The following is a 57671-nucleotide window of genomic DNA, read 5'->3' as shown; positions in this document are numbered from 1 at the left end:
GGCCAAGACCATCAACCTGCCCGCCTACCCGGCCACCACCGATGCCGCCCAACTCGATCGCCTCGTCGAACTCATGCGGAAACAGGGGCTGTTGAAGAAGCCGCTCGACCCGGCCACGCTCCTCGTCAAGTGAACCGCCGCCAGGAACTCGCCCTCGGCGCGCTCGGCGTCCTCCTGGCCTTCGGCGCCTGCGAGGCGATCGGGCGAGCGGGCGTCGTACGACGCGGCTATCTGCCGCCCGCGTCCGAAGTCCTCGCCCGCGCGGTCGAGTTGGCGGCCGACCGCACCTTCCTGGACGGCGTCGCGGTCACCCTCCGGGCCTGGGCACTCGGGCTCGGACTGGCGTGCGCGATCGCGATTCCGCTGGGCCTGCTGCTGGGCAGCGTGCCGGTGATCGACGAAGCGGTACGCGCGGTCATCGAGTTCCTGCGCCCGCTCCCGTCCGTGGCGTTGATCCCCCTCGTCTCCCTCCTCCTCGGTTCCGGCACCGGGACCGAGGTCGCGCTCATCACCTACGCCTCGGTCTGGCCGATCCTCTTCAACACCGTCCACGGCCTGTCCGAGACCGACCCCGTGGCCAAGGACACGCTGCGCGCCTTCGGCTTCGGCCGCCTCTCGGTCCTGCTGCACGTCGAACTCCCCGCCACCGCACCCTTCATCGCCGCCGGCCTCCGTATCTCGGCCGCCACGGCCCTGATCCTCGCCATAGCCACCGAACTCCTCTCCGGCTTCGGCCAGGGCCTCGGCATCTTCATCGCCCAGGCCCAACTGGCCACGGACGGAACGCGGGACGTGCTGGCCGGGGTGGTGTGGGCGGGGGTGCTGGGGCTGGCGATCAACGGGGTGCTGGTGCGGTTGGAACGGCTGGCGTTCCCGTGGACGGCGGGGCATCGAAGGCGGGACGGCTCCGGTGGGGCGCGGCGGAGCGGACCCGCTGTCGCACGCCGGGACGGATCGAAGGATGCCGGGCGGGGCGGATTGGGGTGTGCGCGGTCGGTCGGCTCTGGTGATTACCGGTCGGCGGGGGGTGGCGGGGCAGGACCGGACGGTGTCGGGCAGGGCGGATCCGGTCCCGCACGGCCGGTCGGCTCCGGTGATCGCCGGGCGGAGGGCGGCGGCGGGACGGCAGCGGGCGGGGCGCCGACATGAGCCACCCGCCCCTCTCCGCGACGCGCCGCACGCCGGGCCGTAGAACCCTTCCGGTCCGCGGTGCTCTCCTGCGGTGGCTGGTCCTCGTACTCGCCCTGTCCGCCTGGGAGTTGGCCGCCCGTGCGCACGGCAGCGTCTACTTCCCGCCGCCCGTCCGCATCGCCCGCCACGCCTACGACCTGTGGTTCTCGGGGCCCGTCGAGCACGTGTTCCTCACCTCGGCCGCCGTCGACACGATCCTGCCCAGCCTCGGCCGGACGGCCGCCGGGTTCGTGCTCTCCGCCGTCGCGGGGATCGCCCTCGGCATCGCGGTCGGTCGCTCACGCCGGGCCTACGCCCTCTGCGACCCGGTGCTGCAGTTCGCCCGTGCCGTACCGCCGCCCGCGCTCGTCCCGGTGTTCGTCGTCGTGTTCGACTTCGGTACGCCGATGCAGCTCGCGTCGATCGTGTTCAGCGCGGTCTGGCCGGTGTTGATCAACACGGCGGAGGGTGCCCGTGACGTCGACCCGCTGCGGCTCGACGTCGCCGCCGTACTGAGCCTGACCCCGGCCGAACGCCTCTGGTTGCTGCTGCTGCCCTCCGCGCTGCCCCGGATCTTCGCGGGCCTGCGCCTCAGCCTCTCGCTCTGTCTCGTCCTCATGGTGTTCTCCGAACTGCTGCCGGGCACCGCGAACGGCATCGGCTTCGCGCTCACCGACGCCCAGTCGCGCTCCGACCTGCTGACCGTGTGGGCGGTACTGGTCCTGCTCGGCACCCTCGGATTCCTGCTCAACACCGGCCTGCTGGCGGCCGAGAAGCGGCTCACCGGCAGGGGGAGCCACAACGGAAGCAGCAAGGGAAGGTCCACATGAAGGGAACCGTTCTGGACGCCGTCGTCCAGCTCCTCCGCGACACCGGGATGACCACCGTCTTCGGCAACCCGGGCTCCACCGAACTGCGCATGTTCCGCGACTGGCCCGACGACTTCACCTACGTCCTCGGCCTCCAGGAGTCCACGGCCGTCGCCATGGCCGCGGGCCACGCGCTCGGCACCCGCGGCGCCGCGTTCGTCAACCTGCACTCGGCCGGCGGCGTCGGCCACGCCCTGGGCGCCGTCTTCAACGCCCACCGCGACCGCGTCCCGCTGGTGATCCTGGCGGGCCAGCAGGCGCGCTCCCTGCTCCAGCTGCGCCCCTTCCTCGGCGCCGACCGGCCGGCCGAATTCCCGCGCCCCTACGTCAAGTTCGCCCACCAGCCGGAGCGCGCCGCCGACGTCCCCGCCGTCCTCGCCGAGGCCCACCGCATCGCGATGACACCACCGCGCGGCCCGGTGTTCGTCTCCGTCCCCGAGGACGACTGGGACCAACCGGCCCAGCCCGTCGAACCACGCACCGTGCACACCGGGTTCACCGCCGACCCGCACGCCCTGGCCGCCCTCGCCGCCCGCCTGGACGGCTGCGCCCGTCCCGCCCTGGTGGTCGGCCCCGGCGTGGACGACGAGGACGCCCTTCCCGAGGTCCGCGAGCTGGCCGAACGCACCCGCGCCGCCGTCTGGATCAGCCCGCTCTCCGGCCGCTCCGGCTTCCCCGAGTCCCACCCCTTCTTCCAGGGCTTCCTGCCACCGGTCGCCGGCCAACTGGCCGCGCGGCTACGGCCGTACGACGTCGTCGTGGCCTTCGGAGCGCCCGTCTTCACCTACCACGTCGACGACGGCGGACCGCTCCTGCATCCCGGCACCGAACTCCACCACCTGGACTGCGACCCCGCGCAGGCGGCCTGGCTGCCGACCGGCACCAGCATCGTCACCACCCTCAGGCCCGCCCTCACCCAACTCGCCGCCCTGCTCAAGACGGCCGACCGCGAACCGCCGCCGCCCCGCCCGGCACCCGCACCGCCGGAACCCGGCGCGGGCCTCACCGCCGAACTGGTCCTCGACCACCTGCGCACCCGCGTGCCCGGAGACCGCGCCCTGGTCCTCGTCGAGGAAGCCCCCAGCCACCGGGACGCCCTCCACGCGCGCGTGCCCGTCGACAGTTCCGGCGGCTTCCTCACCACGGGCAGCGGAGCCCTCGGCTGGGGCCTGCCGCTCGCGGTCGGCCGCGCCCTCGCCGACCGACGCAGGCTGGTCTGCGTGATCGGCGACGGTTCCGCGCTCTACTCGGTGCAGGCCCTGTGGACGGCGGCGCAGCACCGGGCGCCGGTGACCTACGTCGTCCTCGACAACGGCGGCTACGCGGCCGTCCGCGCCCTGGGCCGCCGTATCGGCGTCGCCCCCGTCCCCGGCACCGACATCCGAGGCGTCGACTTCGTCGGCCTGGCCGAGTCCTTCGGCTGCCCGGCGACCTGCGTCGACGACCCCGCCGTACTCCCCGAAGCCCTGGACCGCGCCCTGCGCGCACCCGACGAGGACGGCCCGCACCTGCTGCACGTCCGGGTCGCCGCGGGCGAGGGAGGGCTCTACACCGAACCCTGGGCCAGGTGACCGACCGCGATGCTCCGCCTCGACGCCCTGAGCCAGTACTACGGCGACCAGCCCGTCCTGCACGACATCACCCTCACCGTGCCGGACGGCCAACTCCTGTGCGTGGTGGGCCCGTCGGGCTGCGGCAAGTCCACGCTGCTGCGCACCGTCGCCGGACTGCTGCCCGCGCGCGGGGGCACGATCACGATCGACGGCACAGCGGTCACCGGCGTACCCGACCGCCTGGCCGTGGTCTTCCAGGACTACGGCCGTTCGTTGCTGCCCTGGCTCACCGTCCGCGACAACGTCGCCCTGCCCCTGCGCCGCCAGGGCCTGCGCCGGGCCGAGCGGCGCGCCGAGGCGGAACGCATCCTGGACCGCGTCGGCCTGACCGGCGCCGCCCGCCGCCATCCCTGGCAGCTCTCAGGCGGCATGCAGCAGCGCGTAGCCATCGCCCGCGCGCTGGTCTGCCGCCCCTCCCTGCTGCTGATGGATGAACCCTTCGGCTCCCTCGACGCCCAGACCCGCGAGGACCTGGAGGACCTCCTCCTGGAGGTGCACCGCACGGACCGTACGACGATCGTGTTCGTCACCCACGACATCGACGAAAGCGTTTACGTCGGAGACCGTGTCGTCGTCCTGACGCCCGGCCCCGGCGCGAAGGTGGCGCTGGACCTGCCGGTCGAACTCTCCTGCCCCCGCGACCAGATCGGCACGCGGGGGCTGCCGGAGTTCGTGGCCCTGCGCACGCGCGTGGGCCGCGCGGTGCGCACGCCTAGCCCAGCCGCACGTCCTGCCACACCATCCGGTGGTCCGATGTGACGACCGTTCTGCCGTCGCCGACCAGGCGGTACAGCGGGTCGTCCGAGGTCGGCCAGAACACGCCGTTGCGGCCGGGGAGCAGGCCCTTGGACGGCAGGACGTGGTCCACGCGCAGATTGCCGGGGGCCGTGTCGCTGAAGTCGCCCGTGTCGTACGCCGGATCGCCGATCTGGCCGATGTTCGCGCCGCCCTGGAGCTTCGCGGCCTCGACCCCGCCCGCGCTGGCCGGCGGCTTGGCGGGGAGATTGATCGCCGGGTGGTCGAGGAACTGCCGTACGGCGTGGTCGTAGCTGTCGCCGTCGTACGGATCGGCGTTCTGGTCGCCCGCGATCACGAAGCGCGAGCCCGGCCGCAGACCGCCCCGGACGCCCTTGTCGTCGTAGAGATAGGCGCTGCGGGTGTGGCCGCCGATGTAGTCGGCCCACAGGCGGATCTCGTCGTGGTTGCGGCGGCCGTTGCGGTCCTCCGCGCCGTCGAAGGTGGGCGGCGTCGGGTGCGAGACCAGGAAGTGCACCGTCTCGTGGCCGAGGCGGATTGGCACGTCCCAGTGGCTCTTGGAGGAGAGCCGCAGGATCGCGCGGGCCGCGTCGCTGTAGTAGCCCGGCGGGATCACGTTGCCCGGCATGTCCTTCCACAGGAAGTGCTGGAAGGTGCGCACCGCGCGCGTGTCGATCGGGAACTTGGACAGGACGACCATGCCGTACTGGCCCGGGAAGAAGCCGTAGCCGAACGCGTCCTGCCCGTACGCGTCCGAACCCGGCGTCGTCACCACGCCGTTCTTGCCGTCGAGGTCGACGCCCGAGGGGACGCCCGTGTTCACCGGGCCGGTGAAGTAATGCGGGAAGTGGATCGGGCGGGCGCCGTTGTGGCCCCGGGACAGGTAGTTGTCGAGGAACAGGCGGACCGCTCCGCCGCCCTCCACGTAGTCGAACTCGTTGATCAGCAGGATGTCCGGGTTCACCCGCTGGATGGTCTCGGCGACGTTCCGCGCCTGGGCGTTGTCGGGCGTCGACAGGTCCGTGACCAGCGCGCCCTGCGTGGCGCGGTTCAGGGAGGCGTTGAACGTGGCGAACCGTACGGTCCGCCCGTACCGCTCGGACGCCGACGCGCGGAGCGTGGCGGTACCGGTCAGCGCCGCTCCGGCCAGGGAGGCGAGCGTGGCGCGGCGGGAGAAGGTTCGGGAGTGGTTCATCGGGACTCCGGCCAAGGGAGGGGACACGTGAACCCCCGTAGTCTGCGCGCGTAGAAGTGAACGTCACAAGATGCGGGCGAAACTCATGGGTTCACTCCTGATTCACGCGATGGTGTGATCATGTCCCCTGCCCGGGATGGCCGTTGAGAGCCACGGGTAGGGCCCGGCCATGACCCAGCCGTTCGAACTCCCGCACTTCTACATGCCGTATCCCGCGCGCCTCAACCCGCATCTGGACGAGGCCCGTGCCCACTCCTCCGTGTGGGCACGCGAGATGGGCATGCTGGAGGGCTCCGGGATCTGGGAGCAGGCCGACCTCGACGCGCACGACTACGGCCTGCTCTGCGCCTACACCCACCCCGACTGCGACGGGCCCGCCCTGTCGCTGATCACCGACTGGTACGTGTGGGTGTTCTTCTTCGACGACCACTTCCTGGAGACCTTCAAGCGCAGCCAGGACCGCGCCGGCGGCAAGGCCTACCTGGACCGGCTGCCGCTGTTCATGCCGCTGGACCTCTCAACTCCCGTACCGGAGCCGGAGAATCCGGTCGAGGCGGGGCTCGCCGACCTGTGGGCGCGCACGGTGCCCTCGATGTCCGTCGACTGGCGCCGCCGCTTCGCCGTCTCCACCGAGCATCTGCTCAACGAGTCACTGTGGGAGCTGTCCAACATCAACGAGGGGCGGGTCGCCAACCCCGTCGAGTACATCGAGATGCGCCGCAAGGTGGGCGGCGCGCCCTGGTCGGCGGGGCTGGTGGAGTACGCGACCGCCGAAGTGCCCGCGTCCGTCGCCGAGGAGCGGCCGCTGCGGGTGCTGATGGAGACCTTCTCCGACGGCGTCCACCTGCGCAACGACCTCTTCTCCTACCAGCGGGAGGTCGAGGACGAGGGCGAGTTGAGCAACGGCGTGCTCGTCCTGGAGACCTTCTTCGGCTGCACCACCCAGGAGGCCGCCGACACCGTCAACGACGTCCTCACCTCCCGGCTCCACCAGTTCGAGCACACCGCGTTCACCGAAGTGCCCGCCGTGGCCCTGGAGAAAGGTCTCACCCCGGACGAGGTCAGGGCCGTCGCCGCCTACGCCCAGGGTCTGCAGGACTGGCAGTCCGGCGGCCACGAGTGGCATCTGCGCTCCAGCCGCTACATGAACGAAGGCGCCCTCGACAACTCGCCGTTGAACGGCCCGACCGGCATCGGCACCTCCGCCGCCGACATCGGCGCCCTGCTCGCCGCGGCCGGCGCCGAACGGCTGCGCGCCTACACGCACGTTCCCTTCCAGAAAGTCGGACCGTCCCAACTTCCCGACTTCTACATGCCGTTCGAGGTCGAACTCAGCCCGCACCTGGACGGCGCCCGGCACCGCCTCGTCGACTGGTCGCACGCCATGGGCATCCTGGAGGAAGGCGTCTGGGACGAGGAGAAACTCGCCGCCGCCGATCTCCCGCTCTGCTCCGCGGGCATCGACCCGGACGCCACCGAGGCGGCCCTCGACCTCAGCTCCCGCTGGCTCGCCTGGGGGACCTACGGCGACGACTACTACCCCCTCGTCTACGGCATCCGCGGCGACCTCGCCGCCGCCCGCGTCACCACGGCCCGCCTCTCGGACTGCATGCCCATCGAGGGGCCGGCGGTCATCGTGCCGGTCAACGGCATGGAACGCGGGCTCATCGACCTGTGGACCCTCACGACCGCCGAGATGCCCCTGGACGACCGGCGCACCCTGAAGACCGCGATCAACACGATGACCGAGAGCTGGGTCTGGGAACTGGCCAACCAGATCCAGCACCGCATCCCCGACCCGATCGACTACCTGGAGATGCGCCGCGCCACCTTCGGCTCCGACCTCACCCTCAGCATGTGCCGCATGGGCCACGGCCCGAAGGTCCCGCCCGAGGTCTACCGCACCGGCCCCGTCCGCGCCCTGGAGAACGCGGCCATCGACTACGCCTGCCTCCTCAACGACGTCTTCTCCTACCAGAAGGAGATCGAGTACGAGGGCGAGGTCCACAACGCGATCCTCGTCGTGCAGAACTTCTTCGGCATCGACTACCCCACCGCACTCGGCGTCGTCCACGACCTGATGACCCAGCGCATGCACCAGTTCGAACACGTCGCCGCGAACGAACTGCCCATCGTCTACGACGACTTCGACCTCTCGGACGAGGCACGCGAGATCATGAAGGGCTACGTCACCGACCTCCAGCACTGGATGGCGGGCATCCTGAACTGGCACAGCGAGGTCGACCGCTACAAGTCCGCGTACCTGGCGAGGCGTTCACACGGCTTCGTGCCGGACCGGGTGCCGGCGCTGCCGTTCGGCTGAGGTCCCTCACCGGAGGTCCCGGGCATCCCGGACCCGCTCCGCCACGTCCTCGGCGAGCTCGCGCAGGGCCGGTGCGGCCGCTCCCGTGAGCTCGCCGAGTATCTCGTCGGCGGCCGCCAGCGTGGCGCGGGCCTCCTCCGGCAGGTCCGCGTCGGCCAGGTCGCGCGCCAGGGCGTAGTGCTCCTTGGCGATGAACCGGCCGAGGTTCACGCCCTGCCAGTGCCGGAGCGAGTCGTCGGCGGGGGCGGCAAGGATCTCCCGCAGAGCCTTCAACGTCCCGCTCGCCTGGGCGAGTTGACCTGTCTCGCGCTCCAGTCGGGCCTGGGTCAGCCACACCGAGACGCGGTCCCATGCCGTGTCCTGGAGGGCGGCGTGGAGGCGCTGGGCGCGCAGTGCCTGGGGAAGGTCACCGAGTTGCTCGAAGTCGTGGGCGAGCGAGGACAGATCAGAGGTGTCCAGCGTCTTCGGCGCCTCCGGTCGCCGTAGCAGCCCCTGGTCCATGACGATCTCGTCGAGTCTGCGGATCAGGGCGGCCCGGGCCAGCTCGGTGAGCCCCTGATCGGCCGCCAACTCGGTCCAGGTGTACAGGGGTTCGTCGGAGGGGTCCGCACCGAAGAACGACTCATCCAGCCCTCGGGCCCACTCCCGCAGGGTGGTTCCGTCCGCGTCGGGCCGGGGCATCTCGCTCAGCCCGCACGCGGTGTCGAAGTCCGTCTCCCGCACCTCGTCCAGGAGCGGCAGATCCTCGGCGTGCCCGCGCAGCCCCACCAGCACGGCGGCGAGCCGCAGTTCGTCCGTCATCGACGAGCGGGCCTCGTGCCGCAGCAGATATCGCAGCAACTCCAGATCGCCGTCCGCGCGGTCGAACTGCGCCGCCCGCAGCACGAGTCGACGCCGTACGGGATCCTCGGCCGTCGCGTCCCACGCCGTACGATCGCCCGCCCGCAGCGCCGCGAGATCCGCCCGCCCCTGGGCGAGCACCGGCTCCCACAGAGGGGGACGGGGATGCCGGTCCAGGAGGTCGTAGGCGCAGCCCTCCTCCGCGTTGAGGAGCAGGAAGTCGGGCTCGGTGCGCAGCAGGGCGGTGTGCAGCATGCCGATCAGCTCGACCGGGGAACGCTCGGGCAGGCCCAGGGCGGCGCGGAGTTCGGGCCTCGCCTCGTCGATGCCGTAGTCCTCGCGGAACTCCTCCTCCACCTCCGCGACCCGGGCCAGGACCTTCTCCGGGCCGTCGGCCGGGGACAGGTCCAGATGGTCGCGCCAGCCCGGCAGACCGATCACGATCTCCAACGCCTCGTCGACAGTCGAGCCGATGATCCCGGCCGAGCCCTCGGAGTCGGCGTACAGCACGGATCCGTCCGCGCACACGAAGTACGTACCGCCCGCTCCGTCACCCGCGACCGGACGCACCGGGCCGCCCGAGGCCAGCCGGACCGGCTCGACGTGATCGGTCCGGTCCAGGTCGAAGTCGAAGGGGGACACGGCCAGTTCGGCCAGGTGAGCGTGCTGTTGGAGCAGCCGCAGAGCGTGATCGCTCATGTCACAGAACGTAACAGCCGCCACTGACAACGGGCCCGGACCGCTGTGAACAGCCGGCAGGGGCGGGTCCTCGCCGCCCTGACACCTACGGCTTCCCTCTCCTGACCCTCGGTCAGTCTCACTCGTTCGTGGCACGTCGCGCGCCGGTGCGCCGGGTAGAGCATCTGCCGGAGGCGATCCATGGAACAGACTGCGTTGCGTCCCAAGCCGATGCCCGGTCAGGAACCCGGCGGCGGCACCAAGCCCGGCCCCACCCGGCGCCCGCACGCCGCGCGGCGCCGCGGCCGACGGCTCATGACCCTGCTGTTCGGCCTGTTCGTCGGGACCGTCCTGGTGCTGTCGGGGGTCGGTCTCGGCACGGTCGGCGCCACGGTGATCGGCATGAGCAAACTCGCCGAGATGCAGCGCCAGGCGGGCGGGCAGCCGGCGCCGACGAGCCGTCCCACCGGCCGGCCCGCGGCCTCCGCGAGCCCGACGCCGTCACCGTCGCTCACGCCGGCCGTCGCGACACTCGGCGTGGAAGCCGTGGACGCCGAGAAGGCGGGCGCCCTGATCGTCGGCGTCCATATCCCCGGCCCCGGCTACACGGCCGGCCTGATCCGCGGCGACGTCCTGCTCACGTTCGGCGGCACCCGGGTCGACTCGGCGGCCGACCTCGCGCGCGCGGTCGCGCGTGCCCATCCCGGCGACGAGGTCACGGTCACGGTGCGGCACAACAGCGGCGGCTTCCAGCAGTTCACCGTGGTCCCCGGGTACATCGTCTGACACGGCGTCGCGCGTCGCCCTGGAAGTGGCCCGCGACGTGACGCCGATCGCCGGCCGGGAGAGCACTGGACGCGATGCCCGGACCGGGGAAGTCCCGCCGATCGGCTCGCGTGGCCCTCCGGGTCCGGGCAGGATGCTGACCGTAGCCCCGTTCCGTCCGTCCTCGGAGGCCTGAATGACCGGTAGCACGCCCGCGCCCTTCGCCGCCGCCGACTACAGGGCCCGCATGGACCGCGCCGCGCGGGCCGCCGCCGACGCCGGTCTCGCGGGGCTCCTGGTCGCACCGGGACCGGACCTGGTGTGGCTCACCGGCTACGCGCCCACCGCGGTCACCGAACGGCTCACCGTGCTCGTCCTGGCCCCCGGCCGCTCCCCGGTCCTCGTCGTGCCCACCCTGGAGGCCCCCGACGCGGCCAAGGCGGCCGGCGCCGACGCCCTCACTCTGCGCGACTGGACCGACGGCAAGGACCCCTACGCCGCCACCGCCGCCCTCCTCGACGCGACGGGCCGCTTCGGCATCAGCGACAACGCCTGGTCCATGCACCTGCTCGGACTCCAGAAGACGCTGCCCGACACCACCTACGCCTCCCTCACCGACGCACTGCCGATGCTGCGCGCGGTGAAGGACGCGGCCGAACTGGACCTCATGGCGGCCGCCGGAGCGGCCGCAGACGCAACGTACGAGGAGATCCGGAAGGTTCCCTTCGCCGGCCGCCGCGAGTCCGACGTCGGCGCCGATCTCGCCGATCTGCTACGGCAGTTCGGGCACTCCCAGGTCGACTTCACGATCGTCGCCTCGGGCCCCAACGGAGCCAACCCGCACCACGAGGTCGGCGACCGCGTCATCCAGCGGGACGACATGATCGTCCTCGACTTCGGCGGACTCAAGGACGGCTACGGCTCGGACACCTCGCGCACGGTCCACGTCGGTGAACCCAGCGACGAGGAACAGCGCGTCCACGACCTCGTCCGCGAGGCCCAGGAGGCCGGGTTCCGCGCGGTGCGCCCGGGAGTCGCCTGCCAGGAGGTCGACCGCGCCGCCCGCGCGGTCATCGACGACGCCGGATACGGCCCCTACTTCATCCACCGCACCGGCCACGGCATCGGCGTCACCACGCACGAGCCGCCGTACATGATCGAGGGCGAGGAACAGCCCCTCGTGCCCGGGATGTGCTTCTCCGTGGAGCCCGGCATCTATCTGCCCGGCCGCTTCGGGGTGCGCATCGAGGACATCGTCACCGTCACCCAGGACGGCGGGCGACGGCTCAACAACACGGCACGCGAGATGGCCCTGGTGGACTGACGACGACCAGGAGCCCCCGACACCCCGAACGGCGACGGCGCGACCATGACCCAGGCACCGACACCCACCGCGGACACCGTCCGCCAGCTGGTCCGTTCCCTGCTCAAGGACGGTGCGGCCGACGGTGCCGGACCCGAGATCAGGCCCGTGGCCGAGGGCGGCGAGCACGGCACCTGGTGGGTCGGCTCCCGCCATGTGCTGCGCCTGGCCCCGGACCGTGCGGCCACCGTGCGGCAACGCCGTGAACTGCGCCTGCGCGACCTCGTCCGGCCGTATCTCCCCGTCGCGGTTCCAACCAGCGTGGCGCACGGCGAGTGGGCGCCGGGGCTCAGCTACACGCTGGACACCAAGGTGCCCGGCCGGTCCGGCGAGGACCAGGACGTCTCCGCCGTCGGTGAGGCCGACCTGGCGGGGCTGCTCACCGGGCTGCGCGAGGTGCCCGTACGGCAGGCCGAGTCGCTCGGGATCCCGCGCGCCGCACCGCGCTCCCTGGAGGAGCTGCGCCGCACCGCCGAGCAGGCCGCCGAACGCCTTGCCGCCGCCGACGAGTTCGACGCCGCACGCCTCCACCAGCTCACCCAGCCCGGCGCGATCCAGCTCGCCGCCCAGCCCGGCACCGCGGTCCTCGTCCACCACGACCTCAAGGGCGAGCACCTCGTGGTGAGCACCGACGGCCGGGTCCGTGGCGTCCTGGACTGGACCGACGCGACCCTCGGCGACCCCGCCGAGGACATCGCCGGGCTCGCCCTGGCGGTCGGTTCGCCCGCCGCCGTACGCGCCGCGACCCTCGCCGGCTACGGCGCCCGCCCCTGTCTGCGCGGCCTCTGGCTCGCCCGCTGCGACACCGTCGTCCGCCTCGCCGACCACCTCAAGGGCCGCGACGCCGGGCCCGTCCCGCTCCTCAGGACCCAGCTACGGCGGACCTGGGAGGCGATCCTGCTGGAGCGGGTGACGGAACTCCGGGAAGGCGACGGGGAGTTGTAGCGCGTAAACGCTCGCGCAAGCGTTTACGCCTGCGCCAGCACCACGCACGACTCCCCGGGCAGCCGCAGCAGCCCGTCCGCCCCCGGCGCCTCCACCGGCTCCCACGCGGCCAGGATCTCCGCCGGGCGCGTGCCCAGGGGGATCGCGGCCGGCTCCTTGCCGAGGTTCACGGCGACGCGTACGTCTCCGCGGCGCAGCGCGAGCCAGCGGGCGTCCTCGTCGTAGGCCACCTTCGTGTCGGTGAGGTCGGGGTCCGTGAGGTCGGGCTGTTCATGGCGGAGGGCGATGAGCCGGCGGTACCAGGCCAGCACACGCGCGTGGGGCTCGTTCTCCGGCTCCGACCAGTCGAGGCAGGAGCGGTCGCGGGTCGCCGGGTCCTGGGGGTCGGGTACGTCCTCCGCGGCCCAGCCGTGCGACGTGAACTCCCGCCGCCTGCCCTGCCGTACGGCCTCCGCGAGGTGCGGGTCGGTGTGGTCGGTGAAGAACTGCCAGGGCGTGCCCGCGGCCCACTCCTCGCCCATGAACAGCATCGGCGTGAAGGGCCCGGTCAGGGTCAGCGCGGCGGCGCAGGCCAGCAGCCCGGGGGAGAGGGAGGCCGAAAGGCGGTCCCCCTGGGCGCGGTTGCCGATCTGGTCGTGGGTCTGGCTGTAGCCGAGGAGGCGGTGCGCGGCCACGCGCGTGCGGTCGAGGCGGCGGCCGTGGTGCCGGTCCCGGAAGCTCGAATAGGTGCCGTCGTGGAAGAAGCCACCGGTCAGGGTCTTGGCGATCGCCGCGAGCGGGGCCCGCGCGAAGTCCGCGTAGTAGCCCTGCGATTCACCGGTCACCGCGGTGTGCAGAGCGTGGTGGAAGTCGTCGTTCCACTGCGCGTGCAGCCCCAGGCCACCCTCCGCGCGGGAGGTGACCACACGCGGGTCGTTGAGGTCGGACTCGGCGACCAGGAACAGTGGCCGGCCCGTCTCGGCGGCCAACGCGTCGACGGCGGACGACAGTTCCTCCAGGAAGTGGCACGCGCGCGTGTCCTGCAGCGCGTGCACCGCGTCCAGCCGCAGCCCGTCGATCCGGTACTCGCGCAGCCACGCCAGCGCGCTGCCCAGCAGGAACGTGCGCACCTCGTCCGAGCCGGGCGCGTCCAGGTTGACCGCGCTGCCCCAGGGGGTCTGGTGCGTGTCCGTGAAGTAGGGGCCGAACGCGGGCAGGTAATTGCCGGACGGGCCAAGGTGGTTGTGCACCACGTCGAGCACGACACCCAGGCCCAGTTCGTGGGCCCGGTCGACGAACCGCTTGAGTCCCTCGGGGCCGCCGTAGGGCTCGTGCACGGCCCACAGCGAGACGCCCTCGTAGCCCCAGCCGTGCCGGCCCGGGAACGGGCACAGGGGCATCAACTCGACGTGTGTGACGCCCAGTTCGACGAGATGGCCGAGCCGGTCGGCGGCTGCGTCCAGGTTGCCTTCGGGCGTGTACGTGCCGACGTGCAGCTCGTAGAGCACCGCTCCGGGCAGCGGGCGTCCGGACCACGCGGCACGCCACGCGTAACGCTCGTGGTCGACGACCGCGCTCAGCCCGTCCGGGCCGTCCGGCTGCCGGCGCGAGCGCGGGTCGGGCAGCGGCGGGCCGTCGTCCACCGCGAACCCGTACCGCGTGCCGTCGACCGCCTCCGCCTCGCCGCTCCACCACCCCACGCGCTCGAGATCGCGTTCCAACGCGCGCGTGGCGCCCTCACAATGGAGCGTCACACGGTCTGCCTCTGGTGCCCACACCTCGAACTGCACGGACGGTTCCCCTTCGTCTGCTCACCGGGATGTAGCCCGTCCATCGTGCTTCAAACGAGATCAATCCGCTTTTGAATCCGTCCCTTTGGCGCAGGTGTCGTCATCTTCACGCGCGTGCGTGCCGTTTCCGCGTCTTCTGGACACCCGGGGTTCACTGCCCGACAATCACGAACGTGACGTCGTCCTTCGAGTTCCACACGTACCCCGCGCGGCTGTCCGACGCGGAGCGCGACAAGGCGCTCAAGGTCCTCCACGACGGCGTCGCCATGGGGCGGCTGTCCCACGACACGTTCATCCGGCGCATGGAACTGGCGCTCGCCGCCCGCCGGTCCGAGGACCTCGTGCCGCTCACCGCCGACCTGCCCACCGAAAGCCGTGTCTCCAGGGTGCTGTTCGGCACCGTGGAGGCCGTCTCCGGCTTCACCGTACGGCTGCGGAGGGCCTGGCAGGCCGAGCGGCTCCCCAAGCTGCTGCTGCCCCACCCGGGCAACGGCCATCCGCTGCGCATCGGCCGCGACCCCGCCAACGGGCTGCGCCTGACCCACGAGACGGTGTCCCGGGTGCACGCCGAACTCAGCCGCCAGGGCGGCATGTGGGTGCTGCGCGACCTCGGTTCGACCAACGGCACGACGGTCAACGGCCGACGGGTGATCGGCGCGGCCGTCGTCCGCGAGGGCGACCAGATCGGCTTCGGCCGGATGACGTTCCGGCTCGCCGGCGCCTGAGCGCGAACACAGCCCCTACCTCACCTCTGGCCTGGGCATTACCCGATGTGGCAACCGGGGAGATACGTCAAATCCCTTTCCGTACGGCGGTGTTGACGTACCCCTCACGCCGTGACTGACTGTGCGTACACCATGCACATCAGGTGAACCGACGGCACCGCCATTGTGGAGGTGTGCCCTGCCGCCACTCCTCCGCTACCCGTCCGTGGACGAGTTGGCCGCCCAGGCCGCCGCGCTCGTCGCCCGCCGCCCCCAGGACGCCCGGCTGCGCCGCGTCGGGACCTCTCGCGCCGGTACGCCCCTGTGGCTGCTCTCCGTGGGCCACGGCAGCCGTCAGGCCCTCGTGGTCGCCGGACCGCACGCCAACGAGCCTGTGGGCGGCGCGACGGTGCTGCGGCTGGCCGAACGGGTCCTCGCCGACCCCCGGTTGAGCGAGGGCGCCGACGCCACCTGGAATCTGCTGCTGTGCCTCGACCCCGACGGCTCGCGCCGCAACGAGGGCTGGCTGCCCGGCCCGTACAGTCTCGGCCGGTACTTCCGGAACTTCTTCCGGCCCGGCTTCCTGGAACAGCCCGAGTGGCTGCCCCACGGCGCGGCAGGCGCCCGACTCCCGGAAACGCGCGCCCTGTTGGAGATCCAGGACGAACTCCGGCCCTTCCTCCAGTGCTCCCTGCACGGCGTCGACGTGGGCGGCGGCTTCGTGGAGCTGACCCACGACCTCCCGGGCCTCGCCCGCCGCGTCGCCCACACCGCGACCCGCCTCGGCATCCCGCGCGAACTCGGCCCCTACGACACCCTGTACTGGCCGAGCCTCGGCCCCGCCGTCTACCGCATCCCGCCACCGCGCCCGGGGGATCTCGCCGCGGCCATCACCGAGGCCGCCGTCGAGTCCACCTGGTACCACCCCCACCGGCACGGCACGGTGACCGCGGTCGTGGAAGCGCCCATGTGGGGCGTGACCGGCGTCGAGAACGGCGCGCCGCCCACCGACGCGGACGCGTTCCTCCGCACCGTGAGCCACACCCTGCGCCACGACAGCCGCCTCCTGGAACAACTCCTCGCGCGGATACGGCCGTTCGTGCAGGGCGCGACGGAGGAGGGGATGGGCGTCGGGCTGAGGGACGCCTGGCCGAGGCCCGCCACCGAGCCGGTCGGGGTGCCCGCGCGGGACGCCGCCGACACCCGTCCCCGAACCCTCGTCGTGTCCGACGCGGCGCGGCTGCTCGCCCCGGTCGACGACTATTTACTGGTGATCCCCGGGCTCGCCGACGCGTGGGATCCGGATGTCGACACCGGCGCCGCCCGCCCGCTGCCACCGCTCAACACCGCCCACCTGGCCGCCCTGCGCATCGCGGGGCGGCGGCTGGCGCTGCGGACGGCGGGGCTGCTGTACCAGCTCGTGATCGCCTCCGGGCGCGATCCGGCCGGTGTGCTACCGGAGTTGGACCGGCTGATCGACCAGTGGTGCGCCGACTACCGCGACGGCTGCGGCGCGCGCTGGATCTCGGTCGCGCGCCAGGTCGAGTACCAGTCGCGCGTGGTGCTCAGCGCGTTCGAACTGGCCCGGCGGCACGCGCCCGTGCGCTCCCGTTCGGGTGAGCCGGGGTGGGGTACGGAGACCGCGGTGCCGATGCACCGGGAATGACGAACACCACCTTCAAGCCGTACGCCCCGAAGAAGCGCACCTCCACAACCCGCACCCTGAAGACACGCATCGTGAGAACGGCCGCGCTCCACGGCACTCTGCTGGCCGCGCTCGTCCTCCTCGCCGCCGGACAGGCACCGGCCCAGGCCGCCGCACCCCGCCACGGCATCCGGGGCGACTGGCTCTACCTCACCGTCACCCGGGGCGACAGCCGGTCCAGCGACACGCGCGGGACGCTGCTGCTGTGCGACCCGCCCCAGGGGCACGCCCACGCGGCCGAGGCCTGTGCCGAACTGGGCGCCGCGGGCGGCGACATCGACGCCATCCCGGCCGAGGGCGTCATGTGCCCGATGATCTACGCCCCGGTGACCGCCCACGCGCACGGGGAGTGGAAGGGGCGTCCGGTCGACTACAGGAGGACGTTCTCCAACGGGTGCGCCATGGCGGCGCACACAGGAGAGGTCTTCGCGCTGGACACCTGAGACACGGGCCGGGCGGGCGGCGTCAGGCCGAGCGTTGGGCACGCACGCGTGGAGCGTCTCCGAATCCGCCCGCCTGCTCGCGCGCGTACAACGCCGCCGCCACGACCGTGCGGGACTGATGCTCGACCTGGTGCTCCAGGGGCACCCAGCGGGCCCGGAAGCGTTCCGCGAAGGCGTCGCTCCAGGTCGCCACGAGGTGTTCGAGCAGGGGCGCCGCACGGTCGTCGGTCTCCCGCAGGACCCGCAGCAGCATCGCCGCGGCCCGCAACGGCAGCCGGCGCCCGAACGCGTCCACGCTGCCGACGTACGCCATCGTCGTGTCGGCGGGCGGTGTGTGCATCCAGTCAGCGGCCAGGCCGGGCACCAGCTCCAGGGCCCACTTCCCGGCCCGCAGCAGCGGTGTGTCGACGCCCTGGAGGCGCGGCAGCGCGTCGGCGAGGACCCACTCCACCTCCCGCGTGTCCCGCAGCAGGCGGCGCGCCAGCCGCCGTATCGCCGCCGCCGGGGCGGGATGCGGTGCCGGGTCGTCCACCAGGTCGCTGGCCCACATCGGCACCTCCACGACCGCGGTGAGGCCGCCGTAGCGGTGCGCGTGGTACCAGGTGCTGTGCCGGGCGTCGTCCGGCATGCTCGGGTACGCCACGTCCGAACCGGGCGCCGGCATCACATGCACCCCGGGCCCCGAGGCGGGCCAGCCCGCCGCGTCCGAGGCGCCCGTCTCCACCGGGATGTGCAGCTCGGCCGCCGACTTGGCGAACGGCTCGGCCAGCCCCGGTATGTCCTTCGTCAGCTGCACCCAGCTGCCGCCCAGATCGGTCCCGTGCAGGGTGACCTGGAGGTAGGGCCGCAGCTCGTCGATCACCCGGGTCAACGCCCGTGTCTCGGGCGGCAGTCGGTCGGGCGGCAGCACGGAGGGCGACCACTCCGGCTGCTCGGGCCCGGCCGGACGGTAGAAGCCCAGGTGGTAGTCGAGCAGGCTGCGCGGCGCCGGCGTGACATGCAGGCTCGCCCCGTCCGGGTCGGCGCAGAGCAGGAAGTGCCAGGAGGTGTCCGACCTCAACTCCCTTTCCCGTACGACCCGTTCGGCCAGGGCGAGGAGAGTGGAGCCGCCGGTCGGCTCGTTGGCGTGGGCGCCCGCGACCACCAGGACGGCGCGGCGGGCGTGCCCCACGGACAGCAGATGGAGTGGCCTGCCCGCGCGGGAGACACCCACCTGCCTCAGAGCGCACAGGCCCGGCCGGTGCGCGGCCAACGCCCTTGCGGACGAGACCAGTTCGGTCACGCTGGGGTATCGCAACTCCGGCAGGAGACTCACCCCCGATTAGTCAGCTCCGGCTTCGCAACCGCAGTACTTCACGGGCTCTGTCAACTGTCAAGGAGCCTGCGGGGGAGGCTACCGGGGGCGCCCAGGCGCATTTACCGGCAGCCGGTAGGGGCGTTGGTGCCAGCAGGGGGCCGGCGTTCCCCAACGGGTTTCGCGAGCACTCGCGCTCACTCCCGATGACGTCCCCGTCGTGCACACGCGCGTACCCCCGCACCGAGCACACCGACGTCGCCGTTCGTCACCGCACGCCCGCCGCCCGGCACGCACCCCGGGGTCGTACGCGGGTGAGAGCCGGTGGCCAGGACGGTCCTACGGCGTGCGGCCGGGCCGCGTACGCCGTCGGACCAGGGGATGCCTGCTTCACCCGTACGGCCGTACGAGGGCTGCGTCCCGCGCGGTGCGGTGGTCGGCTGGGGGCATCCGCGTGTGTGCGCATGGCGCGGAGGACCGGCCGCGCGCCCCATGGCGCGGGGCGGAGCGACGACCACGGGAGCGGACGGCGGTGCTGTGTCTCACGGACGTGCTCGTCACGCGGACCGCGGGCACCCCGGCCCGTCCACCGGGCCCACCGAGCCTGCGGACGGCCGCACGGGACCCGTATCCGCTCTACCGCACCCTCCGCACGCACTACCCACTTGTGTACGACGAGCCCTTCGGCGCCTGGCTCGTCAGCCGCTACGACGACGTCCGCGCCGCGCTCGCCGACCCGCGGCTCGTCGCCCTGCCCGGCGACGGGCCGGCCGAAGCGGGGCGGCTCCTCGACCGGGCGCTGCGCGGGCCCGGGCTGGCCGCCCTGACCGCCGCCGTCGAACGCGGCGCCCATGTCCTCGCCCGTCGGCTGGCCGCGCGTGAAGAGGCCGACCTGGTGGCCGAGTTCTGCGACTGGCTGCCCACCGCGACGGTCGTGGCCGCGCTCGGGCTGCCGTACGAGGAGACCGCGCGGGTGCACTGCTGGTGTCGCACGGGACTCGGCCCCTCCGGGGGCGGGCTTTCCGAACTGGGCGTCTTCCTGCGCCCGTTGACGGCCCGGCGCCGCGCCCACCCGGGCGGCGACCTGCTCTCCGTCCTGTGCGCCGCGCGGACCGACGAGGCCGTCACGAAACTGGTGGGCGCGCTGCTCGGCGCGGCCGGCGAGACCACCGCGCGGGCGCTCGCGTCGTTCCTCGCCAACCTCCTCGACCATCCGGGCCAGTTGGAGGTGCTCCGCGCCCGCCCCGGGCTCACGGCCGGGGCCTGGGCGGAGTCCCTGCGCCGCGATCCGCCGCTGCACATCGTGCTGCGCCGGGCCGTCGAACCCGTCGGCGTGATCCCCGCCGGGGCCACCGTCGCCTGCCTCCTCGGCGCCGCCGGCCGCGACCCGGAACGCTTCACCGACCCCGACCGCTACGACGCCTTCCGCCCCGACCCCGCCCCGCTCGCCCACGGCACCGGGCGCCACACCTCCTCCGACGCCCTCCTCGCCCGTCTCGCGGCCGAACACGGTCTACGGGCCCTGCTGACCGCCCTGCCGGGCCTCCGCCGCGCAGAGGGCGCCCGGACGGCGCCGGAGGATCTGGTCCGGCGCTCGCCCAAGGTCCTCAGGGTCCGCACCCGCTAGTGGCTCTCGCCCACCCGCTCCAACAGCACCGCCGGCAACGTCCCGAAGACGTCCTCCACGCGTGCGTGCCCCGTGAACTCCCGCTCCGGAGCGAGCACATCGGCCCATCGCCCCGGTGGCAGCGCGAGCACCGTGTCGCGCCAGCCGCCCGCCGCAGCGAGCCGCGCCGACAGCCGGGTCACCGCCGTGACCACGGCGTCCGAGCGCGTGAACGCCACGCAGTGCGCCGCCGCCGGGCCCTCCGCCGTCAGCGGGGTGTACGTCGCCGCGTCCCCGAAGGCCTCGGGGCGGCGGGCCCGCAGCCGTAGCGCGGCGGACGTCAGCGCGCCCTTGTCGCCGGGGTGCGGTGGCGGGAAGGGCACCGGGCGCCGGTTGTCGGGGTCGACCAGGGCCCGGTACTCGGCCTCCGTGCCCTGGTAGAGGTCCGGTACGCCCGGCATCGTCAGCTGAACCAGGGCGGCGCCGAGCATGTTGGCCCGGATGTGCGGCTTAAGTGCCGTGCGCAACGCGGCCACGTGCTCGCCGGGCGCCCCGCACGGGCCCGCCGCGACGAACGCCGCCACCGCCTCCTCGTACGGCGGCTCCTGCTCCGTCCAGCTCGTGTACAGGCCCGCCTCGCGCACATGCTTCAGCAGGGCCTCCTGGACGCGCTCCGCGTCAGCCGGGCCGAGCCCGAACACCGTCTGCCAGGCCGCCCACGCCAGTTGAGCGTCCGGCACCCCCTCGCCGGTACGGGTCACCTCGGACAGCACGTCCGCCCAGCGCTCCGGCACCTCGGTGAGCACCGCCAGCGCGGCCCGTACGTCGGCACTGCGCTTGGTGTCGTGGGTCGACAGGACGGTGCCCATGGCGGGCCAGTCGCGCTGCACGCGCGCGCAGTACGCGTGGAAGTCCTCCGGGGACACCGCGGGGCTGCCCGGGTTCCCGCCCACCTCGGTCGCCGACAGCAGCGGCACATAGCGGTAGAACGCCGTGTCCTCCACGGACTTGGCCCGCAGCGCGGACGCGGTCTGCGCGAACCGCGTCCGGAACTCGACCTGCTCGGGCCCGTCCCCGGACCGCCCCAGCAGCAGCTCCCGTACGACGTCGACGGCGCCCGCCTCCTCCGCGACGACGAACGCCTGCCGGGCCTCGGCGGCCGCCTCCTCGGTGACGACGGCGGCGGTGTCGCCCGAGGTGTACGGCCGGTACACCTCCAGGCGGACCAGCAGCTCCAGCAGCGCGGTCCGCAGCGCCCAGGAGGCCCGGTCGCGCAGCGCCGGGTCCGGGGACGTGGCGCACAGGCGGGCCGTGACCCGGGTCAGCCGGTCCATCTCGGCGACCAGCTCGTGCGTGAGCACCTTGTACGCCGCCCGCCGTACCGTCGCCTCCCACTGCCCACCCCGGTCGGTCTGCGGGGCCGCGAACCTCCGGTACTGGCCCAGGAGTTCACCGGCGCCCGCCGGGTCCGTGAACAGCCCGTCGACCTGCCTCAGCGCGTCGTAGCCGGTGGTGCCCGCGACGGGCCAGGACGCCGGCAGGCGCTCCCCGTCCGCGAGGATCTTCTCCACGACCGTCCAGCGGCCCCCGGTCGCCTCGTGCAGCCGCCGGAGGTAGTCGTCGGGGTCGGCGAGGCCGTCGGGGTGGTCGACGCGCAGGCCGTCGACGACGCCCTCGCGCAGCAGCTGCAGCATCTTCGCGTGGGTGGCGTCGAAGACCTCCGGGTCCTCGACGCGCACCCCGATCAGCTCCGAGATGCTGAAGAAGCGCCGGTAGTTGAGCTCGGTGCGGGCCAGCCGCCACCACACGGGGCGGTACCACTGCGCGTCCAGGAGCCGCGGCAGCGGCAGCTCCGCGGTGCCCTCCCGCAGCGGGAAGACGTGGTCGTAGTAGCGCAGGACGTCACCGTCGACCTCCAGGTGCCCCAGCTCCGCGCCGACCGGACCGCCCAGCACCGGCAGCAGCACCTGCCCGCCCTGCGCCTCCCAGTCGATGTCGAACCAGCGCGCGTACGGCGACTTGGGGCCCTCCCGGAGGACCTCCCACAGGGCGTGGTTGTGGCGCGGGGCCATGGCCATGTGGTTAGGGACGATGTCCACCACGAGCCCGAGACCGTGCTCCCGCGCGGTGCGCGCGAGGGCCCGCAGGCCGTCCTCGCCGCCGAGTTCGTCCCGTACGCGCGCGTGGTCGACGACGTCGTAGCCGTGCGTCGAGCCCGGGACGGACTCCAGGACGGGGGACAGGTGCAGGTGCGAGACGCCGAGCGACGCCAGGTACGGCACGGCCGACGCCGCCGCCGCGAACGGGAACTCGGGCTGCAGCTGCAGCCGGTAGGTGGCCGTGGGCACTGCCGGGTCGGGTCGCTCAGGTGTCATGCAGACCTACGTACCCGCCCGGCCGTCTTTCGTGTCATCGACTCCAGCATCCGGTCCGCTGATCGGCGCACCGAAGTGTCCGCCTAGGTGGGCCGGCGCAGCACCGTCATGCTGCGGTCCACCAGGGTCAGCCGGTCACCGGCCTTCACCTTCGCGCCCGTGCCCGCCGGCACGCCCTCCGGGCGGCCCGTGTCCACGATCACCTCCCACTGGCGGCCGTGATTGACCGGCACGACGAATTCCAGCGTCTCCGAGGAGGCGTTGAACATCATCAGGAAGGAGTCGTCGGCGATCCGCTCCCCGCGCGGGCCGGGCTCCGAGATGGCGTTGCCGTTCAGGAACACCGACAGCGCGGACGCCTGCGCCGAGTCCCAGTCCCGCTGCGCCATCTCCTTGCCCTCCGGGGTGAACCAGGCGATGTCCGACAGCTCGTCGTGGGTGCCCTCCACGGGCCGCCCGTGGAAGAACCGCCGACGCCGGAACACGGGATGCTCCTTGCGCAGCCACACCAACGCGCGCGTGAAGGCCAGCAGCTCCGACGAATCGCCGTCGCCCTCCGGCCACTTCACCCAGGCCAGCTCACTGTCCTGGCAGTACGCGTTGTTGTTGCCCTTCTGGGTGCGCGCGAACTCATCCCCGTGGCTGACCATCGGCACACCCTGGGACAGCATCAGCGTGGCGATGAAGTTGCGCTTCTGCCGCTCGCGCAGCTCCAGGACGGCCGGGTCGTCGGTGTCGCCCTCGGCCCCGCAGTTCCAGGACCGGTTGTGGCTCTCGCCGTCCCGGTTGTCCTCGCCGTTGGCCTGGTTGTACTTGTCGTTGTACGACACCAGGTCGTTCAGGGTGAACCCGTCGTGGCAGGTCACGAAGTTGATGGACGCCAGGGGACGACGGCCGTCGTCCTGGTAGAGGTCGGACGAGCCGGTCAGCCGGGACGCGAACTCCGCGAGCGCGCGCCCCTCGCCCCGCCACAGGTCCCGCACGGTGTCGCGGTACTTGCCGTTCCACTCCGTCCACAAGGGTGGGAAATTGCCCACCTGGTAGCCGCCCTCGCCGACGTCCCAGGGCTCGGCGATCAGCTTCACCTGGGAGACCACCGGGTCCTGCTGCACGAGGTCGAAGAACGACGACAGCCGGTCCACCTCGTGGAACTGCCGTGCCAGGGTGGCCGCGAGGTCGAAGCGGAAGCCGTCGACGTGCATCTCGGTGACCCAGTAGCGCAGCGAGTCCATGATCAGCTGGAGCACGTGCGGGGACCGCATGAGCAGCGAATTGCCCGTCCCCGTGGTGTCCATGTAGTAGCGGGGGTCCTCCGTCAGCCGGTAGTAGGAGGGGTTGTCGAGGCCCTTGAAGGACAACGTCGGCCCCAGGTGGTTGCCCTCGGCGGTGTGGTTGTAGACGACGTCCAGGATGACCTCGATACCGGCCTCGTGCAGCGCTCGCACCGCCGACTTGAACTCCAGGACCTGCTGGCCGCGGTCGCCCCAGGAGGCGTACGCGTTGTGCGGGGCGAAGAAACCGATCGTGTTGTAGCCCCAGTAGTTGTTCAGCCCCATGTCGACCAGCCGGTGGTCGTTCACGAACTGGTGCACCGGCATCAGCTCCAGGGCGGTCACCCCCAGCTCCACCAGGTGCTCGATGACCGCCGGATGCGCGAGCGCCGCGTACGTGCCGCGCAACTCCTCGGGCAGCCCCGGGTGTTGCATCGTCAGGCCCTTCACATGGGCCTCGTAGAGCACGGTTTCGTGGTATCCGTGCCGGGGCAGCCGGTCGTCGCCCCAGTCGAAGTACGGGTTGACCACGACCGACGTCATGGTGTGCGGCGCCGAGTCCAGGTCGTTGCGCTTGTCGGGCGCGTCGAAGTGGTAGCCGTACACCTCCTCGCCCCAGGCGATCGATCCGCTGACCGCCTTCGCGTACGGGTCGAGCAGCAGCTTCGCGGAGTTGCACCGCTGGCCGCGCTCGGGGGCGTACGGGCCGTGCGCGCGGAAGCCGTAGCGCTGTCCGGGCATGATGCCGGGCACGTACGCGTGCCGCACGAAAGCGTCGCTCTCGCGCAGTTCCACCGCCGTCTCCGAGCCGTCGTCGTGCAGCAGACACAGCTCAACTCGGTCCGCGGCCTCCGTGAAGACCGCGAAGTTGGTGCCGGCGCCGTCGTACGTGGCACCGAGTGGATACGCCTCTCCAGGCCAGACCTGCATGGTCACGACTCTTTCAGCCGGGCCCCGCCACCGGGGCGCCTTGGCCATGAGTCTCCCCGAAAGTGAGGGAACCACCTATGACTTACGTCCCTCTTACCAAACGACCAGTGGATACGACGTATGCCGTATCCCGAACCGAGTGGGACAGACACCGCTCCCGATGGTCCGGGGAGGACCCAGGGGGAGTAGGGGGAAATGTGCGAAGGACAGTGCACCGCCACCTGGGCAAAGTGGTGGCGGGTACGGCCATAGCGGTGGCCGGGACCGCCGTGATGGTCGCCGTCACCCTGCCGGGCACGGCGGGGGCCGACGAGTCGGGCGGCACCGGAAAGGCCGCCGGGTCCGCCCAGCAACAGGCGGCGGACGGACAGGGCGCGGCACCCGGTGTCGTGCAACAGGCCCCGGCCGAGGGGGAGAAGGGCAGGGGCCGCGACCCGCTCACCGACGACGAGACCAAGCGCGTCGAGCAGATCGCGGTGAACCAGCAGTTCCTCAACTCCAGCGAGAACGTGGACGGGAAGCGCGGGCCGCAGCGCCTCGACGTGGAACTCGCCGCCCCCGAGACCAGCGAGCTGGACAACGCGAACGCGCCGCGCCGCGCGGACGTGACGTTCTACGACTACAAGGACGACACGGTCGTCACCAAGACCGTCAACCTCGACACCGGCAAGGTCGAACAGACCGGCACGCAGCACGGAGTGCAGCCGCCGGCGAGCCACGCCGAGAACGTCGAGGCGGCCGAGCTGCTGCTCGCCAGCCCGCTGGGCGCGGGCCTGAAGGCCGACTACAAGGACGCCACCGGCAACGAACTCACCTCGCCCGACCAGCTGTTGCTGATGGCCATGGTCTACAAGGCCACCCCGGGACGGCAGTCCGCCGACCTCGACCAGTGCGGCGAGCACCGCTGCGTGCGGCTGTTCCCCAAGGTGAAGAACGGGCCGTGGATCGACGCCCGTGACTTCGTCGTCGACCTGAGCGCCCGCAAGGTCGGCAAGCTCACCGGCTGAACCGACCGCGCCCACCGTGCGGTTGCCCGTCCACTGTCCCAACTTGCTTCTCCTGTAAGGGAGTCACTTCTTCATGCGCGTCAACAGAATCAGCCGTGCCCGCAGGCGGGGGGCCGCCGGGCTCGCCCTCGCCACCCTGGCCGCCGGTGCCACGGCAGGCGCGGGACCGGCCGCCGCTCAGCCGAAGGCCGCGCCGGCCGCCGCCGCACCTGGCTGCAGCGCCGCCTACACCATCGAGCAGAAGCTCTCCACCGGCACCACCTGGCGGATGTGCTGGCACTACGAGCGCGAGGCCGGCCTCGTCCTGGAGAACATCTCCTACCAGCCGCCCGGCCAGGCCACGCCCATCAAGGTGCTCGCCGACGCGAAGCTCGCCCAGATCCACGTCCCGTACGACGACGGCAAGAACGAGTACAGCGACCTCACCCAGTACGGCTTCGGCACGGGCCTGATGAACATGGCGCCCGGCGAGTGCCCCGGCGGCACCATCAAGACCGTCAAGGTCCCGGACGCCATCGATCCGGCCCACCCGAACGTCAAGGGCCTCTGCACGACGACCCGTTCGCGCGGTCACGCCTTCCGCATGCAGGGCGACAGCGCCAACAAGGTCTTCCAGACCCAGGGCAAGGACTTCCTCGTCTACACGGTCAACCAGGTCGGCTGGTACGAGTACATCACCGAGTGGCGCTTCCAGGACGACGGCACCATCAACATGAACGTCGGTGCCACCGGCAGCCTTTCGCCCTACGACTACGACGCGGGCGACGGCCGCGGCTGGCCGCTCGGCAAGGGCGCCACCGCATACGCGACGAGCCACCAGCACGACGTCTTCTGGAAGTTGGACTTCGCCCTCGACGGCTCCTCCAAGGGACGCGTCGAGCAGTACGACTCCAAGGTCACCCCGCACGGCGCCAACACCCCCACCAACAAGACCACGTTGACCAAGGTCACCAAGGAACTCGCGGGCGACGCCAAGAACATGCGCTGGTGGCGCGTCGTCAGCGCGACCGGCAAGAACAAGGACAACCACGCCCGGTCCTACGAGATAGTCCCCGGCCCCTCCACCAAGTACCCGGGCCGCAGTTTCACCACGCACGACGTGTACTTCACCGAGTACAACAAGTGCGAGCAGTTCGCCAGCGACAACCTGCCCAACTGCGGTGCGGGGCACCCGAAGCAGGTCGACAAGTGGGTCAACGGACAGACCCTCACCCACCCGGTGGTCTGGGTGAACGTCGGCTTCCACCACATCGCTCGTGACGAGGACCAGCAGCCGATGCCGGTCCACTGGCAGGGGTTCTCCATCGCCCCGCGCGACGTCACCGCTATGAATCCGCTCACTCCGGCCGCGCTCGCCAACCAGAACGGCAATGTGAACGGCGGAAGTTGAGAAACGACCCTGTCCATCCGGCTGCACCGCCGACCGGTCCCGGAGTACCCTTCCTTGATCGTTGAGACTGGGGAGAGCTCGGGGGAGCGGAAGGCGGTGCACGGGTGGGCTCGGGAGGGCTGGAGTTGCCCCCTGGTGACGAGGGTCACGAGGGGAACTCCGCAGAAGTCCCGCCCGGCGCGGTGTCCCTGGCACGTCCGATGGACGCGGCTGGTTCCATCGGTCCGGAGCTGGACTGGGACGCCGACGCCTGGCGCGAGGTGCGTACGCGCGCCCAGCGAGCCGGCCGCGCCTACATCTGGCTGAACCTGGTCGAGCAGCGGCTGCGCGCCGTCGTAGCGGCCGTCCTGCGCCCCATCTACGAACCCGTCCACGGCGACGAATGGGTCGTCGCCGCGGCCGGACCGGCCGGCCAGGAGTGGGTGCAGCGCGCGGTCGCCGTTCGCGAAGTCAGCCGCCGCAAGGGCTACTTGCTCGACCCGGCCGACGACAACGTGCTCAGTTTCCTGACGCTGCCGCAGCTGCGCGAGCTGATGGTGCAGCACTGGCCGTGCTTCGAGCCGTACTTCGACGCGCGCCGCGACGTCGAACTCGCCCTGGACGAACTGGAGGTGACCCGCAATGTCGTCTCCCGCAACCGCGCCCTGTCCGAGGCCGTCCTCAACCAGGCCGAGCGGGCCTCCGCGAAACTCCTGGAGACCCTCGGCGCCGGCAGCGACGTGCCCTCGGCGCGCAGGCTGCCCGTCGACGCGGTCGAGGAGCTGATCGGCGACCGGTTCGCGGACGTGGTCGCCGTGCACCCCGACCGGGTGCGGCTGATGCGGCAGTTCCCCGCCGAAGACATCTTCGGCGGAGCCCGCCGCGTCGACGCCATCGGCATCGGCCTCAACCTGCTCGTGCAGAACTTCTCCGGCCGACGCCTGGTCCGCCTCGCCGAGTCGGGCTGCCGGGTACGCCTGCTGTTCCTCAACCCGGCCTCCAGCGCGGTGAAGCGGCGCGAGCGTGAACTCGGCATCAAGCGGGGCGAGTTGAGCCGCGCCGTGGAGATGAACATCCTGCACATGCGGCGGGTGCGGTCCCGGCTGCGTGACCCGGCGGCCTTCGAGATCCAGGTCTTCGACGAGACGCCCCGCTTCACGGCGTACCTCGTCGACGGCGACGGCTCGGACGGCATAGCCGTCGTGCAGTCCTATCTGCGCCGCACCCGCGGCATGGAGGCGCCGGTGCTGGTGCTGCGGAACGGCAGCCGACTGGTCAAGTCGGACGAAATGGATGACAGCGCACTTTTCCCCACCTATCGCGATGAGTTCGAGCAGATGTGGGCGGATTCGCGACCGGTGTCCTGACCTGTCCCATGGCCCTCCGGCGGTAAGCGGAACGCGGTCATCGGATTGTCAGTGGCTCATGCGATCGTGGAGACCACTGGGGGAAAGCACCACCGAGAAGGGGGGCCGTCATGGCCTGGCACCAGGAGCTGCTCATCGGCTTCGACCTGGAGACGACGGGGACCGAGCCGCGCGAGGCGCGCATCGTCACCGGCGCGGTCATCGAGGTCAGGGGCGGACGGCCGATAGGCCGCCGGGAGTGGCTGGCCGATCCGGGCGTGGAGATCCCGGCGGACGCCGTCGCCGTGCACGGCATCACGAACGAACGGGCCACCGCCGAGGGCCGCCCCGCCGACCAGGTCGCCGAGTCGATCGCGGACGTCCTCGTGACGTACTGGAAGGCGGGCGTCCCCGTCGTCGCCTACAACGCGGCCTTCGACCTGACCCTGCTCTCCGCCGAGCTGCGCCGGTACGGACTGCCGTCCCTGCGCGACCGGTTGGGCGGCACCGACCCCGCCCCGGTCATCGACCCGTACACGATCGACCGCTCCGTCGACCGCTACCGCCGCGGCAAGCGCAACCTCGAAGCGGTCTGCCAGGAGTACGGCGTGGTCCTCGACGCCGCGCACAACGCCTCGGCCGACGCCCTCGCCGCCGCCCGCCTGGCCGGCGCGATAGCCGACCGCCACCCCAAGGTCGCAGCCCTCGGCCCGGCCGCACTCCACCGCAGCCAGATCGAGTGGTACGCGGAATGGGCCGCCGACTTCCAGAGCTTCCTACGCCGCAAGGGCGACCAGGACGCGGTGATCGACGGCACCTGGCCGCTGCGCGAGCTGGAGGACGAGACGGTCTGAACCCGGCGAGCTCCGAAAGCGCCCAGAGGGGCAGCGCCCGAAAGGGGCGCGGGGCTGTGTCGATTTGCGGCTCCGCCGCGTGGGCGCGACCAGCCACAACGGACCCGCAGCCGCCCGAATACCCAACGCACCCGGATCAATAGGCGCTCAGAACGGAAACCACCGCACCGTCTCGTCCCCGTCCCGCAAAGACGCCACCCGCCGCCGAAACTCAACCAGCGCCTCAGGATTGCTCGGCGCATGCTGAGCAACCCAGGCACAGCTAGCCGTCTCCCGGGCGCCGCGCAGCACCCCGCAGCCCGCCCACTCCCGCACATCCCACCCGTACGCCTCGATGAACGAGTCGTAGGCCCGGGCAGGAAAGGCATACCGGTCGCGGGAAAGGGCCATCACCACAAGGTCATGCTCGCGCAGATCCGCGGAGAAGGTCTCCAGATCGACCAGCACCGGCCCGTCCGGCCCGACATGCACATTGCGGGGAAGCGCGTCACCGTGAATCGGCCCCGGTGGCAGATGCGGCGTAAGCGCGGCGGCGGCCGCCGCGAAACCGTCCCGCCGCTCCCGCAGATACGCCGCGTCCGCCGGATCGATCGCGTCGCCCGCGAGACGCAGCCAGCGCTCCACACCGCCCAGCAGCTCGCGGGGCGGGAGGTCGAAGGGGGGAGAGGGGAGCGCGTGGACCACCCGTAGCAGTTCGGCCAAATCCCGGGGCTCGGCGGGGCGTACGGAATCGGCCAGCCGGTGCCACACCGTCACCGGGTGCCCCTCGACCAGGCGCGCCTTCGGCTCGGCGGCCCGCACCGCGGGGACGCCCGACTCGGCCAGCCACAGCGCGACATCAAGCTCGCGCCGGGCACGGTCGAGGAGTTCGGCGTCACGGCCCACCTTGACGACCAGGTCACCGGCGGCGAACACCGCGTTCTCGCCGAGGGCGAGGAGCCGCGCGTCCCGCGCCGGGCCGGGCAGTACGTCCGCCGCGTCCAGTACGTCCCGGGCCCGTGCCTCGTCCATCGTGCGCCTCCGAGTGATCCCTGTGCGTATGCGTACGGCGTCGGGTTCCCGCCATCCGACGGCCAGTGTCGCATTCGCACAGGTGGGACGGCGTGCGAGGTGCCTTGACGAGGCACGACGTGTTCACGACCATGACGGGGCCCGACCGGGCCGCGCAAAGGGGCTGATTCCATGACATCGGTGACGGAGGTGAGGAAACCGTCGAGTCGCGCGCCGAGCCGGGACCGAGAGCGACGCACTCCCGACCGCGCGGCCTGGTTCCTGGTGTTACCCGCGCTGATCCCGATCCTCGTGCTCAGCGTCGGACCCCTCCTCTACGGAATCCTGCTGGCCTTCACCGACTCCCAGTCGGGCCGGACCGCTCCCACCCAGTGGATCGGCGGGCTCAACTTCCGGGACCTGCTGCACGACACGCTGTTCTGGGAGTCGTTCCGGATCGGGCTGGTGTGGGCGGTCGGCGTGACCGTCCCGCAGTTCCTGCTCGCCCTCGGCCTCGCCCTCCTCCTCAACCAGGACCTGCGGATGCGCTGGCTCGCCCGGGCGCTCGCGATCGTCCCGTGGGCGATGCCCGAGGTCGTCGTCGGCATCATGTGGCGCATCGTCTACAACCCGGACGCGGGCATCCTCAACGAGACCCTGCGCGACCTCGGCCTCGGGGACGGCCGGGACTGGCTCAGCAGCCTGACGACCGCGCTGCCCGCCGTGATCGTCGTCGGCGTCTGGGCCGGCATGCCCCAGACGACGGTCGCCCTGCTCGCCGGGCTGCAGAACACCCCGCGCGAACTGCACGAGGCGGCGGCCGTCGACGGCGCCGGAGCCTGGCGCCGCTTCCGCACGGTCACTTGGCCCGCCCTCAGACCGGTGGCGTTGGCGATCACGGCGCTCAACCTCATCTGGAACTTCAACTCGTTCGCCCTGGTCTACGTCCTGACCAACGGCGGACCCGGCGGCCGCACCCGGCTGCCCATGCTCTTCGCCTACGAAGAGGCCTTCCGCTACGGGCAGTTCGGCTACGCGGCGGCGATGGGATGCGTGATGGTCGCGGTGATCTCGGTGCTCCTCGCCGTCTTCCTCGTAGGCCGGTTGAGAGGAGGAGACGACGCATGAGGACCACCAGAACTTCAGGGATGAGGACGAGCACCGGGGCCCGCGCCGGACAGTACGTCGCCCTGCTCGCGTACCTGGTCTTCCTCGCCTTCCCCCTCCTCTGGCTGATCTCCACCGCGTTCAAGTCCCCGCAGGAGCTGGGCAGTCTGCACCCCACCTGGATCCCGAGGCACCCCACCCTCGCCAACTTCCGCCAGGCCTTCGACGAACAGCCGCTGCCGCACGCCGCGTTGAACTCCCTGCTCGCGGCGCTCGGGGCCGCGCTGATCGCCGTGGTGATCGCGACGCCGATGGCCTGGGTCATGGCCAGGCGCCGGACACTGCTCGCGCGGGCGGCGACCGGGTGGGTGGTGGTCAGCCAGGCGTTCCCGTTCGTGCTGGTGATCATCCCGCTGTTCCTGGTGCTGAAGAACCTGCGGCTGATCGACTCCCTGGCCGGACTGGTACTGGTCTACGTGGTGTGGTCGCTGCCGTTCGCGCTGTGGATGCTCGTCGGGTATGTACGGGCGGTGCCACCGGAGTTGGAGGAGGCGGCGGCGGTCGACGGGGCCGGGAGGCTCCGCACACTCGTGTCGGTGACGGCACCGCTGCTCGCGCCCGGGATCGTGGCGACGGCGCTGTTCGCGTTCGTCACCGCGTGGAACGAGTTCTTCTTCGCGCTGGTTCTCCTCAAGACCCCGGAGAAACAGACCCTGCCGGTCGTCCTCACCCACTTCATCGGCGCGGAGGGCGTAGCGGACCTCGGCCCGCTGGCCGCCGCCGCGTTCCTCGCGACCCTGCCCTCGCTGATCGTCTTCTCACTGATCCAACGGCGACTCACCGGCGGCATGTTGACCGGGGCGGTGAAGAGCTGATGCGAACGCGCTGGATCCTCGCCCTCGCCCTGACCCTGCTCCTCGCCGGCTGCACGGGCAGCGGAAGCAACTCCGCGAACGGCCGGATCACCCTCCGCTTCCAGTCCCTGGCCTGGCAGGACGAGTCCGTCACCGCCAACAAGGAACTGGTGAAGGAGTGGAACGCCACCCACCCGGACGTCAAGGTCGAGTACGTGCAGGGCAGTTGGGACAGCGTCCACGACCAACTGCTCACCTCCTTCGAGGGCGGCGAGGCGCCGGACATCATCCACGACGCCTCCGACGACCTCGCGGACTTCGCCTACGGCGGCTACCTCGCCGACCTCCGGGACCTGTTGCCCGCCCGCCTCAAGTCCGATATCCCGCAGCGCAGTTGGGACACGACGACCTTCGGGGACGGTATCTACGGCGTGCCCTTCCTCCAGGAGCCACGGGTACTCATCGCCAACGCCACCTGGCTGAAGAAGGCGGCCGTACGCATCCCGACCCCCGAACACCCCTGGAGCTGGACCGAGTTCAGGGACATCACCCGACGGCTGAGCGGCGACGGCAAGTACGGCGTGGCCTGGCCGCTCAAGGAGCCGGTGTCCGCCACGCTCAACCTGTCGCTGTCGGCGGGCGGCGCACTCTTCCACCGGGGTAAGGACGGCAAGGTGACCGTCCGCTTCGACAAGGCCGACCAGGACGTCCCCCGCACCATCCACGACCAGGCGAACGTGGACCACAGCGCCTCACCCACCACCCTCGGCAGCGGCGGCTCGGACACGCTCCCCGGCTTCTTCGGCGGCAAGTACGCGATGATCCCGCTCGGCTTCTCCTACCGCCAGCAGATCGCGCAGCAGGCACCCAAGGGCTTCGACTGGCAGGTCCTGCCCGCCCCGGCCGGCGCCGATGGCCTCACCCAGGGCGTCAGCCCGCAGACCCTGTCCATCGCCGAGGACAGCCCGCACAGGAAGCAGGCCGCCGAGTTCATCGACTTCCTCCTCCAGCCCAAGAACATGGTCCGCCTGGCCCTCGGCGACTGGATGCTCCCCACCGGAACCCAGGCCCTCAAGTCCCCGGCCCTGCACACCCCCAAGGACGACTGGTCCACCGGCACCGCACTGGCCACCGACCTGGTCTCGGCCCCCGCCCAGTCCGTACGCGGCTACCCCGAGTGGAAGGACAAGGTGGCAACCCCGGCGTTCCAGGAGTACTACAGCGGAGCGATCACCCTCGCCGAACTGCGCCAACGCCTGGAGAGGGACGGCAACTTGGTCCTGGCGAGATACCAACGCTGATGAGGGTGATGCCCAGTTCTTAGGGGCGCGGGGAACTGCGCGACCAGCCCCCACCGCCCCGCACTCGCCGAACAACCGCACCACGCTCCCCGGATGGCGCTCCCACCACAAAAATCCCGTTGCCCCACCCCACCCAAACCCCCTAGCGTCCCCCACATGTCAGCCGCGAACGCGATCACGAACTCCGGTCTAGGCCGGAGCTGCACGTATGCGACCCGCATCCGCCGCAGCCCCGGTGCCCTGACCGGCCCGGGCACGCCCGCCCGCTGACTCTTCTCCCCTTTCTTCCGGTCGGGGCCTTCGTCTGCCCGTATGCCCTCACGGAAGACAAGGACCGCAGGCCATGGCCCGCCCCACCCACGTTTCCCGCGCGCTCTCGCAGAACTTCCTCGCCGACCGCGCCACCGCCGAACACGTAGCCCGCCTAGCCGTCCCGCACGGACACCACGTACCGCTCCTCCTCGAAGTGGGCGCAGGAAAAGGCGCGTTGACCGCGAAACTCGCACCCCACTGCGACGAACTCCACGCCCACGAGATCGACCCCCGCCTGGTACCGAAACTCCGCACCCGCTTCTCGACCACACCCCACGTACACGTGGTCGCCGGTGACTTCATGGACACCCGGCCCCCACGCACCCCGTTCGCCGTCGCCGGAAACGTGCCGTTCTCCCGCACCGCCGACATCGTCGACTGGTGTCTGCGCGCCCCCGCCCTCACCGACGCCACCCTGCTCACCCAACTCGAATACGCCCGCAAACGCACCGGGGACTACGGCAGTTGGACCCTCCTGACGGTCCGCACCTGGCCCCGGTACGAATGGCGACTGGTCGGCCGGGTGGACCGGCGCCGGTTCAGTCCCGTGCCGCGCGTCGACGCCGGGATCGTACGGATCGAGCGGCGCCGGACCCCGCTGCTCGAACCGGCTGAACTGCCCGCTTGGCGGCACTTGGTCGAGCTGGGTTTCTCGGGGGTCGGCGGCTCCCTGCACGCTTCCCTGCGCCGGGTCCACCCGAGACGTCGCGTGGACGCCGCGTTCCGTACGGCACGCCTGGATCAACGCGCCCTGGTGGGCGAGGTGTCCCCGGACCACTGGCTACGGCTGCACAAGGAACTGACGTCGTAGCAGAGGCCGTAGAAAAGGCGTCGTAGGACATGGGTGAGGGCCTGCTGGTTCCCCCGGGATACCAACAGGCCCTCGATCAGGGGGAGTTGCGCCAGCAGACTCACACCCGCAGGGGCTCGCCCTCGCCCGTCACCGCGGACGTGGGCGTGATCTCCTCCGGGGACTCGTCATGGGTCAGGTCGGGCAGGCGGTGGAGCCACTTCGGGAAGTACCAGTTGCGCTCGCCGAGCAGCGCCATCACCGCGGGGAGCAGCACGCCCCGGATGACCGTGGCGTCGATGAGGACCGCGGCGGCGAGGCCGACGCCCATCTGCTTCATGGACTGCATGGACAGGGTGCCGAAGATCGCGAAGACGGCGACCATGATGACGGCGGCGCTGGTGACGACGCCGGCCGTGGTGACCACCCCGTGCCGGATCGCGTCCTGTGTCGAACGGCCGCGCAGCCGTGCCTCGCGGATACGGGAGACGACGAACACGTGGTAGTCCATCGACAGGCCGAACAGGATGACGAAGAGGAACAGCGGCAGCCAGGTGACGATCGCGCCGACGCCCTCCGCGCCCACCAGTGAGGCGCCCCAGCCGTGTTGGAAGACGGCGACGAGGATGCCGTAAGCGGCGGCCACGGAAAGGAGGTTGAGGACGATCGAGGTGATCGCGACCGTCAGTGAGCGGAACGAGAGCAGCATCAGCAGGAAGGCGAAGACCACGACGAACGCGAAGACCGGGACGACCGACCCGATCAACTGGTCGTTGAAGTCCTTTGAACCGGCGACCTGTCCGGTGATCGGCGCTTGGACCCCGTCGACCTTGCCGAGGGTGGCGGGCCGTACCTCGTCGCGCAGTTTCTCCAGGCTCTTCGAGGCCTTGTCCTGGTCGGAGCCGCCGACGAGCGGGACGTAGACGAAGGCGACGTTCTGCGCGTCGTGCAGCTTGATGTCGACCGGGCCGCGCGAGGCACCCGAACTGACCGCCCGCGCCTTGAAGTCGGCCAACGCCTGCTTCACATCGGGTGCGTTGATGTCCTTCGCCTTGACGATCACCTCGGCCGGATCGGAGCCGCCAGGGAAAGCGTCGTTGACGCGGTTGTAAGTCCCCACGATCGGGAGGGAGTTGCCGAACTCCTGGTCCAGAGTGAGGTTCTCGGTCTTCATGCCGACCGCGGGAGCGGCGATCGCGAGCAGCGCGCCGGCCGCGACGAGGACGGAGACGAGGGGCTTGGCGAGGACGCCCTTGAGGACGGCGGTCCAGAAGCGGCTCTCGCCGTTGCCGCGGCGGCCGCGCCGGCGTAGGAACGGGATGCGGCCCTTCTCGACCCGCTCGCCCAACAGCGAGAGCAGCGCGGGCAGTACGGTCACCGAGCCGACCATGGCGACCGCGACGACCATCAGCGAGGCCAGGCCCATCGCCTCGAACTCGGCGAGCCCGGTGAACAGCATGCCCGCCATCGCCACGCACACCGTGACACCGGAGACGATGATGGCGCGGCCACTGGTCGCGGCGGCGATCCGCAGCGCGGCCCCGGCGTCGCGGCCGGCCTCGCGCTCCTCGCGTTCGCGGCGCAGATAGAACAGGCAGTAGTCGACGCCGACGGCCAACCCCACCAGCAGCATCACGGAGTTGGCGGTGTCGCTCATCGGCTGGACGTGGCTGACGAGGCCCATCAGGCCCATCGTCGCCACGATCGCGGTCATGGCCAGAGCCACCGGCAGCAGCGCCGCCACCAGCGCGCCGAAGGCGATCAGCAGGATGCCGAAGGCGACGGGTACGGCGGAGTACTCGGCCTTCTTGAAGTCGTTGCCGAAGGCGTCCTTGTACTGCTTCGCCATGCTCGCGCTGCCGATCTCCTCGATCCGCAGCGAGCCGTGGTCCTTCTGCACCCCGGCGACGGCCTTCAGCACCGGCTCCACCCGGTCGCCGGCGGTGTCCGCGTCGCCGCGCATGTCGAACTGGACGAGCGCGCTCCGGCCGTCCTTCGAGATCGTCTTCGTGTCGTACGGCGAGGTCACGTCCGTGACCCGGCCGGTTCCCTCGACGGCCTTGACGACGGCGGTGACCGTGGAGCGGAACTCGCTGTCGGTGGACGTGACCGACGCGTCCTTCGACTGGATCAGGATCGTCTCGCTCGCCGGTTCCTTGATCCCGGCGTCGTCGATGATCGTGGCGGCGGTGTGCGTCTCGCCCTTCAGCTGGTCGCTCTCGTCGACGTCGACGCGGCCCGCCGCCGAACCGATCCCCATCGCCAGCACCACGAACAGCACCCAGATGCCGACCGCGGCCCACCGGTGCCGGGCGCTCCAGCCGCCGGCTCGGGCGGCGAGCCCCCGTACCCGCGAATCTCCGTTCCCCATGACGGGCTTGCCCCCTTGTGCACGGTGACAGCCCCCTGCCGCCACCTCATGGTTCGAAGGTATGCGCGGAATAAGAACGTCCCCTCGTGCTGACCGGTGAGGTATCGGACGACCGGCTCCTCCGCACGGACAGCGAGCCCTCAGCACTGGGGAGGACGGCGGCCCCTTACATCTATCGGAGCGGCTCGGGGGTGATGATCAGGGTGTCCGATGCGTCGGCCGGGGTCCGCTTTGTTATTACGAAACCTTGTTGAACAAGTCACAGGTGTCGGCAGGTGTGCCTGTAGGTGTTGATCCGGAGCCACCTCATCCGCCAGAGTTTCCGCACACCCGCACACCACATGGAGCGGCCGTCGTGCCCACCCCCACGGGGCACGAAGGCCGCTCTATGGTGTGCGGATGACGACGACCTATGCGGCGCTCCTGCGCGGAATCAACGTGGGCGGCAACAAGAAGCTCCCGATGGCCGAGCTGCGCACGCTCCTCGAAGGCCTCGGACATGACGGAGTCCGCACCTATCTGCAGAGCGGCCAGGCCGTGTTCACGAGCGGCCACGGCGACGGGGAGTCCCTCGCGACGGAACTCGCGCAGGCGATCGAGAAGCGGTTCGGCTTCACGGTCGACGTCATCGTCCGCGACCACGCCTACCTCAAGGCGATCGCCGACAACTGCCCTTTCCCGGCCGCCGAGTTGGAGGGCAAGCAACTCCATGTCACGTACTACTCGGCGCCGGTCGCCGAGGACCGCTTCGCGGAGATCGACCAACCTGCCTATCTCCCCGAGGAGTTCCGCCTCGGCGACCGCGCCCTGTACCTCTACGCCCCCGACGGCCTCGGCCGCTCCAGGCTCGCCGCGGAACTCTCCCGGCCGCGGCTGAACAAGGGCCTGATCGCGACGTCCCGCAACTGGAACACCGTGGTCAAACTCGTTGAGATGACCGCCGGTTGACCTGATGCCGTACCCGCTGACCCGGCCCGCGCGCGCTGTGCGAGGCTCGTCCCATGCGCTACATCATCATCGGAGCAGGGGCGGTCGGCGGGGCCATCGGTGGCCGGCTGGCGGGGGCGGGGTGCGAGGTCGTGCTGGTCGCGCGGGGCGCGCAGCGGGCGGCGCTGGCCGGGCACGGGCTGCGGCTCAAGGTGCCGGACGGCGAGTCGTCGTATCGGCTGCCGGTCGTCGAAGGGCCCGCCGAACTGGGCGAGTTGAGGACCGACGACGTGCTCGTCCTCGCCGTCAAGACACAGGACAGCGAGGCCGCGCTCGCGGTCTGGGGCCCGGCACCGGTCGCAGGCGGCGGCACGGCCGCCGAGCGCCTCCCCGTCGTCTGCGCGCAGAACGGGGTGGAGAGCGGGCGGCTCGCGCTGCGCCGCTTCCGGCGGGTCTACGGCGTCTGCGTCTGGCTGCCCGCGACCTTCGTCGAGCCGGGTGTGGTCGCCGCCGAGGGCACTCCGCTCACCGGCATCCTGCACCTCGGCCGCTACCCGCACGGCACGGACGAGACCGCCCGGCTGATCGCCGTGGACCTGGAGAAGTCGCGGTTCGAGGCGCCGGTCGTGCCGGACGTGACGCGCTGGCAGTACGCCAAGCTGCTCAGCAACCTCGGCAACGCGATCGAGGCCGTCGTCGAGGTGCTCGACACCGAGGAGCACCTGGCGTTCTACCGGCGGGTGCGGGCCGAGGGCGCGGCCGTGCTCGACGCGGCCGGTATCGCGTACGCGAGCGCCGAGGAGGAGAAGGAGGCGCGCGGCGACAAGATCCAGCTCGTGGAGATCGACGGCGCGCCGCGCGGCGGCGGCTCCTCCTGGCAGTCGCTGAGCCGGGGCACCGGCACCATCGAGGCCGACTACCTCAACGGTGAGATCGCGCTGCTGGGGCGGCTGCACGGCGTACCGACACCGCTCAACGACCTGCTGCAACGGCTCGCGAACGGCTTCGCGCGCGAGCACAGGGCGCCTGGTTCGCTGCCGTTCGACGAGCTGGTCCGCCTCGCCGACGACGCTGTCGCGTTTGTTCAAGAGTCCTGACGGCGCCGTCCCTAGCGTGGAGGGCATGAGCAACCACGACCTGCACCCGTACATGATCGAATGCGCCGCCGAGGCCGCCCGTGTCGCGCGCGGTGTCCGTGCGACACAGCTCGACGACCCCACGCACTGCCCCGACTGGGACGTCCGCGCGATGGTCAACCACTGGGTCCTCTACACCTCGCACGGCCTGGAACACCGTGCCCTGCGCGAGCAGCTCTCCGAGGAGCTGACCGCGCGCGACTTCACCGCCGACCCGGACTGGGCGGAGGCGTACGCCGCCCAGCTGGACCGGGCCGTCGCCGCGTGGGCCGACCCGGCGGTGTGGGAGGGCGAGATCGACCTCGGCATGGCGAAGATGCCGGCCGACGAGATCGCCTCGATGATCATCAAGGAGCTGGCGGTCCACGGCTGGGACGTGGCCACGGCCACCGGCCAGCGGTACACCGTCTCGGACGGCGCGGCCGGCCTCGTCCTCGCCGTGGTCGAGAAGCACGGCGACCTCTATCGCCAGTACGACGGCTTCGCCGACCCGGTCCCCGTACCGGACGACGCCCCCGTCTTCGAACGCGCCCTCGCGGCCGGCGGACGGAACCCGCGGCAGCGGGCCATGGGCAAAGTGGACCAGTGAGAGAGTGCCGTATTGGGCCGGGCGCTCGGCCTAATCGGTGGTTAGCGTTGCCTGCATGAGCCACGACAACCCGGTCCGCGTCGACTTCTACTTCGACCCCGCCTGCCCCTTCGCGTGGATCACCTCCCGCTGGCTGCTGGAGGTCGAGCGCGAGCGCCCGCTCGACCTCCGCTTCCACGCGATGAGCCTCTACCTCCACAACACCGGCAACGAACTCCCCGACTGGTACCGGGAGTTGGTCGACAAGTCCATCGGCCCGGTCCGTGTCGCCGTGGCCGCCGCCGAACAGCGGGGCGACAAGATCCTGCGGGACCTGTACACGGCCTTCGGCACCCGCATCCACGAGCGGCGCCACGACGACTTCGACGCCGTCGTCGCCGAGTCCCTCGCCGAGCTCGGACTCCCCGCCGAACTGGCCGACGCAGCGCATGACGTGTCGTACGACGACGCCGTGCGCCGCAGCCATGAGGCGGGCGTGGAGGCGGAGTCGGGCGGCTATGTGGGGACGCCGACCCTGCATGTCGACGGCACGGTGTGGTTCGGGCCTGTGCTGCGGGCGATTCCGCGTGGCGCGAAGGCGGCCGAACTCTTCGACAGCTTCCGGGTGTTGGCCACGTGCCCGGACTTCTTCGAGTTGAAGCGGACGCGTGCCGGGGGTCTTTCCTTCGACTGAGCCCGGCGAACTTGGTCCGATTCATTGACGGTACTCCGTCAGTCATCCAACCTTTCCCGTGTCGGTACAGGCTTCCCACGGGAGGGGAACATGTCCGCACGTCCAAGAGTCGTCCTATTTTCCACAATCTGCGCCGTTTTAGCCCTCAGTGTTTCCGGTCTCTCCGCTCAGGCTCAGGCCGCCCCATCATCGGACCTCTATGTCTCACCGGTCATCGGCGACGACCACGCCGACGGCACCGCCCGCCACCCCGTACGCACCCTGCGGCACGCCCGCGACCTGGTGCGTGCCCGGGCCGCCCGTCTGACGGCCGACCTGACCGTCCACCTCGCGCCGGGCACCTACCGTCAGACGACACCCCTCGTCCTGGACGCCCGCGACTCCGGGACCCACGGTCACCGCATCGTGTGGCAGGGCGGCGGCACCGCCGTCATCAGCGGCGGCCGCCAGGTCACCGGCTGGTCCCAGGTGCCGGGACGGCCCGGACTCTGGTCCGCGCCCGCGCCCCAAGGCCTCACCGACACACGGCAGTTGTACGTCGACGGGGTGCGCGCCCAACGGGCCCGCGGAGCCGTGCCGGTCCAACTCACCCGGACCGCCACCGGATACACCGCCTCCTCCGACACCCTCGCGCACTGGAAGGACCCCTCCGACGCCGAGTTCGTCTACACCAGCGGCGAGGCCCTCTGGAACATCGAGCGCGACGGCCTCGGCCAGTGGACCGAGCCGCGCTGCCGGATCGCCTCCGCCCAAGGCGCCACGATCACGATGGTCCGGCCCTGCTGGGACAACTCCAACAAGCGGGTGGAGTTCCCCGACATCCCGGGGCGCACGGTCGGCATGGTCGGCCCCGGCCGGCTCACCAACGGCGGGCAGGCGACGTACATCGAGAACGCCTACGAACTCCTCGACCAGCCCGGCGAGTGGTATCTCGACAAGGCCGCCCACAAGGTCTACTACCTGCCGCGCGAGGGCGAGCACCTCGCGCACGCCGACGTTGAGGCCGCCGCCGAGAAGCTGGTCGACGGACGGGGCACGGCCGCCGCGCCCGTCCACGACATCGCCTTCCGCGGGCTCCAGTTCAGCTACGCCACCTGGCTGACCCCGTCGCAGCCGGAGGGCTTCTCCGAGATCCAGGCCGGCTACACCGTCACCGGTGCGCGGGGCTGGGCCACACAGGGCCTGTGCCAGTACGTCGAGGGCGGGACCTGTCCGTTCGCGTCGTGGACCAAGATGCCCGGCAACGTGTCCTTCGCGTACGGGCAGCGGATCGAGTTCGGCGACGACGTCTTCGCCCATCTCGGCGCCGCAGGGCTCGACCTGGGGACCGGGACCAAGGACTCGACCGTCAACGGCAGTATCTTCACCGACATCTCCGGCAACGGACTGGAGATCGGAGGGGTCGACGGCCAAGCCCCGGCGTCCGGCGTACAGGTGACGGACAATCACCTCTACGGCCTGCCCCGCGAGTACCACGGCGGTGTCGCCGTCCTCAACGGCTACACCCGGCACGACACCATCGCCCACAACCAGATCGACCATGTCGGCTACAGCGCCGTCTCCCTGGGCTGGGGCGGCTGGCCCGACAAGATCGGCGACCCGGCGACCCCCAACTCCAGCCACGACAACGCCGTTAGCGACAACCTGATCTTCGACTACATGCAGATGCTGGACGACGGCGGAGGCATCTACACCCAGGGCCTCACCGGCACCTCGATGGCCGACGGGGAGAAGGTGACCGGCAATGTCGTCCACGACCAGTGGGGCCTCGGCAAGAACGTCTACACCGACAACGGCTGCACCTACGAGACCGTCGAGGGCAACGTCCTCTACAACGCCTCCTACGCCAACGTCGCCTCCCGCCACACCGACTACCGCGACGACCTCGGCAACAACGACCCGACCCTCGTCAAGGACAACTGGTGGGAGGAGGGCACGGCCGACAGCGACAACAAAGGCCTGGTGACCACCGGCAACACCATCATGGCGGGACTGTCCGACGTACCGTCGAGTGTGCTGGAGAACGCCGGTCTTGAGCCGTCGTACCGAGGACTGCTCGACCGCCGGACCGGTGCCCCGTCCGTCCCCGAGGCGCCCTCACGGGTCGGCACGAGCACGGCCGGTGCCGACGCCCTGTACGTGACCTTCAACCCGAGCTTCGTGGACGGGGGTTCACCGGTGACGGGGTACACGGCCCGGGTGTACGACGCGTCCGGCGGCGAGGTGGGTCAACAGGCGGTGAGCGCGGGCGAGTTCAAGAAAACCGCCCTCGTGCGCGTCGGCGGACTCACCGGCGGCCCCTTCACCGTGACCGTCACCGCGGCCAACGCCCACGGCAGCAGCGCGCCCTCGCTCGCCTCGGCACCGCTCACCCCGGCCGCCGCGACCGTACCGCCGCGGGCACCCACAAGTCCCAAGCTGCGTACGGCGCGTACGGCCGCCACCCTGGCCTGGACCCCGCCCGCCGCGACGGGGGACGCGAAGGTCGTCGGATACCTGGTCACCGTCTCCGACGGGCGGGAGCCGATCTCCGTCACCGGCCGGGACGTCCTGGTCGGCCAGGCCTCTGCGAAGGGCATGTTCCGGGTGATCGGCGGGCTCCGGCCCGGCACGTCCTACACGGTCACCGTCGCGGCGGTCACGGTGGCGGGCACCGGGCCCGCGGCCGAGGTCACGGCGACGACCCGGACGTGAGCCCCCTCCGGAAACGGGGTCCGGGACCTGTTCTTGTCGCGCAGTGACATAGACGCGGCGCGAGACGCAGTACAAAAAGCGACCCCCGCGATCATGTTCATGCCGCTGGGGGCCGCGCTGCGGACGGGCCGTCCGGGGTCCGACATCACAGGGGAGTGCCGGACTTCGGGCGGCCCTTCCCCGTCGATCGCCGGACCGGTCACGTCCCGAGTCCCGTCGTCTCCGACGCCGGTCACGCGCCGGGCTGTTCGGCGCGCCGCCTCCGTCCCGACAGCCGTCCCGCGAGGCGCCCCAGCGCCCCGGGGCGGTTCCAGGCGCGGAACGCGTCGAGTTTGCCGCGGCCCGCGCGATCGAGCGCCGCCTCGACCTCGCCCTGGTCCTCGGCGGGCAGCGCCCGCACGACCGGCCGCAACACCTTGGCCAGCAGGGCCGTACGGGTCTCGTCCCAGGCCGGATGGGTCCCCGGGAACGCGCTCCAGTCGCAGAACCGGGCGGCGACATACGCGGGCCCGGTCCGCAGCCGCTCGCCCACCCGCTCCGAACGGGCCGCCCGCTCGTACGCCGCGAGAAGGCGCGGCTCGGCCGAACGGGCCAGCGCGTACAGCTCGTTCTCCGGTGCGGTCCCCTCCAGGAGCCGCCACGCGAGGGCCTCGAAGGCGCGCTCCAGGACGGTCTCCGGCAGCGGTTCGGCGGCGTCGGCCGTCAGGCTCAGCACCCGGGCGACCCACTCCTCGCCCTCGGTCGCGGTGCCGAGCGCCCCGGTGAATTCCAGAAGGAGCAGTGCCGTACGCCGAGTGGGGCCCAGTTCCATGCTGAAGCAGCGGAGCAGATCGGTGGCGAGCGCCGGTATGCCGGAGTCGTCCGGGGGAGCGGCGAGTGCCGCCTCGATCAGCGACTCCCGGGTGCCGGCGGCGCGGTGGGTGTCGGAGCCCAGCTTCCTCAGCAACAGGCTCGCCTCCCGGCCCGTCGGCAGCTCGCCGCCGGGCCAGGTGAGGCGGAGGGCGGTGTGCAGCACGGTGGGATCGGCCAGCGGTGAGACACCGGCCGTGCGGAGCAGACCGTGGAACCGGTCGAGCCGGTCCTCCGGCCCGGCGGGCGCGACACACATCCGCAGATGCGGGAAACCGGACTGCTGGACGTCGAGTGGCAGCCCGGAGCCTTTCAACGCCCTTGCCACGGAAGCCGGTTCGGCCATGGCGAGCGCGTCGAGCGACCCGAACAGCGCGACCCGCAGCCCGGGGTGGGTGTGCACCGCGTCCAGGAGTGCGGGCGGACAGCCCACGGCGGGAGGCTCGCCGCCCGGACGGCGCTCGGCGGGTTCGGGCGAGGGCTTCGTGCCGCCGCCCGACGAAGACGCGGCCGGGGCGCCCACCAGCTCCCGCGCCAACCGTTCGGCCAGCTCCGGCAGTTGGTCCTGGCAGTCGACGTCGAGCAGGTCGGCGGCCCGCAGCAGCGCGAGGGGCCGTCCGACGGCCGGTTCGTGCGTGTCCGCGACACCGGCCCGCAGGGAGGGCGCGAGGTCGCGGGCCAGGTCGTCACGGTCCCGCGCGGTCAGGGACCCGGCGCGCAGCGCGGGCACCGGTCCATGGGCGAGGACCGCCGACGCCAGCACGCGCGCGGCGAGCGGCGCCGACACCGCGGCCGTGACGCGTCCGTCCAGCCGGGCCAACAGCGCGGCCAGGGCGACCTGTTCGGCCTCGCCGGGCAGGGCCGCCGAGCTGGACCCCAGGTGCGGCACCGGGCCGCCACACAATCCGGCGACCAACGCCGCCAGTCTGTCGTCGGGCAGTGCGTCCACCTGCTCGGCCGCCCAACTCGCCGCCGCCGCACGGGCGTCCGTCCGCAGGTCGATGCCCTCGACGAGGGCGCTCACCGCCAACGGGCCCAGATCTTCGGGATCGTTGTGGAACAGGTCGGGACGGCCCGCACACCAGACGCGGGCGCACACCTCGGCCCAGGTGTCCGCGACCGGCCCGGACGGCGGCCGGCCCGTGCAGTTGTGCACGCGGTAGCGCTCGTCGTCGGCGACGGGTTCGGAGGACGGCAGCGCGCCGACGAGCTGCTGACGGGCCTGCCGGGGGTCGTGGGTGTACGTCGTGAAGGTGAGCCGGTGCGCCTGTTCGCGGGGCAGGACCGTGCAGGCGAGCGCGATCCAGCGGGCCACGTCGGCGCTGTCGTGCTCCACGACCACGATCTGCCCGGCACCCGGATCCGCGGCCACCACCCGCAGATCGGCGAAGAACGCGGCGAGCCGGCCGGCCCGGGACACCGCGAACGGGACCAGCGCCTCCTTGCGCAACAACCCGGAAGGTTCGACACGGTCGACGGGATCGGGCCTGCCGTCCGGGGGAGTCGACTCGGCCCAACGCGGGGACTCCCAGGTGGAGATGGGCAGGACGCCGTCCGGCAGCCGGGTCCCGGCCGGCAGCAGGACGGCATGTGTGTGGAAGGAGACCGGGCCGCCGGCCCAGTCCGTGCCGGTGCACACGGAACGGCTCAACAGCCGCCCGCCGTCGGCGAGTTCACTGAAGCCGAACACCGTGGGGAAGCTCTTGAGCTGCTCGGCGTCGGGCTGCCGCGGGCTGTCGGGCGGCGGCTCGTACCCGAGGAGCCGCTCGGCCTCCCGCAGCACCCCCGGCGGCACCTCCGCGCCGACCGCCGTGAACCGGGGGCCGGCGTCCTCGGAGCCGGACGGCCCCGAGGCGTAGTGCAGCTGGGCCGGCACAGGCCCTTCGCGATGCCCGAACTCCCGACCCGCCACGTGTACTTGCTCCCCACTAGCCCTCAGAGGAACCATCCCAGCAGATCCAGAGGCCGGGGAGACCCCTTTCCGGGAAACCGGGCAGGTGGGAACCGTGAAGGCGCTACGCGCCGACAGACGCGAGCATCGGTGCCAGGGCCGCGTCGTAGCGCTCCAGCAGGACCCGCGCCACCTCGGGTGCCGGACCCAGCACGTCGGCGAGCACGTCCGCCTCCGCCGCGCCCCGCGCGATGCGGTCGGGCAGGAAGCCGGGCGCGAGGACATACGGCGCGACCGCGATCCGCCGGCAGCCGAGCGCCCGGAGTTCGCGGACCGCGTCCTCGGTGCGGGGGAGCGCCGCCGAGGCGAACGCGGGCCGTACCGCGCGCCAGCCCGTGTGCCACCACTCCCGCGCGAGGTCGTCGATCGCCGCTATCGCCTCCGGGTCGGTGGACCCCGCGGAGGCCAGCACGATTCCGGTCGAGGACTTGTCGGCGGGCGTCAACCCGGCCTCGTAGAGCCGCCGTTCGAGCGCGCGCAGCAACAGCGGCGACGGTCCCAGCACCTCCGCCTGCCTGATCCGCAGCCGCGGCGGCGCGTCCCGCAGGACCGCGGGAATGTCCGACTTCGCATGGAACGCGCGGGTCAGCAGCAGGGGGAGGGCCACGACGTCCTGCACGCCCTTCGCCGCCAGGGACTCCAACACCCCTTGCACGGAAGGGACGTTGAAGTCCAGGAAGCCGGTCTCCACGCGCAGCCCGGGCCGCCGCGACCGTACCCGCCGCACCAGGGCGTGGACGGTCGCGGCGTGCCGCGGATCGCGGCTGCCGTGGGCGATGACGAGAAGGACCGGCTTCGTGTGCATGGGATCAGCTCAGCTCTTCACCAGCAGACCTCGGCTGCGCAGCACCCACCGCTCCAGCGGGCTGAAGATCAGCAGGTCGATGGCGATACCGACGAACAGGATCAGGATGATCGCCTCGAACACCATGGCCATGTCACTGTTGGTACGGCCGTTCTCCAGCAACTGGCCCAGGCCCACGCCCAGATCGGGGAACTGGGCGATGATCTCGGCCGCCATCAGCGAGCGCCACGAGAACGCCCAGCCCTGCTTCAGGCCCGCCACATAGCCGGGGAGCGCCGCCGGCAGCGTGACGTGCCAGATGCCCTTGACGCCCGTCGCGCCCATCGTGCGGCCCGCGCGCAGGAACAGCGGCGGCACCTGGTCGACGCCGGAGACGAGGCCGTTGGCGATCGAGGGGACCGCGCCGAGCAGGATCACCGCGTACATCATCGAGTTGTTCAGGCCCAGCCAGATCACGGCCGGCGGTACCCAGGCCACCGACGGCAGCGACTGGAGGCCGGACAGGATCGGGCCGATCGCCGCGCGCACGAACTTCACCCGCGCCACCAGCAGTCCCAGCGGGGTGCCGATCAGCAGGGCGAAGAAGAAGCCCAGCAGACCGCGCGAGACGCTGGTCCAGATGTAGCCGAGCAGATCGCCCTGGAGCCAGGCGTTCTTGAACTCGGTGCCCACAGCGCCAGGAGAGGGCAGCTTGCTCGGGTCGTCGACGATCGGGGTCAGGATCAGCCAGACGACCAGGACCACCGCGAGGGCGACGATCGGCGGGAAGATCTTGTTGACGAAGGTCTGCCGGAAGGTCGGACGGCCCGTGACCTGACTCTCCAGGGCGTCGAGGCCCGCCTCGACGCTCCCGCCGTCCTGGACGGTCGTGGTCTCAGTGCTGGCCATGACGGCGGATCTCCCCACGCAGTACATCGGTGATCTCAAGGGACAGTTCGGCCACGGGCGCGTCCTCGATACGGCGCGGCTGCGGGATGTCGACCGTCCACTCGCGGGCGATCCGGCCGGGCCGCGAGGACAGCAGGATGACCCGCTGGGCGAGCCGTACCGCCTCGCGCACGTTGTGCGTGACGAACAGGACCGAGAGCCCCGTCTCGCCCCAGATACGGGTCAGTTCGTCGTGCAGGACGTCCCGCGTGATGGCGTCCAGCGCCGCGAACGGCTCGTCCATCAGCAAGATGCGGCTCTCCTGGGCGAGCGCGCGGGCCATGGCGACACGCTGCCGCATACCGCCCGACAGCTCGTGCACCCGCTTGCCGTACGCGCCCGGCAGCCGGACCAGTTCGAGCAGCTCCTCGGTCCTGCCGCGCCGCTCCTCCTTCGCGACTCCCCTGAGTTTCAGGGCGAGTTCGATGTTCTTGCCCGCGGTGAGCCAGGGGAACAGGGCGTGCTCCTGGAACATCAGCGCGGGGCGGCCGTCGGCCGTGATGGAGCCGGCGGTGGGCTTGTCGAGGCCCGCCACCAGGTTCAGCAGCGTCGACTTGCCGCAGCCCGAGGCTCCCAGGAGGGTGACGAACTCGCCCGGCGCGACATCGATGCTGATGTCGTCCAGGACGAGCTGCTGCCCAGCCGGAGTCGCGAAGGACTTCGAGACATGCTCAAGGCGTGCCGCGTACTCGACCGACGCGGTGGTCTCCTTGGCGAAAGTCGTGGCCATGGTCGTCACCTCCTGGGAAGTCATCGGGATCCCTCGATCAGCTCGTGCCGAGGCCGGCGGCGTCGACCGTGCTGTCGCCGTCCGCCTTGAGGACCTTGTTGAGGAGCGTGAGGTCGTAGATGCCCTTCAGATCGGGCTTCTCCAGCAGACCGGCCTTGACCGCGTGCTCCGCCTCGGTGTTGAGGGTCGAGGCCAGCGGGTCGTTGGTGAACTGGATCGAACTCCACGCCGGGTCAAGGACGTTGGCGGGCAGCGCCTTGCCGGAGTCGGCCTCCAGCTGCTTGTTCGCCGCGGCCTTCGCCTCCGTCGGGTTGGCGTTGATCCACTTGTTGGCCGCGACCGAGCCCTTCAGCACGGCCTCGACGACCTTCGGGTGCGCCTTCAGGAACTTCTGCGACACGATGATGTTCGTGATCACGAACTTCTTGTCGGGCCACAGCGTCGACTCGTCGAGAATCGTCTTGCCGCCCTCGGCGACCAGCTTCGACGCGGTCGGCTCCGGCACCCAGGCGCCGTCGATCGAACCGGCCTTGAAGGCGTCCGGCGTGATCTTGTTGTCGGTGCGGACGACGGTCACGTCACCCTTGCCGCTCTGCGCGTCGACCTTCCAGCCCTGGTCCGCGATCCAGTTGAGGAACGCCACGTCCTGCGTGTTGCCCAGCTGAGGCGTCGCGATCTTCTTGCCCTTGACGTCCTTCAGGGACTTGATCTTTTTCGGGTTGACGACCAGCTTCACACCGCCCGATGCCGAACCGCCAATGATCTTCAGGCTCTTGCCGTCGGACTTGGTGTAACCGTTGATCGACGGGGAGGGACCGATCCAACCGATGTCGATGGAGCCCGAGTTGAGCGCCTCGATCTCGGACGGGCCCGCGTTGAAGGTCGCGTACTCGGCCTTCGTGGCGCCCAGTTCCTTCTGGAAGAGGCCCTGTTCACGGCCGACCAGCGCGGTCCCGTGGGTCAGGTTGCCGAAGTAGCCGATCTTCACGGAGTCGAGACCCTCGATCTTCGAGGACCCGGCGGCGACCTTCTCTTTCGAGTTGTCGCTCTTGGACTCCGACCCGTAACCGCAGGCGGCGAGGGTGAGCAGAGGGAGCGCGGCGATCACGGCTATGCCGCGACGCAGATAGGTCGAGCGGTTGGCAGGCACGGGAGGTGTTCCTCTCGTTGGCCCGGCGGTCACGGTCTCAGGTCGTGGCCGGGAGGTCGGCAGGTCTTCGTTTTCGTCGCGTCCGGGACGTCGGGTGGGGGGACTGGGCGCGCAAGCGGTGCGCGTACGTCAGCACGCACATCGCGCCACCCCGCCCTGCCCGCTGCCGAGGGCGCCGCTGCCGACGCGGCCGCCCTCCTTCGCGAACGTGGAGTAGAAGTCCGTGGAGTTCATGGTCAGAAGTCCCAACCATCGTCGTCCGACGCGTCCTTGACCGGCTCCGGCGCCGCGAACGACTCGCCGACCATGCCGGCGGTGAGCGTGGTGCCGTCCGCCGGGTCGATCAGGATGAACGAGCCCGTACGGCGCGAGTCGGCGTACGAGTCGACCGGCAGCGGCTCCGCGGTGCGGATCTTCACCCGGCCGATGTCGTTGGCGACGAGCTGTCCCGGATGCGGGTGCAGGGACAGGTCGTCGAGCGTGAGACGGGACGGGATGTCCTTCACGACCGCCTTCACCGTGCGGGTGCCGTGCTTGAGGAGCACACGGTGGCCCACGGTCAGCGGCGCGTCGGCGACATGGCAGACCGTCGCCTCGATGTCCTGCGTGGTCGCCGGGGCGTCCTTGCTGGGCACGATGAGGTCGCCGCGCGAGACGTCGATGTCGTCCTCCAGCAGGACGGTCACCGACTGCGTGGTCCAGGCGGTCCGCACCGGCTTGCCGAGCAGGTCGATCCCGGAGATCTTCGTGGCGCGCCCGGACGGCAGGACCGTCACGGCGTCGCCGACGCGGAACGTACCGGCCGCGATCTGACCCGCGTAACCCCGGTAGTCCGGATGGTCCGCGCTCTGCGGGCGGATCACGTACTGCACGGGCAGCCGCGCGTGGCAGTGGCTCAGGTCGTGGGCGACCGGCACCGACTCCAGGTGCTCCAGGAAGGTCGGCCCGCCGTACCAGTCCATGTTCGCGGACGGGTCCACCACGTTGTCGCCGGCCAGCGCCGAGATCGGGATCGCGGTGATCTCCGGGACGCCCAACTCGCTGGCGTACGCGGTGAATTCCTCGGCGATCGCGGCGAAGACGGTCTCCTTGTACTCGACCAGGTCCATCTTGTTGACCGCGAGCACCACGTGCGGGACGCGCAGCAGCGCGGCGATCGCGGCGTGGCGCCGGGTCTGCTCGACGACGCCGTTGCGGGCGTCGACGAGGATCACCGTCAGCTCGGCCGTGGAGGCACCCGTCACCATGTTGCGGGTGTACTGCACATGGCCGGGCGTGTCGGCGAGGATGAACCGGCGCCGGGGCGTGGCGAAGTAGCGGTAGGCGACGTCGATGGTGATGCCCTGCTCCCGCTCGGCCCGCAGGCCGTCGGTGAGCAGCGCGAGGTCGGGACCGTCCTGGCCGCGGTCGGCCGACACCCGCTGCACAGCCTCCAGTTGGTCGGTCAGAACCGACTTGGAGTCGTGCAACAGCCGTCCCACGAGCGTGGACTTGCCGTCGTCGACGGAGCCCGCCGTGGCGAACCGCAGCAGCGTGGTGGCCGAGAGCTCCTCGGTCGTGATGGTGCTCATGGTTAGAAGTACCCCTCGCGCTTGCGGTCTTCCATCGCGGCCTCGGACATCTTGTCGTCGGCACGCGTCGCGCCCCGCTCGGTCAGCCGGGACGCGGCGATCTCGGCGATGACCTGCTCCAGCGTCACCGCGTCGGAGTCGACGGCACCCGTGCAGGACATGTCGCCCACGGTCCGGTACCGGACGAGCCGCTTCTCGGCCGTCTCGGTCTCCTTCGGCCCGCCCCACTCACCGGCGGTCAGCCACATGCCGTCCCGCGCGAACACCTCACGCTCGTGCGCGAAGTAGATCTCGGGCAGCTCGATGCCCTCACGGGCGATGTACTGCCAGACGTCCAGCTCGGTCCAGTTGGAGAGCGGGAACACACGGACGTGCTCACCGGGTGCGTGGCGACCGTTGTAGAGGTTCCACAGCTCGGGCCGCTGGCGGCGCGGGTCCCACTGCGAGAACTCGTCCCGCAGCGAGAACACCCGCTCCTTGGCGCGCGCCTTCTCCTCGTCCCTACGACCCCCACCGAAGACCGCGTCGAACTTCTCGCTCTGGATCTTCTCCGTCAACGGCACGGTCTGCAGCGGGTTGCGTGTCCCGTCGGGGCGTTCGCGCAGCACACCGCGGTCGATGTAGTCCTGTACGGAGGCCACATGGAGCCGCAGCCCATGCTTCTCGACCGTGCGGTCCCGGTACTCAAGGACCTCGGGGAAGTTGTGCCCCGTGTCCACGTGCAGCAGCGTGAACGGCACCGGCGCGGGCGCGAACGCCTTCAACGCCAGATGCAGCATCACGATCGAGTCCTTGCCGCCGGAGAACAGGATCACCGGCCGCTCGAACTCACCCGCCACCTCACGGAAGATGTGCACCGCCTCGGACTCAAGAGCGTCCAGGTGCGAGAGGGCGTACGGCGTGTCCGTACCGTCCTCGGCCTTGGCAACGGTCGTCGTCATGCCAGTCCCCTCTCGGTGAGCAGCGCGTGGAGTGCCGCCGCCGACTCCCGCACGGTCTGGTGCTGCGACTCGATCCGCAGGTCGGGCGACTCGGGCTCCTCGTACGGGTCGTCGACCCCGGTGAGCCCGGTCAGTTCACCGGCGGCCTGCTTGGCGTAGAGACCCTTCACATCGCGTACGGAGCACACGTCGACCGGGGTCGCCACATGAACCTCGATGTAGGCGGCGCCGCTCTCCTGGTGCCGCTTGCGGACGGCCTCGCGGCTGTCGGTGTACGGCGCGATGACCGGGACGAGCGCCTTGACGCCGTTGCGGGCGAGCAGTTCGGCGAGGAAGCCGATGCGCTGCACGTTGGTGTGCCGGTCCTCGCGGCTGAAGCCGAGGCCCGCCGAGATGAACTCGCGGATCTCGTCACCGTCGAGCACCTCGACGAGGTGGCCCTCCTCGCGCAGCCGGCCTGCCAGCTCGTACGCGATGGTGGTCTTGCCGGCACTCGGCAGTCCGGTGAGCCAGACGGTGGCTCCGGTCGTCACGTGGTTCTCCTGATTCGTAGAAAGCACAGCCGTCGTCATTCGTGCAGCCCGCACTCGGTCTTCCCGCGCCCGGCCCAGCGGCCGGCGCGGGCGTCCTCGCCCTCCAGGACCCGGCGGGTGCAGGGCGCGCAGCCGACGGACGCGTAGCCGTCCATCAGCAACGGGTTGGTCAGCACGCCGTGTTCGGCGACGTACGCGTCCACGTCGTCCTGGGTCCAGCGGGCGATGGGCGAGATCTTGACCTTCTGGCGCTTCTCGTCCCAGCCGACGACCGGGGTGTTCGCCCGGGTCGGGGACTCGTCGCGGCGCAGCCCGGTCGCCCAGGCCGCGTACTTGGTGAGGCCCTGCTCCAGCGGCTGCACCTTGCGGAGCTTGCAGCACAGGTCCGGGTCACGGTCGTGCAGTCGGGGGCCGTACTCGGCGTCCTGCTCGGCGACGGTCTGGCGCGGGGTGAGCGTGATGACGTTGACGTCCATCACGGCCTCGACCGCGTCGCGGGTGCCGATGGTCTCGGGGAAGTGGTAGCCGGTGTCGAGGAACACCACGTCGACACCGGGCATCGCGCGGGAGGCGAGGTGGGCCACCACCGCGTCCTCCATCGAGGAGGTCACACAGAACTGCTTGCCGAAGGTCTTCACCGCCCACTGGAGGATCTCCAGCGCGGAGGCGTCCTCCAGGTCACGGCCGGCCTGTTCGGCCAGGGCTTTCAAGTCGTCGGTGGGGCGCGCTTTCTGAGTCGTCGTCATATCTCTTCTCCCCCTGCGTCGGTCTGCCGGAGCCCCCGGGCGAGGAGCCCGAGGAACTTCAGCTGAAAGGCCCGATTGCATGCCGCGCATTCCCATGCGCCATGGCCCTGCTCATTCGGACGCAGGTCCTCGTCACCGCAGTAGGGGCAGTAGAAGGGAGCGGCCCGCTCGCTCATGAGAGGGCCTCCTCGGAGGCGCGCGTCGCCCAGGCGGCGAAGCGTTCGCCGTCCTCGCGCTCCTGCTGGAACCGGGTGAGGACCCGCTCGACGTAGTCGGGCAGTTCCTCCGAAGTGACCTTCAGGCCACGGACCTTGCGGCCGAAGCCGGCCTCCAGGCCGAGGGCGCCGCCGAGATGCACCTGGAAGCCCTCGACCTGCTCGCCCTGGTCGTTGAGGACCAACTGGCCCTTGAGACCGATGTCCGCGACCTGGATCCGGGCGCAGGCGTTCGGGCAGCCGTTGATGTTGATGGTGATCGGCTCGTCGAACTCCGGGATGCGGCGCTCCAGTTCGTCGATGAGCGTGATGCCGCGCTGCTTGGTCTCGACGATCGCGAGCTTGCAGTACTCGATGCCGGTGCAGGCCATCGTGCCGCGCCGGAAGGGGGAGGGCTTGGCGGTGAGGCCGAGGGCTTCGAGACCCTCGACCAACGAGTCGATCTGCCCTTCCTCGACATCGAGCACGATCATCTTCTGCTCGACCGTCGTGCGCAGCCGGCCCGAGCCGTGCGCCTGGGCCAGCTCGGCGATCTTCGTGAGCGTGGTGCCGTCGACGCGGCCGACGCGCGGGGCGAAACCGACGTAGAACAGGCCGTCCTGCTGGCGGTGGACGCCGACGTGGTCGCGCCAGCGGGCCACCGGCTGGGCGGGCGGCGGGCCGTCGACGAGCTTGCGCTTGAGGTACTCGTCCTCAAGGACCTGGCGGAACTTCTCCTGGCCCCAGTCGGCGACGAGGAACTTCAGACGGGCACGGGTGCGCAGCCGCCGGTAGCCGTAGTCGCGGAAGATGCCGATCACGCCGGCCCAGACGTCCGGGACCTCGTCCAGCGGGACCCAGGCGCCGAGCCGGACGCCGATCTTCGGGTTGGTGGACAGACCGCCGCCGACCCACAGGTCGAAGCCGGGGCCGTGCTCGGGGTGGTTGACGCCGACGAACGCGATGTCGTTGATCTCGTGGGCGACGTCGAGGAGCGGGGAGCCGGAGATCGCCGTCTTGAACTTGCGCGGCAGGTTGGAGAATTCCTTGGTGCCGATGTAGCGGCTGTGGATCTCGTCGATCGCCGGGGTGCCGTCGATGATCTCGTCCTCGGCGATGCCCGCGACGGGCGAGCCCAGGATCACGCGGGGCGTGTCACCGCAGGCCTCGGTGGTGGAGAGACCGACCGCCTCCAGGCGGTTCCAGATCTCGGGCACGTCCTCGATGCGGATCCAGTGGTACTGCACGTTCTGCCGGTCGGTGAGGTCGGCCGTGCCGCGCGCGAACTCCTGCGAGATCTCGCCGATCACGCGGAGCTGGTCCGTGGTCAGCCGGCCGCCGTCGATCCGGACGCGCAGCATGAAGTACTTGTCGTCCAGCTCCTCCGGCTCCAGGATCGCGGTCTTGCCGCCGTCGATCCCGGGCTTGCGCTGGGTGTACAGCCCCCACCAGCGCATACGGCCGCGCAGGTCGTTCGGGTCGATCGAGTCGAAGCCGCGCTTGGAGTAGATCGTCTCAATGCGTGTCCGCACATTGAGACCGTCGTCGTCCTTCTTGAACTGCTCGTTGCCGTTGAGGGGGGTGAAGTGTCCGGCGGCCCACTGACCCTCGCCGCGGTGACGGCTCACCTTGCGGCGGGGCGCTGCGGCTGCAGGGTTCTCGGGGGTGGCGGCCATGTTTCTACGTCCTCCGGGACAGGCGGGTGATCGGCTCTGACCTGCGTGTACGGGCGCATGCGGGCATACGCGCGCGTCTTTGCGCAGTATGAGGCAGATGCGGGGAAATCCGGCGGTGCTGCGGCTCGGCTAGACGGCCGGACAGATGGCGCTGGACATGCGGCCGAGGTCGACGTGCCGCCGACTCACCAAGGCAATTCCAGTTCCGGACATGACGGAAGCGTGTCACGGCGTTCTGGACACAGTCCAGCTTCGTCCGCCATGCGGACACCCTGGTCCCGCTATGTGAGACGAGGGTGTCGTCGGTCACAAGCCGCGCACGCTGTCTTGTCGGCGCAGGTCAGACGCGGTAGGCCCCCGGCCAGGGGCCCGGAGTGGGCGCCTGCGTCATCTCCTCGACCTGCGTGTCGAAGAGCTTGAAGCCCCGGCGCTGATAGTTGTCCATCGCGTGCACGCCGTCCAGGCTGCAGGTATGCAGCCAGACCCGCTTCGTGGGCGCCCGCCCTGGCCAGCGGTCGGCGAGGTCCCAGGCGCGGGCGGCACCGTAGGAGAGGAGGTGGCCGCCGAGGCGGCGGCCGCGGAAGGCGGGGACCAGGCCGAAGTAGACGATCTCGACGACGCCGTCGTCCTGCGGCTCCAGTTCCGCGTACCCGCCGGGCGTGCCCCGGTCGTACACGACCCAGGTCTCCACGCCCGGCCGGTCCAGGTGCTCCCGCCACTGTGCGAACGTCCAGTGCAGCCGGTCGATCCAGAGGATGTCCCCGCCCACGGACGCGTACAAAAAGCGGCTGAACTCGGGGGAGGGCACCTCGGAGCGGACGATCCGCACGTCTCCGTCCGGCGTCATGGCCGGGAGGAGGTCGCTCGGGTCGGTCTGCTCCAGGGACCAGGTGGTCACCGGGATGTTCGTCATGCCCGTCAGGGAATCATCCGACCTGGGGATCTGTCGATCGGATGATCAACCGAGCGAGCTGTCGATCGAGTTCAGTGGCAGTGCGAACAGCATCCGTCCGGACACCGACCAGACTTCGCCGGTCTCCTGCCAGTAGGAGAGGGAGTCGGTCTGCGCGCTCCAGCACTGGTGCGTCTCGTCGGCCCCGCACTCGGTGGCCTTGGCGCCCCGCGTGTCCTGACGCCACATCGAGCCCCGGCCGCCGTCCGTCCCGGCCGTGCCGCCCACATACCAGGCGGACCCGTTCGCGAGCACGCCCCCGGCGCCGTCGACCTTCGTCGCGTACGCCTCCTCGGGCACCGCGCGGCCCGCCGAGTCGGTGGCGAGCAGCCCCGGACGCGCGAGGTCCAGGCTGAAGGGATAGCGCCACAGGTGCTTCGCCCCGCTCGCGACCAGACTGTCCGGCACCGTGCTCCGGTCCAGGGACAGACCCACGGGCCGTACGGCCGCTGTGCCACCGGCCAGCCGGTACGACCCGATCGCGGGCAGCACATACCGGTACCCGGCCGCCGACCAGCCGTCACGCACCCGGCCGACCGCACCGGCCGTCACCGTGGTGCGCTGGATGCGGTTCATGTCGTACACGTACAGCGCGTCGCGGGTCCCGCTCGTGGTCGTGACCAGGAGCTTGTCCTGGTACCAGACCATGCCGGAGATCTTGGAGACGAGCCCTCGATAGTCACGCCCGCCGTCCGTCGGTACGGCGAGGAGGGCCCAGGTGTAGGTGAGATGGGCGGTGTCGGCGGCGTTCACGAAGGCGACCTTGGCCAGGCCGCGGGTGTTCGCGGTCCAGCCGGAGAGGATCACCCGGTTCGAGCCCCACCAGCCGTCCTCGTCGGCGTCGCCCGAGGTGGTCACCGAGCGGGGCGTCCAGGCCGGGTCGGCCGCGTCGCCGCTGTCCCAGCAGTACGCGCGCGTGGCCGCCGGTTCGACGGGCAGGGCCGACTTCTCGCCGGTCGTGCAGTCCGCGGCGTCGCGCAGGGTGTGGTCGGCGCTCTCCAGGACGGCACCGACACCGACCGGGCGGCCCATCGCCGAGGCGAGCCGGTCCAGGGACCGCTGTGGCTCCAGGTGCTCCCGCAGCTGCAACGCGCTCAGATCGGAGGCCGAGGTGAGGGGCTTCAGCGCCCCGGGATCGGAACCGACCGTCGCCTGCGAGGCGCTGATCATCGTCGCGGCCGCGGTGAGGCCGAGCGCGGCCCCGGTCAGCACGGCGCGCAGCGCCCTGCCCCGCTTGCGCCGGCGGTGTCGCCCACGTGCACTCATAGTGTCCTCCCGAGGCGAGCCAACTGCGCCTGGTGATCCGTGCGTTGACCAGGGAGCAGGTGGGGTGGCCCGTACAGGGATGCTACGGCAGTCACGGCCGCCCCATGGGTAAGACCCCGCAAATATGCGGAAGATGCAGCCGGACGCGCCTTTTGCGCCACCTGTCCGCCACACCGCCCTGACCCGCGCCTCCGCCTCCTGCCGCGCCCTCCCGCCTCCGTCGCGGCGGTCAAACCGACGTCTCCGCTACGGCACTTGGGTCGACGTCCGCCCCCTGGTCACCCCGGGTGCCGTCGAGTGCGGCAGCAGCTCCCGCGGGTCGTCCGGCAGCAGCACCTCGACCTCGGCGTCCTCGCGGAAGCGGTACGGCCGGTGCTCCAGGAACGCCCCGAGATAGCGCCGTACCCGCGACATCTCGGCACGCACCGTCACCGTGCGGCCGGGGT

General features: G+C 71.2%; 49 protein-coding genes (2 of these 49 only partly in view). 26 read left to right on the top strand and 23 right to left on the bottom strand.

The features are described 5' to 3' along the window. The 5 genes in view from ACGFY9_RS14785 to ACGFY9_RS14765 are tightly spaced (at most 9 nt apart) and all read left to right on the top strand, a layout consistent with a single transcriptional unit that may run on beyond the window. Window positions 1-133, top strand: the 3' portion of a protein-coding gene (locus tag ACGFY9_RS14785; protein ID WP_393754110.1) for an ABC transporter substrate-binding protein. It extends 794 nt beyond the left edge of the window; the window shows 133 of its 927 coding nt (coding positions 795-927); its start codon lies beyond the left edge, outside the window; the stop codon is at window positions 131-133. Next, a complete protein-coding gene (locus ACGFY9_RS14780) occupies window positions 130-1149 on the top strand; it encodes an ABC transporter permease (RefSeq protein ID WP_393754109.1) in 1020 nt (339 codons plus the stop codon). The genes ACGFY9_RS14785 and ACGFY9_RS14780 overlap by 4 nt, the downstream gene beginning before the upstream one ends. Further along, complete coding sequence (locus tag ACGFY9_RS14775; protein WP_393754108.1) at window positions 1146-2000, top strand: ABC transporter permease; 855 nt, start codon at window positions 1146-1148, stop codon at window positions 1998-2000. Before ACGFY9_RS14780 ends, ACGFY9_RS14775 begins: the two co-directional genes overlap by 4 nt. Continuing rightward, window positions 1997-3610, top strand: a complete 1614-nt coding sequence (gene mdlC / locus ACGFY9_RS14770; RefSeq protein ID WP_393754107.1) for a benzoylformate decarboxylase — start codon at window positions 1997-1999, stop codon at window positions 3608-3610. The genes ACGFY9_RS14775 and mdlC overlap by 4 nt, the downstream gene beginning before the upstream one ends. 9 nt (window positions 3611-3619) lie before the next feature. Next, a complete protein-coding gene (locus ACGFY9_RS14765; protein WP_393754106.1) occupies window positions 3620-4411 on the top strand; it encodes an ABC transporter ATP-binding protein in 792 nt (263 codons plus the stop codon). On the opposite strand, the gene ACGFY9_RS14760 is transcribed toward ACGFY9_RS14765, so the two are convergent. Next, window positions 4365-5603, bottom strand: a complete 1239-nt coding sequence (locus ACGFY9_RS14760; RefSeq protein WP_393754105.1) for an endonuclease/exonuclease/phosphatase family protein — start codon at window positions 5601-5603, stop codon at window positions 4365-4367. The genes ACGFY9_RS14765 and ACGFY9_RS14760 overlap by 47 nt on opposite strands. Window positions 5604-5772: 169 nt before the next feature. Here ACGFY9_RS14760 and cyc2 point away from each other — a divergent pair, with 169 nt between their 5' ends. Beyond that, a complete protein-coding gene (cyc2, locus tag ACGFY9_RS14755; protein WP_393754104.1) occupies window positions 5773-7926 on the top strand; it encodes a germacradienol/geosmin synthase Cyc2 in 2154 nt (717 codons plus the stop codon). A 6-nt stretch (window positions 7927-7932) separates the two neighbouring features. Here cyc2 and ACGFY9_RS14750 read toward each other — a convergent pair whose 3' ends face one another. Continuing rightward, window positions 7933-9465, bottom strand: a complete 1533-nt coding sequence (locus ACGFY9_RS14750; protein ID WP_393754103.1) for a hypothetical protein — start codon at window positions 9463-9465, stop codon at window positions 7933-7935. Window positions 9466-9645: 180 nt separating this feature from the next. Here ACGFY9_RS14750 and ACGFY9_RS14745 point away from each other — a divergent pair, with 180 nt between their 5' ends. The 3 genes from ACGFY9_RS14745 to ACGFY9_RS14735 all read left to right on the top strand — a co-directional run bounded on the left by ACGFY9_RS14745 (window position 9646) and on the right by ACGFY9_RS14735 (window position 12517). Next, window positions 9646-10230 carry a PDZ domain-containing protein gene (locus ACGFY9_RS14745; protein ID WP_393754102.1) on the top strand — a complete coding sequence of 195 codons (585 nt, stop codon included), beginning with the start codon at window positions 9646-9648 and terminating at the stop codon, window positions 10228-10230. Window positions 10231-10405: 175 nt separating this feature from the next. Beyond that, window positions 10406-11533 (top strand): M24 family metallopeptidase, encoded by a 1128-nt coding sequence (locus ACGFY9_RS14740; protein WP_393754101.1) that lies wholly within the window; start codon window positions 10406-10408, stop codon window positions 11531-11533. A gap of 45 nt (window positions 11534-11578) precedes the next feature. After that, on the top strand, window positions 11579-12517 hold the full coding sequence (locus ACGFY9_RS14735) for a phosphotransferase family protein (protein WP_393754100.1): 939 nt from the start codon (window positions 11579-11581) through the stop codon (window positions 12515-12517). A 23-nt stretch (window positions 12518-12540) separates the two neighbouring features. Here ACGFY9_RS14735 and treZ read toward each other — a convergent pair whose 3' ends face one another. Then, window positions 12541-14286, bottom strand: coding sequence for a malto-oligosyltrehalose trehalohydrolase (gene treZ / locus ACGFY9_RS14730; RefSeq protein ID WP_393754099.1), 1746 nt, complete (start codon window positions 14284-14286; stop codon window positions 12541-12543). A 173-nt stretch (window positions 14287-14459) separates the two neighbouring features. Here treZ and ACGFY9_RS14725 point away from each other — a divergent pair, with 173 nt between their 5' ends. The 3 genes from ACGFY9_RS14725 to ACGFY9_RS14715 all read left to right on the top strand — a co-directional run bounded on the left by ACGFY9_RS14725 (window position 14460) and on the right by ACGFY9_RS14715 (window position 17138). After that, a complete protein-coding gene (locus tag ACGFY9_RS14725) occupies window positions 14460-15011 on the top strand; it encodes an FHA domain-containing protein (protein ID WP_393754098.1) in 552 nt (183 codons plus the stop codon). A gap of 163 nt (window positions 15012-15174) precedes the next feature. Beyond that, on the top strand, window positions 15175-16656 hold the full coding sequence (locus ACGFY9_RS14720) for a M14 family zinc carboxypeptidase (protein WP_393754097.1): 1482 nt from the start codon (window positions 15175-15177) through the stop codon (window positions 16654-16656). After that, complete coding sequence (locus ACGFY9_RS14715; RefSeq protein ID WP_393754096.1) at window positions 16653-17138, top strand: SSI family serine proteinase inhibitor; 486 nt, start codon at window positions 16653-16655, stop codon at window positions 17136-17138. The genes ACGFY9_RS14720 and ACGFY9_RS14715 overlap by 4 nt, the downstream gene beginning before the upstream one ends. Before the next feature lie 22 nt (window positions 17139-17160). On the opposite strand, the gene ACGFY9_RS14710 is transcribed toward ACGFY9_RS14715, so the two are convergent. Then, entirely contained in the window at window positions 17161-18453 is a 1293-nt protein-coding gene (locus ACGFY9_RS14710) for a M14 family zinc carboxypeptidase (protein WP_393754095.1), read from the bottom strand. A gap of 511 nt (window positions 18454-18964) precedes the next feature. On the opposite strand from ACGFY9_RS14710, the gene ACGFY9_RS14705 reads away from it, so the two are divergent. Then, window positions 18965-20059, top strand: a complete 1095-nt coding sequence (locus ACGFY9_RS14705; RefSeq protein ID WP_393754094.1) for a cytochrome P450 — start codon at window positions 18965-18967, stop codon at window positions 20057-20059. On the opposite strand, the gene treY is transcribed toward ACGFY9_RS14705, so the two are convergent. Then, window positions 20056-22413 carry a malto-oligosyltrehalose synthase gene (gene treY / locus ACGFY9_RS14700; protein ID WP_393754093.1) on the bottom strand — a complete coding sequence of 786 codons (2358 nt, stop codon included), beginning with the start codon at window positions 22411-22413 and terminating at the stop codon, window positions 20056-20058. The two genes, ACGFY9_RS14705 and treY, sit on opposite strands and share 4 nt — an antisense overlap. Window positions 22414-22496: 83 nt before the next feature. Further along, complete coding sequence (gene glgX / locus ACGFY9_RS14695) at window positions 22497-24614, bottom strand: glycogen debranching protein GlgX (RefSeq protein ID WP_393754092.1); 2118 nt, start codon at window positions 24612-24614, stop codon at window positions 22497-22499. A gap of 197 nt (window positions 24615-24811) precedes the next feature. Between glgX and ACGFY9_RS14690 the strand changes: the two genes are divergently transcribed. The 4 genes from ACGFY9_RS14690 (at window position 24812) to ACGFY9_RS14675 (ending at window position 29190) form a co-directional block, all read left to right on the top strand. Then, the gene (locus ACGFY9_RS14690) at window positions 24812-25621 is read left to right on the top strand and encodes a Tat pathway signal sequence domain protein (protein ID WP_393754091.1); all 810 of its coding nucleotides are present in this window, start codon (window positions 24812-24814) and stop codon (window positions 25619-25621) included. 73 nt (window positions 25622-25694) lie between these two features. Next, entirely contained in the window at window positions 25695-27011 is a 1317-nt protein-coding gene (locus ACGFY9_RS14685) for a copper amine oxidase (RefSeq protein WP_393754090.1), read from the top strand. A gap of 104 nt (window positions 27012-27115) precedes the next feature. Next, complete coding sequence (locus tag ACGFY9_RS14680; protein WP_393754089.1) at window positions 27116-28357, top strand: SAV2148 family HEPN domain-containing protein; 1242 nt, start codon at window positions 27116-27118, stop codon at window positions 28355-28357. A 110-nt stretch (window positions 28358-28467) separates the two neighbouring features. Further along, window positions 28468-29190, top strand: a complete 723-nt coding sequence (locus tag ACGFY9_RS14675) for a 3'-5' exonuclease (protein ID WP_393754088.1) — start codon at window positions 28468-28470, stop codon at window positions 29188-29190. A 147-nt stretch (window positions 29191-29337) separates the two neighbouring features. On the opposite strand, the gene ACGFY9_RS14670 is transcribed toward ACGFY9_RS14675, so the two are convergent. Next, a complete protein-coding gene (locus ACGFY9_RS14670; RefSeq protein WP_393754087.1) occupies window positions 29338-30201 on the bottom strand; it encodes a phosphotransferase enzyme family protein in 864 nt (287 codons plus the stop codon). A gap of 171 nt (window positions 30202-30372) precedes the next feature. On the opposite strand from ACGFY9_RS14670, the gene ACGFY9_RS14665 reads away from it, so the two are divergent. The 4 genes from ACGFY9_RS14665 to erm all read left to right on the top strand — a co-directional run bounded on the left by ACGFY9_RS14665 (window position 30373) and on the right by erm (window position 34565). After that, window positions 30373-31308: a carbohydrate ABC transporter permease gene (locus ACGFY9_RS14665; protein WP_393754086.1), complete on the top strand. Its 936-nt coding sequence runs from the start codon at window positions 30373-30375 to the stop codon at window positions 31306-31308. Between the two features lie 20 nt (window positions 31309-31328). After that, the gene (locus tag ACGFY9_RS14660; protein ID WP_393754491.1) at window positions 31329-32162 is read left to right on the top strand and encodes a carbohydrate ABC transporter permease; all 834 of its coding nucleotides are present in this window, start codon (window positions 31329-31331) and stop codon (window positions 32160-32162) included. Beyond that, window positions 32162-33442 (top strand): ABC transporter substrate-binding protein, encoded by a 1281-nt coding sequence (locus ACGFY9_RS14655; RefSeq protein WP_393754085.1) that lies wholly within the window; start codon window positions 32162-32164, stop codon window positions 33440-33442. Before ACGFY9_RS14660 ends, ACGFY9_RS14655 begins: the two co-directional genes overlap by 1 nt. 343 nt (window positions 33443-33785) lie before the next feature. Further along, window positions 33786-34565, top strand: coding sequence for an ErmE/ErmH/ErmO/ErmR family 23S rRNA (adenine(2058)-N(6))-methyltransferase (erm, locus tag ACGFY9_RS14650; protein WP_393754084.1), 780 nt, complete (start codon window positions 33786-33788; stop codon window positions 34563-34565). Between the two features lie 100 nt (window positions 34566-34665). Here erm and ACGFY9_RS14645 read toward each other — a convergent pair whose 3' ends face one another. Further along, a complete protein-coding gene (locus tag ACGFY9_RS14645) occupies window positions 34666-36915 on the bottom strand; it encodes an MMPL family transporter (RefSeq protein ID WP_393754083.1) in 2250 nt (749 codons plus the stop codon). 399 nt (window positions 36916-37314) lie between these two features. Here ACGFY9_RS14645 and ACGFY9_RS14640 point away from each other — a divergent pair, with 399 nt between their 5' ends. The 5 genes from ACGFY9_RS14640 to ACGFY9_RS14620 all read left to right on the top strand — a co-directional run bounded on the left by ACGFY9_RS14640 (window position 37315) and on the right by ACGFY9_RS14620 (window position 42934). Next, complete coding sequence (locus ACGFY9_RS14640) at window positions 37315-37863, top strand: DUF1697 domain-containing protein (RefSeq protein WP_393754082.1); 549 nt, start codon at window positions 37315-37317, stop codon at window positions 37861-37863. A 53-nt stretch (window positions 37864-37916) separates the two neighbouring features. Then, window positions 37917-38939, top strand: a complete 1023-nt coding sequence (locus ACGFY9_RS14635; RefSeq protein ID WP_393754081.1) for a ketopantoate reductase family protein — start codon at window positions 37917-37919, stop codon at window positions 38937-38939. A gap of 25 nt (window positions 38940-38964) precedes the next feature. Beyond that, a complete protein-coding gene (locus ACGFY9_RS14630) occupies window positions 38965-39567 on the top strand; it encodes a TIGR03086 family metal-binding protein (protein WP_393754080.1) in 603 nt (200 codons plus the stop codon). 55 nt (window positions 39568-39622) lie between these two features. Then, entirely contained in the window at window positions 39623-40240 is a 618-nt protein-coding gene (locus ACGFY9_RS14625; RefSeq protein ID WP_393754079.1) for a DsbA family protein, read from the top strand. 90 nt (window positions 40241-40330) lie between these two features. Beyond that, window positions 40331-42934, top strand: a complete 2604-nt coding sequence (locus tag ACGFY9_RS14620; RefSeq protein WP_393754078.1) for a fibronectin type III domain-containing protein — start codon at window positions 40331-40333, stop codon at window positions 42932-42934. A gap of 232 nt (window positions 42935-43166) precedes the next feature. On the opposite strand, the gene ACGFY9_RS14615 is transcribed toward ACGFY9_RS14620, so the two are convergent. From ACGFY9_RS14615 to ACGFY9_RS14545, 15 genes are all read right to left on the bottom strand, one after another. Next, window positions 43167-45695 carry a GTPase-associated protein 1-related protein gene (locus tag ACGFY9_RS14615; RefSeq protein WP_393754077.1) on the bottom strand — a complete coding sequence of 843 codons (2529 nt, stop codon included), beginning with the start codon at window positions 45693-45695 and terminating at the stop codon, window positions 43167-43169. 103 nt (window positions 45696-45798) lie between these two features. Further along, on the bottom strand, window positions 45799-46539 hold the full coding sequence (locus tag ACGFY9_RS14610) for a sirohydrochlorin chelatase (RefSeq protein WP_393754076.1): 741 nt from the start codon (window positions 46537-46539) through the stop codon (window positions 45799-45801). Between the two features lie 9 nt (window positions 46540-46548). Beyond that, the gene (locus ACGFY9_RS14605) at window positions 46549-47427 is read right to left on the bottom strand and encodes an ABC transporter permease (RefSeq protein WP_388111599.1); all 879 of its coding nucleotides are present in this window, start codon (window positions 47425-47427) and stop codon (window positions 46549-46551) included. Beyond that, the gene (locus tag ACGFY9_RS14600) at window positions 47414-48196 is read right to left on the bottom strand and encodes an ABC transporter ATP-binding protein (protein WP_393754075.1); all 783 of its coding nucleotides are present in this window, start codon (window positions 48194-48196) and stop codon (window positions 47414-47416) included. Before ACGFY9_RS14600 ends, ACGFY9_RS14605 begins: the two co-directional genes overlap by 14 nt. Window positions 48197-48233: 37 nt before the next feature. Further along, window positions 48234-49346: an aliphatic sulfonate ABC transporter substrate-binding protein gene (locus ACGFY9_RS14595; RefSeq protein WP_393754074.1), complete on the bottom strand. Its 1113-nt coding sequence runs from the start codon at window positions 49344-49346 to the stop codon at window positions 48234-48236. A 236-nt stretch (window positions 49347-49582) separates the two neighbouring features. Then, on the bottom strand, window positions 49583-50917 hold the full coding sequence (locus tag ACGFY9_RS14590; protein ID WP_393754073.1) for a sulfate adenylyltransferase subunit 1: 1335 nt from the start codon (window positions 50915-50917) through the stop codon (window positions 49583-49585). A gap of 2 nt (window positions 50918-50919) precedes the next feature. After that, a complete protein-coding gene (cysD, locus tag ACGFY9_RS14585) occupies window positions 50920-51858 on the bottom strand; it encodes a sulfate adenylyltransferase subunit CysD (RefSeq protein WP_393754072.1) in 939 nt (312 codons plus the stop codon). Then, on the bottom strand, window positions 51855-52391 hold the full coding sequence (gene cysC / locus ACGFY9_RS14580) for an adenylyl-sulfate kinase (RefSeq protein WP_393754071.1): 537 nt from the start codon (window positions 52389-52391) through the stop codon (window positions 51855-51857). Before cysC ends, cysD begins: the two co-directional genes overlap by 4 nt. A 35-nt stretch (window positions 52392-52426) precedes the next feature. Then, entirely contained in the window at window positions 52427-53137 is a 711-nt protein-coding gene (locus ACGFY9_RS14575) for a phosphoadenylyl-sulfate reductase (RefSeq protein WP_393754070.1), read from the bottom strand. Next, on the bottom strand, window positions 53134-53313 hold the full coding sequence (locus tag ACGFY9_RS14570) for a hypothetical protein (RefSeq protein ID WP_393754069.1): 180 nt from the start codon (window positions 53311-53313) through the stop codon (window positions 53134-53136). The genes ACGFY9_RS14575 and ACGFY9_RS14570 overlap by 4 nt, the downstream gene beginning before the upstream one ends. Further along, window positions 53310-55007 (bottom strand): nitrite/sulfite reductase, encoded by a 1698-nt coding sequence (locus tag ACGFY9_RS14565; RefSeq protein WP_393754068.1) that lies wholly within the window; start codon window positions 55005-55007, stop codon window positions 53310-53312. Before ACGFY9_RS14565 ends, ACGFY9_RS14570 begins: the two co-directional genes overlap by 4 nt. Window positions 55008-55136: 129 nt before the next feature. Further along, window positions 55137-55220, bottom strand: coding sequence for a putative leader peptide (locus ACGFY9_RS14560; protein WP_317774501.1), 84 nt, complete (start codon window positions 55218-55220; stop codon window positions 55137-55139). A 127-nt stretch (window positions 55221-55347) separates the two neighbouring features. Further along, complete coding sequence (locus ACGFY9_RS14555) at window positions 55348-55920, bottom strand: GNAT family N-acetyltransferase (protein ID WP_393754067.1); 573 nt, start codon at window positions 55918-55920, stop codon at window positions 55348-55350. 45 nt (window positions 55921-55965) lie between these two features. Then, window positions 55966-57225 (bottom strand): hypothetical protein, encoded by a 1260-nt coding sequence (locus ACGFY9_RS14550; RefSeq protein ID WP_393754066.1) that lies wholly within the window; start codon window positions 57223-57225, stop codon window positions 55966-55968. 246 nt (window positions 57226-57471) lie between these two features. Beyond that, window positions 57472-57671 carry the end of a GAF domain-containing protein gene (locus tag ACGFY9_RS14545; protein WP_393754065.1) on the bottom strand. The gene runs 1087 nt beyond the window's last position, so 200 of the gene's 1287 nt are visible here — the last part of the coding sequence; the start codon falls outside the window, past its right edge; its stop codon occupies window positions 57472-57474.

Origin of the sequence: Streptomyces sp. NPDC048504 (assembly GCF_043200035.1) — a bacterium.
Lineage (GTDB): Bacteria > Actinomycetota > Actinomycetes > Streptomycetales > Streptomycetaceae > Streptomyces.
This window is presented reverse-complemented; position numbering and strand designations above follow the sequence as displayed.

Bases quoted from the DNA above. Each gene is read 5' to 3' on its own strand.
- ACGFY9_RS14775 (WP_393754108.1), top strand. From the start codon at position 1,146: ATGAGCCACCCGCCCCTCTCCGCGACGCGCCGCACGCCGGGCCGTAGA.
- mdlC (WP_393754107.1), top strand. From the start codon at position 1,997: ATGAAGGGAACCGTTCTGGACGCCGTCGTCCAGCTCCTCCGCGACACC.
- ACGFY9_RS14765 (WP_393754106.1), top strand. From the start codon at position 3,620: ATGCTCCGCCTCGACGCCCTGAGCCAGTACTACGGCGACCAGCCCGTC.
- ACGFY9_RS14760 (WP_393754105.1), bottom strand. From the start codon at position 5,603: ATGAACCACTCCCGAACCTTCTCCCGCCGCGCCACGCTCGCCTCCCTG.
- cyc2 (WP_393754104.1), top strand. From the start codon at position 5,773: ATGACCCAGCCGTTCGAACTCCCGCACTTCTACATGCCGTATCCCGCG.
- ACGFY9_RS14750 (WP_393754103.1), bottom strand. From the start codon at position 9,465: ATGAGCGATCACGCTCTGCGGCTGCTCCAACAGCACGCTCACCTGGCC.
- ACGFY9_RS14745 (WP_393754102.1), top strand. From the start codon at position 9,646: ATGGAACAGACTGCGTTGCGTCCCAAGCCGATGCCCGGTCAGGAACCC.
- ACGFY9_RS14740 (WP_393754101.1), top strand. From the start codon at position 10,406: ATGACCGGTAGCACGCCCGCGCCCTTCGCCGCCGCCGACTACAGGGCC.
- ACGFY9_RS14735 (WP_393754100.1), top strand. From the start codon at position 11,579: ATGACCCAGGCACCGACACCCACCGCGGACACCGTCCGCCAGCTGGTC.
- ACGFY9_RS14715 (WP_393754096.1), top strand. From the start codon at position 16,653: ATGACGAACACCACCTTCAAGCCGTACGCCCCGAAGAAGCGCACCTCC.
- treY (WP_393754093.1), bottom strand. From the start codon at position 22,413: ATGACACCTGAGCGACCCGACCCGGCAGTGCCCACGGCCACCTACCGG.
- glgX (WP_393754092.1), bottom strand. From the start codon at position 24,614: ATGCAGGTCTGGCCTGGAGAGGCGTATCCACTCGGTGCCACGTACGAC.
- ACGFY9_RS14685 (WP_393754090.1), top strand. From the start codon at position 25,695: ATGCGCGTCAACAGAATCAGCCGTGCCCGCAGGCGGGGGGCCGCCGGG.
- ACGFY9_RS14675 (WP_393754088.1), top strand. From the start codon at position 28,468: ATGGCCTGGCACCAGGAGCTGCTCATCGGCTTCGACCTGGAGACGACG.
- ACGFY9_RS14670 (WP_393754087.1), bottom strand. From the start codon at position 30,201: ATGGACGAGGCACGGGCCCGGGACGTACTGGACGCGGCGGACGTACTG.
- ACGFY9_RS14665 (WP_393754086.1), top strand. From the start codon at position 30,373: ATGACATCGGTGACGGAGGTGAGGAAACCGTCGAGTCGCGCGCCGAGC.
- ACGFY9_RS14660 (WP_393754491.1), top strand. From the start codon at position 31,329: ATGAGGACGAGCACCGGGGCCCGCGCCGGACAGTACGTCGCCCTGCTC.
- ACGFY9_RS14655 (WP_393754085.1), top strand. From the start codon at position 32,162: ATGCGAACGCGCTGGATCCTCGCCCTCGCCCTGACCCTGCTCCTCGCC.
- erm (WP_393754084.1), top strand. From the start codon at position 33,786: ATGGCCCGCCCCACCCACGTTTCCCGCGCGCTCTCGCAGAACTTCCTC.
- ACGFY9_RS14645 (WP_393754083.1), bottom strand. From the start codon at position 36,915: ATGGGGAACGGAGATTCGCGGGTACGGGGGCTCGCCGCCCGAGCCGGC.
- ACGFY9_RS14640 (WP_393754082.1), top strand. From the start codon at position 37,315: ATGACGACGACCTATGCGGCGCTCCTGCGCGGAATCAACGTGGGCGGC.
- ACGFY9_RS14635 (WP_393754081.1), top strand. From the start codon at position 37,917: ATGCGCTACATCATCATCGGAGCAGGGGCGGTCGGCGGGGCCATCGGT.
- ACGFY9_RS14630 (WP_393754080.1), top strand. From the start codon at position 38,965: ATGAGCAACCACGACCTGCACCCGTACATGATCGAATGCGCCGCCGAG.
- ACGFY9_RS14625 (WP_393754079.1), top strand. From the start codon at position 39,623: ATGAGCCACGACAACCCGGTCCGCGTCGACTTCTACTTCGACCCCGCC.
- ACGFY9_RS14620 (WP_393754078.1), top strand. From the start codon at position 40,331: ATGTCCGCACGTCCAAGAGTCGTCCTATTTTCCACAATCTGCGCCGTT.
- ACGFY9_RS14610 (WP_393754076.1), bottom strand. From the start codon at position 46,539: ATGCACACGAAGCCGGTCCTTCTCGTCATCGCCCACGGCAGCCGCGAT.
- ACGFY9_RS14605 (WP_388111599.1), bottom strand. From the start codon at position 47,427: ATGGCCAGCACTGAGACCACGACCGTCCAGGACGGCGGGAGCGTCGAG.
- ACGFY9_RS14600 (WP_393754075.1), bottom strand. From the start codon at position 48,196: ATGGCCACGACTTTCGCCAAGGAGACCACCGCGTCGGTCGAGTACGCG.
- ACGFY9_RS14590 (WP_393754073.1), bottom strand. From the start codon at position 50,917: ATGAGCACCATCACGACCGAGGAGCTCTCGGCCACCACGCTGCTGCGG.
- cysD (WP_393754072.1), bottom strand. From the start codon at position 51,858: ATGACGACGACCGTTGCCAAGGCCGAGGACGGTACGGACACGCCGTAC.
- ACGFY9_RS14575 (WP_393754070.1), bottom strand. From the start codon at position 53,137: ATGACGACGACTCAGAAAGCGCGCCCCACCGACGACTTGAAAGCCCTG.
- ACGFY9_RS14570 (WP_393754069.1), bottom strand. From the start codon at position 53,313: ATGAGCGAGCGGGCCGCTCCCTTCTACTGCCCCTACTGCGGTGACGAG.
- ACGFY9_RS14565 (WP_393754068.1), bottom strand. From the start codon at position 55,007: ATGGCCGCCACCCCCGAGAACCCTGCAGCCGCAGCGCCCCGCCGCAAG.
- ACGFY9_RS14560 (WP_317774501.1), bottom strand. From the start codon at position 55,220: ATGTCCGGAACTGGAATTGCCTTGGTGAGTCGGCGGCACGTCGACCTC.
- ACGFY9_RS14555 (WP_393754067.1), bottom strand. From the start codon at position 55,920: ATGACGAACATCCCGGTGACCACCTGGTCCCTGGAGCAGACCGACCCG.
- ACGFY9_RS14550 (WP_393754066.1), bottom strand. From the start codon at position 57,225: ATGAGTGCACGTGGGCGACACCGCCGGCGCAAGCGGGGCAGGGCGCTG.